Genomic DNA, 56457 nt, shown 5'->3' with positions numbered 1-56457 from the left:
CTCAAGCACCGTCGGCTGGGGTTGAAGCAACTCGGTGAGGGAACGAGCGGGCCAACCCCCACCGGGGAGTTCCCCGTCCAGGGTGGGATAGCCGGTGGCCACCACCCGGGTGACAGGCGACCCCAACTGATCGCCGCGCCAGATAGCGGACTCGACAGACGCAGGAAGCTCGCCTTGTCGTAGGGCGGGCTTTGAGGGACGGGGCGGCGGGGCCGGCGCATCGTCATCGTCGGCCCAGTCCAGTAGGGCGGCCATGGCGGGCTCCAATGCTGTATGGATATACAGTATGCGTCAAAACAGCCGGGAACTGGCTTGGCCCTTAATCGGAGTCGGGCTTACGGCTGGCGTGACGCTATTGGAGCGGATGCCCGCGCCTGCTCACCGAGCGACCCGCCTGCCTCGCAGCGGTACCAGCCGGCATCGGTACAAGTCGCTTGCGAACCGTGGTTGTCGCAGATGGGCCCACAAGAGCCATCTGCAAAGCGCATTGACGCGACACAAAGCCGACGTTCAGGCATCGGGTCGTTCCGCGCCGACGTTCATGCGGCGTCGCAGTCCAGCAACTTCGCCGAACTGCTGCTTGTACCACCGCGAAAAAGCGCTTGGCGCAGAGAACCCGAGCAATTCGGCAATCTGCGACAGCGGCCGCGTGCCGTCGTCGATGTAGTGCGCGGCCATTTCGCGACGGATGGTATTCACAACCTCCCGGAACGCCGTGCCCTCGCGCACGAGTCGCCGATGCACGGTCTGCCGGTCCACACCCAACTGTTGTGCCACCTGCTCAATCGAGCATTGGCCCGACGGCAGCAGCACGAGCAGGATGTTGCGCACGCTGTCGGCCGCGCTCATGCGCGCCGACGCGGCGGAAGCCTCGAGAACCTGGCGTGCGTAGCGCGCCATGACAGGGTCGGCCATCGGGTTCGGCGCATCCAGGTCGCTCGTCGTGCAGACGATCCCGTTGAAATCCTGTCCGAAGTAGACGCCGTACCCAAAGAGTTGAAAGTGCAGGCCCGGATCGCGCGGCGGCGAGTGCGAAAAGCAGACCTGCAACGGGTTCCACGCCGGGCCGAGGAAGAACTTCAGATTCCGGAACATCACCCCGACAAGCAACTCCGTTGCCTGTCGCGATGAGCCGCCTTGGCCGACGAGAAATTCCTCCCGCATCACGGCGATGCCATTGGCCTCTTCCAGCTCCACGAACAACGATTCGTTGAGCACGTGGCTGTAGCGCATCATCGCCCGCACGACGCGCCGCACCGTCGGCTCCTCGCGCGCCACCAGCGCCACCGCGCCGAGGTTCGAGAGTTGCCGCGTCTCGGCCATGCGCAGGCCGAAGTTGTCCACGCCACTGGCGCTCGCCGATGCCTCCAGGACGTCTCGCACCGCGTGGCTCGGTATGCGCATGTCGGGGTCGTGCAGGCACGCCGGACTCAACCCTGCCGCGGCCAGCTGGGCCAAAGGATCGAGCCCGACCGCACGCGCCACTTCGGGGTAGTTGGTCAGGCTGGCACTGCGAACGAGCTTGGACATGGGGTTAACACGACGTGTCACGTCAGGTTAAGCAGCTGTCACAGCGAGTCAATCGGCATATCCCCTTGCCCGAAACAATTCAGTCTTCCGAATCAGCTGCACACGTGAAGACCACGGGCAGCGACAACCTCAGGAGACACGACCCGATGGACCACGACAACGCACCCACCTCCACGCCGGTTTGCGACCGCCTGCGCAGCAGCGGCAACTGGAACCCCAACTGGGAGCCCTTTGCCGAACTCGACCCCGCCTGGACCGAGAGGTTCATGGCGATGGGCATCACGCCCATGGTCTCGGGCGTGCTCGACGCAAAGACCATTGAGTTCATCTCCATCGCCGTCGACGCCTCGTGCACCCACATGTACGCACCGGGTGTACGCCGCCACATCCGCAAGGCGCTGGAAGTCGGCGCCACGAAGGAAGAAATCACCGCCGTGCTGCAGTGCGTGAGCGTGTTGGGTATCCACACCATGAGCCTCGCCACGCCCATCCTGTTGGACGAACTGGCGTCCGCATCGACACGCTGACCGGCACCTTCAGCGCTCCATTTTTCTAAACCACCAAAGGACAAACACCATGCAATTCCTCGACGACTCCCTCCTCCCCGAAAACCAGCAACCCCTGGTCATCCAGGTCGCGCCCTACGGCCCCCAGTGGGACGCCAGCGACTCCGACGACATCGCAGTGTCGATGGGCGCCCAGGTTCAGAAAGCCGTCGATTGCTGGAACGCCGGCGCCACCGTACTGCACGTGCACGTGCGTGAAGAAGACGGCAAGGGCAGCAAGCGTCTGTCCAAGTTCAACGAAATGCTGGCGCGGCTGCGCGAAGCCGTGCCCAAGATGATCCTGCAGGTGGGCGGCTCGATCTCCTTCGCCCCCGAGGACGACGGCCAAGCAGCCAAGTGGATGAACGACGACACGCGCCACATGCTCACCGAGCTGAACCCGCGCCCCGACCAAGTCACCGTCGCCATCAACACTTCGCAGATGAATATCATGGAGTTGATGACGGAGGCCGACGTGGCGGGCACGTCGCTCGCCAATCCGGCCATGCAGGCCGCGTACCGCGACATGATCGTGCCCTCCAACCCCTCCTGGCACGAGGAGCACATCCGCCGCCTGGTAGCCAATGGCATCCAGCCGCACTTCATGCTCGCCCATCTGAGCCAGCTCGAGACGGTGGAGCGGTTCATTCGGCGCGGCGTGTACATGGGCCCGCTGATCCTGAACTACGTGGCGATCGGCGGCGGTGCGGCCGGCGTCAATCCGGCTGACATGATGGAGTTCGTGCGCCGCACGCCCGACGGCGCGACGCTGACGATCGAGACCCTCAACCGCAACGTCGTCCCGCTCAACACGATGGCCATCGCGATGGGCATGCATGTGCGCGTGGGCATCGAGGACACGCTGTTCGGACCGACCGGCGAGCGCATGACCTCGGTGCAACAGATCGAGGCCATGGTGGCCATCGCGCGGGTTCTCAACCGTGACATCGCCAGCGGCGACGAGGCGCGCAGCATCTACCGCATCGGCGAGACCTACCGCAGCACCGAGGAGACGCTGGCGCGGATCGGATTCGCGCCAAGCCGCGCGCAGGGCCAGCGCGGCGTGCCAATGCGCGTCGCCGCCTGAGAACGATGTCTCCGCGGCGCCGATTCACGAGGACAACAGCATGTCGATCTCCCACGACCCGACTTCCGCGGCACCCCGGTGGACCGATCTGCTTGGAGTGCACGAGCTGAGCGAGCGCGGACGCGGTTTTGCCCGCCGTAACGGGCACGAGATTGCGCTGTTTCTCGTCGAGGACACGGTGCATGCGATCGCGGACAGTTGCCCGCACGCCGGCGCGTCGCTTGCCAGAGGTGCTCTCGCAGGCACCACGATCCAATGCCCCGCACACGGCCTGCGCTTCGACCTTGCAAGCGGCTGTATCCACGGCGCATGCGGCGGGCTTGCGTTGCGCACCTACCCCGTTCGCGTGCATGCCGGCCGCATTGAGGTCGACCTCCGCAACGCAACCAACTGACCCCGCGCTCGGCCCGAGCACACACACACACACACCAATTTCCGGAGACACAGATGCAACAACTCACGAAACCCCTGCGCCGCGCGATGCTCGGCGCCCTTGCGGCCGCGTCCCTGCTGGCCATGGCGCCCACCGCGTTGGCCCAGGGCTGGCCCAGCAAGCCGCTCCGCCTGATCGTCGGCGCGCCCCCGGGGGGCACCTCCGACATCGTCGCGCGCACCTTGGCCGAAGGCCTCGTGCCGCTCCTCGGACAGCCGGTAATCGTCGACAACAAGGCCGGCGCCATGGGCGCCATCGGCCTCCAGGACTTGCTGCAATCGCCGCACGACGGCTATACCTTCATGGTCGGCGTCAATGGCCTGGTCACCGAGATCCCGCATGTCGTCAAGACCCGCCTCGACATGTTCAAGGACGTCAAGCCTTTGGCCCAGCTCACCCAAACCGGCCTGCTGCTCGTCGGCACGCCGTCGTTGCCGGCATCGAACCTGAAGGAAGTCATCGCCTATGTGAAGGCCCACCCCGGCAATGTGAGCTACGCCTCGTACAGCAGCGGCACGATGTCGCACACCATGGGGCAAGAATTAAACAAGCTGGCCGGCCTGGACATGACGCATGTTGGCTACAAGGGCTCGCCACCGGCGCTCCAGGACGTGATGGGTGGCCATGTGGCGCTGATGTTCGACGGCCCGGCGACTTCCGTTCCTCTGATCAAAGCCGGCAAGCTGAAGGCCTTCGCCGTCGGCACACCAAAGCGGCTGGCTGCACTGCCCGACGTGCCGACCTTCGCGGAACTCGGCTATCCGAAGATCGGCGACATCGCATGGATGGGCCTGTGGACCACGCCCGACGTGCCGGCCGATGTGCAAGCAAAGGTCCGCGAGGCCACGCTGAAGGTGCTCCAACAGCCGAAGGTTATCGAGCGCTTCAGGGAACAGGGTCAGGACATCGGCCAGCCGCTTACGCCCGACGAGCTGTCGAAGTCGCTGCGCGCGGCGTCCGACAGGCACGCCGCCAACCTGAAGGCCATCGGCTTCCAGCCTGAATGACTACGAATCAAGGAGCACCCATCATGAACGGACAGATGATGCAGCAACCGCTGCTGATCTCCACCCTGTTAACGCACGCTGAACGCCACCACGGCGAACAGGAAATCGTGTCCCGTCGCGTCGAGGGCGATATTCATCGCACCACTTACCGCGCACTGGCCTCCCGCGCGCGCCGCGTGGCCAACGCACTGGCACAGCGCGGCATCAAGTTCGGAGACCGCGTCGCCACGTTGGCGTGGAACGGGTACCGCCACATGGAGCTGTACTACGGTGTCTCCGGCTCGGGCGCAGTGCTGCACACGCTCAATCCCCGCCTGCACCCCGACCAGGTGGTGTGGATCGCCGATCATGCCGAAGACCAGGTGCTGTTCTTCGACCTGACCTTCCTGCCGATCGTCGAATCGATCGCTTCGCGTGTGACGACGATCAAGGCCTTCGTCGCGATGACCGACCGCGCCCGCATGCCCGCCTCGACAAAGATACCCGGCCTCCTGTGCTACGAGGAACTGCTGGCCGATGCGAGCGATCGTTTCGAGTGGCCGAACTTCGACGAGAACAGCGCCAGTTCGCTGTGTTACACCTCGGGCACCACCGGCAACCCGAAGGGCGTGCTGTACAGCCATCGCTCGACTTTGCTACACACCTACGCCGCCGCGCTGCCCGATGCGCTGAACTGCTCGGCGCGCGACTCCATCTTGCCCGTCGTGCCGATGTTCCACGTCAACGCCTGGGGCCTGCCTTATGTCGGTTGCGCGGTCGGCGCCAAGCTCGTCTACCCGGGCCCGTACCTGGACGGTAGGAGCCTGTACGAACTGTTCGAGACCGAGGGCGTCACGATGTCGGCCGGCGTTCCCACCGTCTGGCAGGGCCTGCTGGCGCACGTCGAGTCCCACGACCTGGCGTTCAGCACCATGCGCCGCACCGTGATCGGCGGCTCGGCTTGTCCGCCGGCCATGATGCGCGCCTTCCAGGAACGTCATGATGTGCAGGTGCTGCACGCCTGGGGCATGACCGAGGTGAGCCCGCTGGGCACCGTCTGCACGCTCAAACCGGCGCACCTGGCGCTGGGCAGTGAAGAACGGCTCGCCGTCCAGTCCAAGCAAGGTCGCGCCGTGTTTGGCGTGGACCTCAAAATCGTCGATGCCGACGGCGACGAGCTGCCCTGGGACGGCAAGACCTCGGGCGAGCTGCTGGTGCGCGGCCCCTGGATCGTCGCGAGCTACTTCAAGGGTGCCGGCGGCAACCCGCTGGTGGACGGCTGGTTCCCGACCGGTGACGTCGCCGTCATCGACGCCTATGGCTTCATGCAGATCACCGACCGCGCCAAGGACGTCATCAAGTCCGGCGGCGAGTGGATCGGCTCGATCGACCTGGAGAACATCGCGATGGCACACCCTGCAGTGGGCATGGCCGCCTGCATTTCCGCGTTCCATCCCAAGTGGGACGAGCGCCCGCTGCTGGTGGTGGTGAAGAAGCCGGGTGTCGAGGTGACGCGCGAGGAACTGCTGGCCTTCTACGACGGCAAGATCGCGAAGTGGTGGACGCCCGACGACGTGGTCTTCAGTGAGACGATCCCGCTCGGCGCGACCGGCAAGATGCTCAAGCACCGCCTGCGCGAGCAGTTCAAGGACCACAAGCTGCCGACGGCCTGATGCCATGACCACCGCACTCACGATCGGCGCGGTTCCAGGGCACGTGCGCTTGCTGTTTCCCGGCGTGCTGGCCTGTGGCGTCGTCGCTGCGGCCTCCACCTTCCTGTCGCAGCACTACGGCGCGCCCGTGATGCTGTTCGCGCTGCTGCTGGGCATTGCGATGAATTTCCTCTCCAGCGAGGGCGCCTGCAGGCCGGGCATCGAGTTCGCCGGTCGGACGCTGCTGCGCATTGGCGTCGCGCTGCTCGGGTTGCGCATCACCGTCGGCCAAGTCGCCGAACTCGGCTGGCAACCGGTGGCGCTCGTCGTTGCGTCCGTGGTGCTGACGATCGTGGTGTCGATGCTGGCGGCGCGGCTCCTGGGATTCCAGACCCTGTTTGGCCTTCTCAGCGGCGGAGCGACCGCGATCTGCGGCGCTTCCGCAGCGATGGCGCTGGCCGCTGCGTTGCCGAACCATCCGCTGAAAGAGCGCGCGACGCTGTTCACTGTCGTCGGCGTGTCGGCGATGTCGACGCTGGCGATGATCGTCTACCCGATGATCGCGCAGGCCATGGAGCTGGACCCGCGTGCCGCCGGGGTGTTCCTCGGCGCGACGATCCACGACGTCGCCCAGGTGGTCGGCGCCGGCTACAGCATGTCGCAACAGACGGGCGACGTGGCCACCCTGGTCAAGTTGCTGCGCGTGGCCATGCTGTTGCCGGTGATCGTCTTTGCGGTCGTGCTGTCGCGCCGCCAGGCCGGTGGAACGGATGGCCCGCGCCCGCCACTGCTTCCGGGCTTCGTCATCGGCTTCGCGCTCCTGGTGGCTGTCAACAGCACGGGCTGGCTGCCAGCAGTCGTCGCCAGGGGCGGCAGCGATTTCTCGCGCTGGTGCCTGTTGGCGGCCATTGCGGGCATCGGCATGAAGACGCAGTTGAAGGACCTGGTCACCGTCGGGCTCAAGCCGGTGATGCTAATGGTTGGCGAGACTGTCTTCCTGGTCGTGCTGGCGCTGGCATTGATGCATTGGCTGGCCTGAGTCCGACACACTCAAGCTCGAGGAATTGAACATGAAGCTGAAAAGCAAGGTTGCACTGATCACGGGCGGCGCCCAGGGCTTGGGCAAGGCCATTGCGCTTGCCATGGCCAGGGAAGGCGCTGACATCGTCATTGCTGACATCAACGCCAACACGCTGCCTGGCGCCCAAGCCGAGATCCAGGCGACGGGCGCTCGCCTCCTGGGCGTGCAGTGCGATGTCTCGTCGGTCGGAAGCGTCGCCAGTCTCTTCAAAGAGATCGTATCGACCTTCGGCACACTCGACATCCTCGTGAACAACGCCGCACTGGTCCAGTCAGGCGAGCGCAACGAGCGGATGCGCTCGAAGTTTTACCGGATGATGACGACGCCCGTGGCCAAGGAATCGCTGGGCGTGACCAAGGATTTCACCGACGAGGAGTGGCACAGGTATTGGGGCGTCAACGTGCATGGCGTCTTCTATTGCACCCGCGAGGCGTTGCGCATCATGGAGCCGAAGAGGTCCGGCAAGATCATCAACGTCGCCTCGATTGCCGGCACCGGCGGATTCAGCGCCTTCCACCCGGCCTACTGCGCGACCAAGGGCGCGGTGCTTGCGTTCACGCGATCCGTCGCGATCGAAGTCGCCGGGGCCAACATCTTCGTCAATGCCATCGCTGCCGGCGGCGTCCTGACCCCGCCGATGGAGCATTTCCTGGCGACCTTATCCGAGGAAGCCCGGGCTGGCGTGCATCAACTGATCCCGCTCGGGCGCCTTGGCAGGCCGGAGGAGTATGCATCGCTGGCCGTCTATCTCGCGTCCGACGAGCACTATCTGGTCGGGCAGACGATCAGCCCGAACGGCGGAATGATCGTTTGACGGAATGCAGTAGCGAAGTGGGCCGATTCAGAAATTTCTTCGCAGTCACCCGCTGCCTTGGGGTCGGCGGAAAGTAGCGCGCCCGAAAGCCGACCCTTTCGTACTTCGGCTTGTGGCCGGACGCAGCTGTTGGGGCCCGAGCTTCATGCCGGCTCCGACATCATGGCAAGTTCTTCCCAGAACGGTCTGCGCTTGGCATGCGGCAATCAAACTAGGAAACCCCAGCTTCGACGGCGCGCTGTCTAAGCATGCCGATCTGGGCAGAGATGGTGTGCCACTGTGTCGCGTGGCCTTGCGGGCACACACAAAGAACCTGCAGCCGCGGTGGCCTCGCTGGCAGAACGGCCTCGAGAATTCAGAGCCATGTGGGCCGCACCCCGCCTGGAGGCTGCGGCCCCTCCAGAGCAACAGACCGGCGCGCCAAGTCCCCCTAAGGGTTTCGCGTGAGGAACGCGCACTTTCGCCGCGGAGTTGCCCACGGCCTTCACGGCTGCCCTTAACTGAGGCTCGGAGCAACCAAGGCTTTGCGACCGACTTCGCACCTCGTGGCGCTTGTCCAACCAGACGAGTTTGCAGTGGCGGACGTCTTGTGTGCGAGAACGTACGGGAGTCAAATCCGTTCAATGAGACCTCAGTTCGAAATGCCCGGAGACCTGCTGCGGCTTCTAAACGACGGCGCCGCGTCGTTGATCAAAGAAGTGGTTCGCAGGAGATTGTGGATGCGCCGCACGATCGAGGTGTGCACAGCGGGCTTCCTAATTTCGCTCGGTGTTTCACAAGTCCAAGCGCAGACCGCACAGCAGGTGGTCGACATTCCAACGCGGCCCGGGGTGACACAGCGGATGCTCGTTCTGTCGCCACCGACGGCGAAGGCGGCCGCGATCCTGTTTGCGGGCGGGCATGGGGGGCTGCAGATATTCCCCAACGGTTCGCTCAAGTGGGGAGCGGGAAACTTCCTTGTCCGCACGCGGCAGTTGTTTGCAGACCAAGGGCTCATGGTCGTCATCGTGGATGCGCCGTCCGACCGCCAGAATCCGCCCTTCCTCGCCGGTTTTCGTCAGAAGCCCGAACATGCAGCGGACATCAAGGCGGTCGTCGCCTGGGTGCGCGAGCACTCCAGGGCGCCGGTCTGGCTTGTGGGCACCAGCCGCGGTACGCAGTCCGCCGCATATGTCGCGACCGAACTTTCCGGCCCCGACGGGCCGGACGGCATTGTCCTGACCTCGACTATCCTCACAGACGACAACGGCAGGCCTGTTCCGGCCATGCCGCTGGAGAAAATCCGCATCCCTGTTCTCGTCGTTCATCACGAGCTGGATGGCTGCGCGTACTGCGCCTTTGCCAACGTGCCTGCACTTATGGCGAAGCTCGCAAACTCGCCACGCAAAGAGTTGCTGGCGTTCAGGGGTGGGGAGAGCAAGGGCGACCCATGCGAGGCCATGGCATATCACGGCTTCAACGGGGTCGATCGCGACGTGGTGCAGCAGGTCTCCGGCTGGATTCTTGGCAAATAGTCCCACACTTCCCGTTCAATGCCTGCGGCGCGCTCTCGGCAGCACGAAAGTCCCCCATGCCGGCCCATCGAGCGCGGCATCGGCTCAAAAGCGCATCTCCTCCATCATCGACTCCGGCAAAGGAAACGGCGTCTTGGACGCCGGGTTGTAACCCGACTCTACTGGGCCACGCAAGCTCGCAACCCGCTGTCCGATGCGAACTGGAAGGTCGTGGCGATCTTCCGCTGTTGGCCGAACTGAGTCTTTGGTCGCCGTCGGGCAAAACGTGGCTTCTGCTGCGTAGCTGCCTCGCGACGGGGACTGGTGGAAGGTCGGGTAGGGCATACCGGTAGGGTCACCTCTGATTCCGGATGTCGTCGCTTAAAAGCCCCGTCTGAATCTCATATTGCGGCTCGCCGCCGCAGGATCGCTGTCGCATCTTTTGCCGCGAACTTTGATCATGGCCAGTCGGCAGAGCAAGCCCGCCCACAGGTCGGATTCCAGCAAAATGCGCGGATGTGCAGCCACTACCAAGCCGAGAAACGCCGCAAGCAGATCGAGAAGCACTTCGGCATCCAACTGCCGCCGAGTTGGGAGCCGCCACCAGGCGGCCTGCATATCTACCCGACGCAGATGGCGCCCTTCATCCGGCGGCCGCCCGAGCGCGAATCGGGTGACGAGGCGGTACCTGATTTCGAGGTGGTCGAGGGGCACTTCGGGTTGTTGCCCGGTTTCGCCAAGGATGCCAAGTTCGGCCTGAAGACGTACAACGCGCGAAGCGAGACGGTCCGCGAGTTGGCGAGCTTCAAGAATGCCTGGGCCAAACCGAGGCACTGCATCGTCCCTTGCGAGGCGATCTATGAGCCGGACTGGCGTACGGGCAAGTTCATCCCGACACGATTCACCGCGGCCAACGATGAGACGCTGGGGGTGGCCGGGCTGTGGTCACCCTGGAAGAACCCGGAAACCGCCGAGTGGAAGCTGAGCTTCACCATGCTCACGATCAACGCCGAGGCGCACCCGCTGTTCAAGCTGATGCACAGGCCTGACCTGAAGCGCCCGCCGGAAAAGCAGGACAAGCGCATGGTCGCGATCCTGCCGGAAGCGTGGTACGGCGAGTGGCTCGATGCGCCCCCGGAGCGCTCGATGGATTTCCTGATGCAGTTCCCTGCCGAGCGACTTGCGATGGTGGCCGAGGCGCCGCCGCCGCAGGAGCCCAAAGCGCCCAAGGTGAAGACGACGCCCAGTGAGTCGGGGCCGCTCGAGCCACCGCTTTTCTGAGCAGGCCCCATGTTCATCATCAGCCTGACCTACATCCGTCCCCTGGAGGAGATTGATGCGCTGATGGCGAAGCACGTCGTCTGGTTGAAGAAGCACTACAAGAGCGGACTCTTCATCGCGTCGGGGCGCCAAGTGCCGCGCAGGGGCGGCGTGATCCTCGCCCGGTCTGGCGACCGCAGCGCGCTCGAAGCCATCTTGGTGCAGGATCCGTTCATCAAGAGCGGCTGCGCCCGCGCCGAGGTCGTCGAGTTCTCGCCCAGCATGACTGCGCCAGGTGCGGAGGTGTTGAAGGAGCTTTAGGCCGGACCGGGATGGGGTGCCACTACTTAGCCGGCACGAATCCGATCATCTTCATCGCAGCAGCCAGCGGCTGGCGAGCCGTCCAGTAGTCGGCCCATGGGTCCGTCGTCTGAAACGACAGGTGCTCGCGCGCCGTCGCGACGGTCCACTGCGCACCGCTCTTCAGCTTGGGCAGGTCGTCCCAGGCCACCGGCATCGACACGCCGAGCCCCGGGCGTGCCCGGGCGGAAAAGGCCACCGCGGTGGTGGCGCCGTGCCCGTTGCGCAGAAAGTCGACAAACAGCTTGCCCACCCGATTCGAGGGTCCGCTCTTCGCCACAAAGCGCGCCGGGATGGTACGCGCGAGATGCTGGACCACCGCCTGGTGACCGCCTCATAACCGAAGCGCGGCGCAATCGGCACCACGACGTGCAGGCCCTTGCCGCCACTGGTCTTCAGCCAGGCCTGCAGCCCCAACTCCGACAGCAGCGAGCGCACCAGGATCGCTGCCTCCTGGACGTGCTGCCAGGACGTGCCTTCGCCGGGGTCGAGGTCGAAGATCATCCGATCCGGCTTGTCGATGTTCTTCGCCGTGGAGTTCCAGGTGTGGAATTCGATGACGTTCATCTGTGCCGCCGATGCAAGGGCGTGCGCGGTTCCGACCTCGAGCAGCGCGCCATGACCCGGCCACAGTCCGGGGTCCAGTTCCTTGATGCCGGGGATGCTGATCTTCTCGTCGTGCTTCTGGAAGAAGAGCTCGCCCGTCACGCCGGTCGGACCGCGTACCAGCGAGCACGGCCGGTTCTTGAGGTGGGGCAGGATCCAGTCGGCCACCGACTCGTAGTAGCGCACCAGGTCGAGCTTGGTGAGGCCCGAGGCGGGGTCGATCAGGCGCTCGGCGTTGCTCACCTTGATGCCCCCGGGGGCCGTCTTGCCTGCCGTCTTCACGGGGCCGGCATCCGCGAGCGTCCTGGCCATCTCGCGCACGATCGCGCTGGCCGGCTTGTCGGTGCGCAGCGCAACATAGGATGCATGCCGGATCTGCCCGTCCGGCGTCCATTCGGCGAAGGCCACCTCGGCGACCATGCGCGGCGCGACCCAGCGCTCGCTGCCTGGGCTGCGCTTGGACCACCGGCCGGGCTTGCCTGCGCCGGCAGGGAAGGGCGGCGTGGCGACCTCGATCTTGGCGAGCTTGCGCTTCAGCGCCGCGGCCTCGTCCGAGTCCCACCCGGTACCGACGCTCCCCACCGACACCAGCGCGCCATCCGGCGCATGCACGCCGAGCAGCAGGCTGCCGATCTGGGGCGAACCGTCGGACCGATCGGTGTAGCCGGCGACCACGAACTCCTGTCGCTGCTGGCACTTCAGCTTGAGCCAGGTTTCCGTGCGGCGCGAGGCGTAGGGCGCATCGGCGCGCTTGGCGATCACGCCTTCGAGGTTCATGCGGCAGGCCGAACTCAACACCGACGCCGCATCGGCTTCGAAGGCGGCGCTGAAGCGGACATGGTCGGTCGCCTTCTCGTCGAGCAGCGCCTTGAGCAATTGCCGGCGCGACACCAGCGGGGCTTCACGCAGGTCGTGGCCTTCGAAATAGGGCACATCGAACACGAAGTAGACGATCTGGGCATTGCCCGCGCCGCGGTCGAAGGCTTTCTGCAATGCGTTGAAGCTGGGAAGGCCCTTCTCGTCGAGCACCACGATCTCGCCGTCCAGCCAGCTCGACTTGAGCCCGAGGCTTTCCAGTTCGCGCACCAGGCCGGGCATCTTGGCCGACCAGTCGTGGCCGCCGCGCGTCACGAGCGTCGCCTCGCCGTTGTCGATGCGGGTCATGATCCGGTAGCCGTCGAACTTGATCTCGTAGAGCCACTGGCCGGCCGCCGGCACGCCGGTCGCCAGGGTCGCAAGCTGCGGGCTGATCTTGGCGGGGAGGGGGGCCTTCACTGCGCCTGGCACGCTGTCGTCGGCGGGGCGGGCTCGCTTGGCGCCGCGCGCCACCGCGACCTTAAGCTGCACCGGCGCCGCGCGCAGCGGCTTGGCGATCACGCTGTCGGGAAGGGCCGAGACGACGTCGAAGTCGGCCTTCGGCCGCGCGAAGGCGTCGCGCTTCTTGAACAGGATCCAGGGCTCCTGCTTTTCGCCGCCCTTGGCGATCTTGACGAGCTCCCACAGGCCGGCCAGCTTCTGGCCGTGGAGATTGAAGAGGAGCTTTCCCTTCAGAAGGCCTTCCCGCGGATCGCCCATGGGCTCCCAGGTGCCGTTGTCCCAGACAATAACCGTGCCGGCGCCGTACTGTTTGGGCGGAATGGTGCCCTCAAACGACCCATAGGACAGCGGGTGATCCTCGACATGGATCGCCATGCGCTTGTCGGCCGGGTCGAAGCTGGGGCCCTTCGGCACGGCCCAGGACAGCAGGACCCCGTCCAGCTCCAGGCGGAAGTCGTAGTGCAGCCGGCTCGCCGCGTGCTTTTGGATGACGAAGGAAAGCGCCTTGCCCTTGCGCGGCGCGTGTTCGCCTCGGGGTTCGGAGGTGATGGCAAAGTCGCGCTTCGACCAGTATTTTTCGAGCGGATCCAAACGGGTTTCACGGGCCATGTCGAAATCTACGAGGCACGCCTGGACATGTCGATCTGCTTTTTTGCAGGCTGCTCTCGTTTTGCCGGCTTACGAGGCCCGAAGGGGGAGAGCAGCGGCACCGGTCCCGGTCCCGGTCCTGCAGGTTGCTCGGTGATGGTTGCCATCGGTTCGGAGAGAGCCAAGCACGCGCGCTCAAATTCTGCGACCGCATCGAGGTATTCGCGCCGGGCGGCCTTTGAGCTCACGGGCCCGACCCTCTGGTGCGGCAGTAGGCGAATAGCCGGCGCCATCCGTTGAAAAGCGCCACGACAATCACGATGACCTCTTCGCCCGCACTGGCGTTTTCTTCGCCGCGATCTTGGCGGCTGGCTTCCCTTTGGCGGTCACTTTCGCGCGCGAGGCAGATCCGTCCGCTGCAGTTCCACCGGCCGGCTTGGCGGCTGGTTTCAAGGATGCGATCAGTCGCGCCTTGTCGTCCTCGAATGCCTGTGGGAGGCGGGGCATCGCGGCCTCCGGCGCTACTTGTTCTTGAGGTGCTCGCGTACCGCCTCGGCACTGTTGCCAACGGCACGCACAGCTTCCTCGAGCTCCTCAGCGGTGCAACCCAGCGATCGGGTCCAGCTTTGGATCTCCTGCGGCTCGGACAAGGAAATCAACTTGCGGTCGAGGCCTGTTTTCTTGGGATCGTCTGCCATCTTGAAGTCCTGTCGGGTCTGAATGCCATGTCGGTCGGGGCATCAAGTGTTCTTCCGCTCCCGAGAAACATACGTCAGAAACTGCCGCAAAGCGGTGCCCGCTAACTTCCGTTGCGCCCACCTGGGGGGGGCGCATGGCCGTGATACCCAGCCCTTGGTAGCAGCCGGCGCCGGTCGTTCAATGAGCACACCGTTCTGGTGCTCGCTCGCTGCCGCAGGCAACTCCCGCGGCATTGAGTTGCAGATGCAGGGTTTTCGCGTCATGTTGCGGCGCCGCCGGAGCGACTCTCGCCATCACCCGCCGCACCTGGTGGCAGGAGCATTCGCAAGGAACGCGTTGCGCGTCTGCGATTTGCAGCCGTTGCTAGCGGGACTTCAAGTTGTGGCTCCCGCTGCCGATATCTAGGAGTTCCGCCCATCTGCTCGAAATGCTAAAGCTTAGCTCCCAACTGCCGTATCTCGCTCGCTTCGATCGCGCAACGGTCCTCGCGACTGCCTTGTTTTTCATCAAGCGGAAAGCCAAGACGGCCGACGGCTTGTCGGAGACCTCTACGCCGCTCAGTGCGGCGTTCAAGTACGAGAAGCTAGGGCGGACAGTGCGTTACCACGGTCCAGTCCAGCTGGGGGTCAATGATCTGCGGTCGTTACAGGGGCTGCTGGCCATCGCGACCGCAGCAGCCGTCGGTCGCCAAGGAACTGGTGGTGCGATTGTGAATACCGTCGAAGGCGCCTGGGAGGAGCTGGTACGCGCGTGCGGCGTTCAGTCGAAGACGGCGACGGACATCGCGACTCGCAAAAAAGCTACTGGCGGAAAAAGAACCAAGCTCCTTCAGCTGTCAGTGCAACGGTTGTGCAGTGTCCGCGTGCAATCTAGTGACCGGCCCGGCGAAGAGAGCCTGGTTTCCTTTTCGAAGGACTACGATGTCAAGGATGGCTTCAAGGTGAGTTTTTGTTCCGAATTGCTCAATGCCCTTGGTGCTGGGGCGAGGGGGACGCACTACCTCAAGATCGACATGGAGGAGGCGCGGCAACTGAAAAGCGAAGCGGCCCGCCTATTGCACTTTCGCCTGGCAAACGTGAACGAAGGCTCATACCGTGAGTTCACTTCCGTCGAACTCGAATCCATGATTTGGGGGGCGGAGCCTCCGCGTACGGAGGCGATCCGTAAGCATAGGCGGCGCCTTTTCAACCAGGCCATCAAGGAGATCAGAACCCTTCCTGGGTGGAGCTTTGACTCCGTGCCGACCTATCGGGGATCGTGGGAGTGGAGGGTGAAGCGCCGCAAGTCTCGGTTCGAGGGAGCGGTTGGGAAGGTGTGAGATCGAGTCTTGGAGTGTCTCAGGAGATGACCACCAGGACGCGAGCTGGGCTCGCGCGGGGCGCTCAAGTCGGGCGGCGGTTCCTCGCACGGGCGGCGGGAAGAACCGCGTCGCAGGACGCTCTTCCATAGAGGGGAAAGTTCGATGGTTTCTAGTAATTAGCGCGGGCCGGCTTGGGCAAATGCCGCACAGAAAAGAGGGAGATTTCTATCTTGATGGAGCGTGAAAGTGCTCAATCAGATTGAGATAGTCCTCATAGTGAACGTGAAAGTGATTGCATGAGTTCGTGAAAGTGCTTACGCTACTATTCAAGCTCAACTGCCGACGGTGACGAAGAACGTGTGGCCTCATCGTTAACGGTTGACTAATGGTTTCAATTGGAATAGAATAGTTTCGTTACACAGGCCTCCTGCCTGTTTCTCTAAGGCTGCAAAATTCGTGGCCGCCAAGTACTGAGAAATTTCCGGTACTGGTCAAGGAGCATCACTGATCCCGGCGCAACGCTGGATTGATCCTGCGCGTGCATCTGCACGCCGGTGATGCTCTTTAAAAATAAAAATCTAAACTGAAAGTCTCTCGCGCCATAGGCCCGATGAGACCTGCTTGCGTCATGCGGAACTGCGCGCTTTCGCCGACAGGCACCCGCAGTACACAACACGACCACTCACCGAATTCAATCGAAAGCCGGATGACCTTGCCAATCGGAGCGATGCGGCTTCTAGCGGCACGCTAGCCGATGTCACTTCCGCGTCGCGAATCGCTACTTCCAATGATCTTCACGGCTGCACCAAAGCTGCAATTTGCTTGGCCCAGTCACAACAATCCACCATAGGAATCAAAATGAGTAATGAAATAAGACTGCCGATCGAAGGCTTCTCAAAAACAAAATGCCAAGCGCTTTTCGCTGGCATAAATGAAGGAGCTTATGTGCAAAATATTCTGCACCAACTTCTCCCTGGGACTGAGACATCAGTAGAAAAAGCCTTAAATAGTATCTGCGAGTATGTGCATCCCGGAACAAGCGAGAGCAGTGCCTTAATTGGTGGTTTGATAAATGCGCTCGGCAAAATTGGCCTCCGCGTCGCGCGCGCAGTGCCAGGATTTATTCTGGGGCAGGACGAGGCTCGCCTTTATGTGCAACCACGTTTGCTAATAGCCGCGTACCCCGAATTGAAAGAGCACTCACCGAGACCCTACGCGTACACTGTAACGCTTTCGGGTGACGAATTGTGCGCGCTCGATGGTCTCGCCTCCGGTTTTGGTTTTAAAGAGGATTGGCCTGAAAATAATGAGTACGAAGTGGAAGAGGTAGAAGAATCCAAAGAGGAAGAAGTTATCGAAAGATTTAAGCGAGTTTTAATGGAACTGATGCTTCCTGATTCTCAAATAACCGTCGCACAGGCTGTTGAAGAGCTCTGCGCCGCGCTCATCCGAACGGATGAAAGTTCTCTCGAGCGCTGCGACGCTTTGCATATGGAGCTGGAACGGATGGGTGTTCGATTCCATAAATATTCTGACCGCTTCGACCATCGATTTCTTTCCGGGAAGGGCTTCTTGAGGCTGGAAAACAGTCGACAGTTTGTGCGGCTTAACCCTGAACTGGATTCGATAATTCCACCTGTTCATCTTAGCTGGATAGCTATGCTCCCTAAGAGAGAGCATCCGTGGACGCAAGGGCAGTCTTCTAAATAATTCAATGGGCTGACTATCATGTTGCAAAAATCGATAACTGGTGAATTTAACGAACTCCACAACCACGGCATGTTTGCTGCCAGCATGCAATATTGGAATGCGCGAGAGGTATTGTCTCAAATGCTTCCGGGTCGAAATATTTCAGTGGAAATCGCGCTGCGCGCCATCTGCTTGAGTCGGCCTGTCGACGACTTCAATCAACATGGCAAAGAGGTGGCAGACTTGGTTGGTGCGCTCTCTAACGTAGGGCTTAACTTCGTCCGCAAGGTACCCGGCTTGATTATGGGCCAGCGGGAAGCTCGTTTATATGTGCAACCCCGACTATTGCTACGCGCTTATCCGCATTTGGCCCCGTCGATTCCGCATCCATTCAAGTATTCTTTGGTGCTCGACTCTGAGGAGCTTCAGGAACTTGAATGTTTTCATGAAGGCCAGAGCTTGGTTGAAGATTGGCCGGAGAACAATGAGTTCATCTCCCATGGATGGAAAGGGCAAGCCGCAGCGCAAATTTTTGAGGCCGCACTATTTGCCAAGTTGCTTCCCCGTGCTGGCATCTCTGTTGAGTCAGGGATAGATAAGTTATGCGCCGGCCTGTCTCAAGAGAGCGAGATGGCGCTGAAGCAATGCGATTCGATTCACTTGGAGTTTGAGGCGATTGGGGCGCGCTTTCATCGCATTGCACCGATGGGCGCGCCAACGCAGTGGCGCAGAGGCCCGCGCAAAGGCTTTCTATTCGTCACCAATTCCGACCAACTCGTTCGGGCCTATCCAGACCTAGCAGAACTGCTGCCGTACCTCCACACTATGTGGCCCTATGGTCACATCGCCGACTGCCCTGCGGCTTGAGGCTGCCGCCGCACTGGTCGTCCTTTTCACTGTCTCATTCCGGAGGCGGGGGCGACTCGTGCGGCAACTGCCTCGGGCGCAGAGGGCGGATTCAACCTGATAACTGCTGTTATCAGGTTGAAATTTATGGCCAAAATCCGGGGTTTTCGGTTCAGAGGCGCTTTTTGGCTGCCTCGATAGTGTGCAGTCTGTACATGGACGAAACATTGCGAGGCTAGTCGACGCTCTGAGATGTGCGAACGTGCCCCGATGGTGCAACGTGCCGCTAGCCGCTGGCGTGGCAGTCGGTCCGGTGCCGGGAAGCAGACTTCCCGTTCAGACTGGTTGCAGCCAGTCGATTTCCACCGGCGAGCGTCGGAGGCCGTGGATACCTGACGTTCGCGCTTTTGTACGCGACCGGCCGGTCTACTTGGACCCTTGACCTTCGCTGTCCACTGCTGCCAACGACCAGGGCAACGACCCCTTTGAATGGCTGCTTCCAAACGTCGCGAAATGGCGTTCAGAGCCCAACCCCGTCATACAGCAAGCGGCATCAGGTGTCGAGTGTGCTGACTAGAGCAGTCGTTCGATCCCGATTTTCGAGCAGCACATTTGACGCGCATCTCCTTCGTGACTGCCTTTGAGGCGGCAAGACAGAATCAAAAGGCACTTCAACCAAGCACCACAATCTGCGCGATGATCACGTTCGCTGGATCGGTGTGTTTGTCCTTGCCCCCGGATACTCAACACGCTCCCTACGCACTTAACCGTCAAACCTGGGCAGTGGAAAGCTCGTTCGCGTATGAGACACGCCGTTGCCGCGCCTTTGATCATCGTCGCCATCCAGACGTCAACCCTGATCGCGCTGTGGATTCGCGGGAAGCGACGTGCAAGCGCGGAGCAAGCTCACCGCGAGGCCCACGAGCGCTTTCGCCGCATGATCGATCGTGCGCCTGTCATGCTCTGGACGGCACGTGCGGACACGACGCTTGACTACCTCAACTACAACTGCGTCGAATTCACTGGGCTGCCGATCGAAAAGTTGCTGGGCGAGGGGTGGTTGGACGCAGTCCATCCGGAAGACCGGGACCACTGTCTCGGCATCTACGTCCCGGCGATCGAGGCGCGCACGCCATTCCTCTTTGAATATCGAGTGCGCCGGGCTGATGGCGCCTATCGATGGCTGCTCGCCACAGGCGTTCCGAAATATGGAGCCGACGGCAGTTTCACGGGCTTCGTCGGCTGCGATGTCGACATCACCGAACGCAGGCTTGCCGAAGACCAGACCCGGGAGAGCCGGACTGCGGTCGAGGCGAGTCATCGAGAAATCCAGCAACTCGCGGGCCGACTGCTCACCGCGCACGAAGACGAGCGCCGGCGCCTCGCGCGCGAACTGCACGACGACCTCACGCAGCGCCTCGCGCGGCTCGCGATTGATGCCGGTCGCATGGAAAGTGCTGCCGACGCACCCGAAGGCTTGCGCGCGCTGCGCGAGGACCTGGTGCGCCTTAGCGAGGACGTGCACGCGCTGTCATACCGCCTGCACCCCTCCGTGCTCGATGACCTGGGGTTGGTGGAAGCGCTGAAGGCGGAGTGCGACCGAGTTGCCCACAGTGGCGAACTGCGTGTGGATGTAGAAGCGGGCGTCGTGCCGGCGGCACTGGCCGCTGAAGCCTCGCTGTGCCTGTATCGCGTGGTGCAGGAGGCGTTGAACAACGCGGCGCGCCACGGACAAGCGAGCGCCGTGTCTGTGCTGCTCTCGCCGCGCGACGAGGGATTGCAGGTCGAGGTGACCGACAACGGCCGCGGATTCGACCCTGGACGCTCGCGCGACCATGCGAGCCTGGGCCTTGCCAGCATGCGCGAGCGCGTTCGCCTCCTGCAGGGAAAGTTCGACATCCAGAGCACGCCCGGACGAGGCACCACCGTGGTGGCGTGGGTGCCGGCATGAGGATTGTTCGATGACCAAGCCCCGCGTACTTCTGGCCGATGACCATCGCATGGTCGCCGAGGGGCTGAAAAGCCTGTTGGCCGAAGAATTCGAACTTGCGGGCATCGTCGAGGACGGTCGCGCGTTGGTCACCGCTGCGCGCGACTTGAACCCAGATGTCATCGTGGCCGACATCTCGATGCCGCATCTCAACGGCATCGACGCCCTGGTACAACTCAAGCAAGACAACCCACAGGTCCGGGTCGTGTTCCTGACAATGCACCGAAACCCCGCCTATGCTCGCCGAGCACTGCAAGCCGGCGCGTTGGGTTTCGTGCTCAAGCACTCGGCACCGGCGGAGCTGGTGCTCGCGGTGCGTGCCGCACTGCAGGGCCGCACCTTCATCGCCCCGGATCTGGCCGCCGAGGTCTTCCGTTCGGCAGGAAAAAAGGAAGCCGATCCGGCCGCGGCGCTCACGCTGCGGCAGCGCGAGATCCTGCAGTTGCTCGCGCAGGGGCATTCAGCCAAGCACATCGCCGCTGCGCTGAGCCTCTCCGCGCGCACCGTCGAAGATCACAAATACCGCTTGATGGAGACGCTGGGGCTTGAAAACAGCGCCGAGCTGATCCTCTTCGCCATGAAGCTCGGCTTGATCCCGTAGTTTCCGGTCGCAGAACCCGTAATTTTTCGGGGTGCGCTTCGCCGTGCTTCAACCTATCTTGGTGGCATCCAGGACAGGTAGAGACTCACGACGACCGGAGAAGCGCGATGAACAGCACTGCAAGGGTGGCCACCCAGGCCGTCCAACGGCCATGAACCGCCAGCACAGTTGTGTACTGCTGGCGGACCGGCACCACGGTCTGCGTGACAGCGTGCGCGGACTCTTGGAAACGCAGTTCGACTCGGTGTTCATGGTCGCCAACGAAGCAGCGCTGCTAGAAGGCGCCGAACGCCTGGGCCCAGCGGTTGTGCTGGTAGACATGTCGCTGTCTGGCGGCGACCTGAGCGGCCTGCTCAAGCGAATCGGCTCGCTCGCCCCCGACGCGAAGTTGTTGCTGCTCTCGGTACACGACGAGCGCACGGTTGCAGAAGCTGCGCTGGTTGCGGGGGCAGACGCGGTTGTCCTCAAACGTTGCCTGGCGACCGACTTGATGCCGGCGGTCGATGCTGTGCTTGCTGGTCAGATTTACCTCTCGTCGGGCTTCATGCAATGAACAGAAAGCGTCTTCGCGCATGTCGAGAACTGCAAAGGAATACGCCATGAAATGCAACCCTAAGCTTCGGTCCCCGGCCACACACAGCACTGCCGCGGCCGTGCTGGTGCTCAGCGTCACAATGATGACGGGTTGCGCGCAGACCGCGCAAGTGCAGCCGCAGACGGCAGACACCCGCATCGGCAAGCTGAGCTTCGAGAACGGATTTCCAACCGAGGAAACAGCGCGCAAGCTGTTCGACGAGATGGACTACCAGCGCGCTGTGCAAGCCTACTTGTGGGGCTACCCGGCGGTTTCGTTCGAGTCGATTCGCGTTGGCACCCTGCGCGACCTCGGCGCTGATCTCACCGACATGGTCATCGCCGACAACTACGCCGATCCCAAAGGCCGCTGGCTCACCGCAAACGACACCACCATCTACGGCTATACCAACGTCGACCTTGGCAAGTCGGGACCGATCGTCGTCGAGCTTCCAGCCGGCGCTCTCGTCGGAATCATCGACGACTTCTGGCAGCGATCCATCTCCGACGTTGGCCTGCCTGGGCCCGACGGCGGGAAGGGCGGCAAGTACCTGCTCCTTCCACCCGGCTACAAGGGCAACGTTCCGAAGACGGGTTTCTACGTCCTCCAGGGAACCATGAACAACTACAACGTCATGATCCGCGGCATCGTCCAAGAGGGCGACAGGAACGGCGCGGTGCAGACCGTCAAGCGGGTCAAGGTCTATCCGCTGAGCGAACGCCGCGATCCCAAGCCGAACAAATTCACATCCATGTCGGGGAAGGTCATGGATACGACCCCGCCGACGGGGATGGCGTACTGGGAGCGTCTGTCGGCGTTCATCAACAACAACCCCGTCCAGGCGCGTGACCTTTTCTACATGGCCATGGTCAAGCCACTGGGCATCGAGAAGGGCAAGGAGTTCAAGCCAAATGCCCGTCAGCGCGCGATCCTCGAAGAGGCTGCGCGGATGGGCGATGCCATGGGCCGTGTGATGCTGTTCGACGGCCCCGACCGATTCCGGCAGGTCGGGGAAGGTCTGGGAATCGATCCGTTTCCCGGCACGAACTGGCACTGGGTGTTCCAGGTTAATCCTGTCCAGCAAACCGACTCGTATGGCCAGATCGATGAACGGCTGCACTACACCTACGGCGCGATCTACACGACCCCCGCGCTGGGCATCATGAAGGCGGGTCCTGGGGGGAACTACGCCCAGGCGTTCAAGGACAAGAACGGCGACCGCCTCGTCGGCGGGAAGTCATATCGCTTGCGCGTGCCTGCGAACGCACCGGCGGAGCAGTTCTGGTCACTGACGCTCTATGACACCGCGACCCGCTCGATGATCCAGAACCCGTCCAACGACTCTGCGCGCTCGTCGCTCGACAAGCTCAAGACCAACGCGGACGGTTCGATCGACCTGTACTTCGGGCCCGTGGCAAGCGCCCCCGCAGGCATGGAAGCCAACTGGATCGAGACCCTGCCCGGCAAAGGCTTCTACCCAATGATGCGTTTCTACACGCCCAAGGCGGGCCTGTTCGACGGGACATGGAAGTTGCCCGACATCGAGCCCATGAAATGAACGAGCCCGACACAACCATACAGAGGAGCCTCGCATGAAAACCAGACAACTCATCAGCGCTGCATTCGCGCTGTCGCTCAGCGGCGCCACTGCGATCTCTACCGCGCAAACGATTCCGCCCGCCATCACGACGCCGGACAAGGTCGAGACCAGCATTGGAACGCTGGAGTTCAGGGACGGCGCGCCCAGCGCGGCGACGGCTCAGAAGGTGCGCGACAGCCTGGACTACATCCGCGGCGTGGATGCCTTCATGAACAGCATCTCGGGCGTGTCGGCGTACGCGATGCGCAAGGGCTTCCAGAGCATCGGGGCCGAAGACAACACGGTCGTCATGTTTTCCGAGTTGATGGACTCGAACTCGCTCTTTCTCACCCCCAACGCAGACACCATCTATTCGCTGGCGGCCCTCGATCTGTCCAAGGGTCCGTTGGTAGTTGAGGTGCCGCCGGCGCAGCTCGGCACGATCAACGACCTGTGGTTCGGCTGGGTCATCGACATCGGTTTTCCAGGCCCTGACCGGGGCGAAGGAGGAAAGTACCTCATCGTGCCCCCGGGTTATGACGGCCCGCTTCCCGACAGCGGCTTCCACGTGGGCCACTCGAAGACCTTGCATGTCCTGTACGCCGTTCGCTCCTTCATGCAGAACAGTGATCCCAAGCCCACCGTGGCCTCGATCAAGCAGTCGCTGAAGTTCTATCCGTACCGACCGGGAGGCTATGGCACCGGCTTGTCCACTATCCTTGAAGGCAAGGTCAGGCCGGGGCCTGCCGCAGCCATCCCGCCGACCAAGTTCATCGAGGCGAGCGGCAAGGCTTTCAACACCATCCCGCCGAACGACTTCTCGTACTTCGAGATGCTCAACGAGCTGGTGCAACTGGAGCCCGCGACCTCTTTCAATGTCGAGCTCTCGGGCCAACTGGCGGCCATTGGCATCGTGAAGGGCAAGCCCTTCAATCCGGACGCCCGGATGAAGAAGATCCTGACGGACGCAGCCGCCGTGGGCAACGCGGCCGGCCGCGTGCTGAATTGGGGGGCCGCCGATTACCCCGGTTGGGCTTATTACCCAAAATCCACGTGGGCCAGCATGCTGTGGCAGGGCGGCTATGACTTTCAGACGCCCCCACCGATGGTCACCAAGGAAGGCATCAAGCCCTTCCCGCCAACCGGCGCGCGGACCCTCGATTCGCGCGCGGCCTTCTACTACGGGTACACGATGGACTCGCCCGGGATGATTATGCGGTTGACCAACGTCGGCTCGCAGTATCTGATGGCCTTCACGGATCCGGACAAGACCCCTTTCGACGGTGCCAAGACCTACAAGGTGACGCTGCCGAAGGACATCCCCGCAGCCAGGTTCTGGTCGCTGACGCTGTACGACAACCAGACCCGCTCGATGCTGCAAACGCCGCAGCGCTCCCCACGCGCGGGCAGCCAGACTTTTCCCTCACCGGCTGCCGTCGCGAACGCAGACGGCACCACCACGGTCTATTTCGCCCCGACCAAGCCAGCCGCTGCCAAGGAGGGCACCTGGATCCAGACGGCGCCTGGCAAGGGTTACTTCGTGATCCTGCGCCTGTACAGCCCGCTCGAATCGTTTTTCGACAAAACCTGGAGACCGAGCGAGATCGAGTTGGTGAAGTAGGCAAAGGTTCGGCCGTACAACATTTCGAGGAACCCCTCATGAAAACCAGACAGCCCAGCAACCTCAATGCCACCATCGCCGCGCTGACACTCGTCGTCACCGCCATGTCTGCCAACGCACAAGGAGACATGCCCCAAGTCATCAAGACGCCGGATCGGGTGGAATCGAGCCGGCTTGGCACCCTCAACTTCAAGGACGGCTTCCCCGACAACGCCACCGCGCAGAAGCTTTTCGACGAGGTGGACTACGTCCATGCGGTCGAGGCTGTCATCGGCGGCTATGCAGCCGTGAACCAACTGGCGCTGCTCAAGGGGTTCAGGGCGGCCGGGGTCAACGATAACGAGGTGCTGGTGACGCCCGGCCTCATGGATTCCAAATCCCTTTTTCTCACGGCCAACGCCGACACCTACTATTTCTGGGCCTATCTGGACCTGACCAAGGGGCCACTGGTGGTCGAGACTCCGCCGGACAGTCTGGGCATCTTCGACGACATGTTCTGGAACTGGATCGGTGATTTCGGATTCCCCGGACCCGACCGCGGACAGGGCGGACGTTACGTGCTGCTGCCCCCCGGCTACACAGGCGAAGTGCCCGAAGGCGGCTACTACGTGCGCAAGTCCAACACGACCCATGTCGCGTTGGTGGGTCGGGCATTCCTGCAGAACAACGATCCCAAGCCAGTCGATGCGATCGTCAAGAAAACGCTCAAGGTCTATCCCTATGTGCCCGGCGGCGAGGGGACGAGCATCGCCAGCTATCTGGCCGGGAAGGCAACCATCGGGAACTTGAGCAAGCCGGCCAGCCCCCGATTTGTGGAAGGCACCGGGAAGGTGATGAACACCATCCCGCCCACGGATTTCAGCTTCTTCGAGATGCTGAACGAGGCCGTGCAGATGCAGCCCGCCGGCGTGATGGACCCCGAGATCGCGGGCCATCTGGCAGCGATCGGCATCGTGAAAGGCAAACCCTTCAATCCCGATGCCCGCATGAAACGAATCCTCACCGAGGGACTTGCCGTGGCGAATGCCGCAAGTCGGGTGATGTCGATCGGTGGGCGTCCATCGGAGGGCTTTGGCTACTACGGCTCCGACTCCCAGTGGATCAATGGACTATGGGTCGGCGGCCATGAGTTCATGACCCCGCCAGCGGAAATTACGAAGGATGGGCTGAAACCGTATCCCAACGATGGCGCGCGCAAGCTGAATGCGCGGACCTGGTTCTTCTACTCGGTTACGGGCATCACGCCGGCTATGGCCATGCGCCTGCCCAACGTCGGCTCGCAGTATCTTGAGAACTTCCGGGACACCCAGGGCAACCCGTTCGATGGCAACAAGACCTACAAAGTCACCCTCCCGCCGAATATTCCGGCCGCCCGGTTCTGGTCGTTCACCGTTTACGACAACCAGTCACGCTCGATGCTCGACACCCCGCAACGCTATCCACGCGCGGGCAGCCAGACCTATCCGTCACCTGCTGCCAAGGCGAACGCCGATGGATCGACGACGGTTTTCTTTGCGCCGGTTCAGCCTGCCGGCGTCGAGCGGGGAAACTGGATTCAGACCGATCCGAAGAAGGGCTGGTGGACCATCCTGCGCCTGTACAGCCCGCTTCCCCCGTTCTTTGACAAGAGCTGGAGACCGGGTGAGATCGAGTTGGTGAAGTGAGCCGACGCCGACCACGATGGCCGCTGCCGCAGGCGGCCAACCCAACACATCGGAAGGAGTCAATCATGAGCAACGCAACGATAACCATGCGCGGCAACGAAGGGACCGTCACTGTCGCAGACCTCGGCTGGAAATTCATTCGCTGGGGTCTCAGCCTCTTCATTCTCGGGTTCCTGATCGGCTTCGTCCCGATCCTGCATTACATCGTCGGCGGGCAGGCCGGCAACGTGGAACCCCTCTTTTTGAAGAACATGACATTGTGGTGGGGCTGCCCGGCCGTTCTTGCTGAGTTGACGGTCAAAGCAGGGAGCCTCGGCATGATTGCAGTCGGCTTGTGCTATGTGGCCGCAGGCAGGGAAGGCGCTTCGCCGACTATTTCCGCCCACGAGCGCATGGCGCCCGCGCTCTGCGCGTTCGGTCTCATTGCCCACTTCGTGTACGCCGCGGTGGGCTATGCGGCCGGTGTCGCAATCTTTGGAAATTTCTACTTCGGCGCTACTGAACCTGGAAAGAGTCTGTGGATCGGCGGGCAGGGGGTGTGCGTCGCCGTCTATGTGTTCGGCCTCTTCTATGCAGTCGCCGGCGTCCGCAGGGCCGCTGCTCAACGGCGATGAGAGACTCTCTTGTGAGGTGGTTCCGGCAGGGAGGCTGGCGCCCGATTGCCTGGTTCTGTGGCATCGCAGCCGGCGCGTTCTGGGTCTATTCAGGCGCGCCGATGATTTGCCATTGAACAAGTTCGGGAGGATGTGCAGGCCCAGCGAGATTGAAGTGGTGAAGTACGGCGTGGTTCGCCGCCCATGCGGGAAAACGAAAAAGCGAGCATCGAGAATGAACGTAGCCAGTCTCAAGAAATCCGTGTGCGCTGCAGTATTGTTAGCCGCGCTATCGCCAATTTGCGCAGCCGACGAAGGCGGCATGAGCTTCTGGCTGCCCGGCCAATTCGGCAGCTTCACCGCGGTCCCCGGCGATCCCGGCTGGTCGCTGCCGCTCATCTATTACCACACGAGCGCTGATGCGAGTCCCGACAGGGTGTTCGCGCGCGGGGGGCGGCTGCGGGCTGGACTGGACGTGTCGGCGGACCTCTTGTTCGCCGTCCCCACCTACGTTTTCACCGAGCCCGTGCTGGGCGGACAGGCGAGCGTCAGCGTGGCGGGGGTGTTCGGGCACACGAAAGTCGGCGCGGAAGCGACCCTGACGGGGCCGCTCGGTCGCACACTGACAGGAAGTCAAAGCGACTCTTTAACTGCGGGCGGCGACCTGTACCCGGCCGCCTACCTGAAATGGAATCGCGGCGTCCACAACTTCATGGTTTACACGATGGCCGGCGTGCCGGTTGGCGCATATCAAGCGGAGCGCCTGGCCAACCTGGGCACCAACCACTGGGCGCTCGATGCAGGCGGCGGCTACACCTACCTCGATCCCAAGGCCGGCCATGAGTTTTCTGCAACGCTCGGCTTCACCTACAACTTCGAAAACCCTGACACGAACTACAGGAACGGCGTCGACGCGCACCTGGATTGGGCCGCCTCGCAGTTTCTTTCCGAGCAACTGCACGTCGGGCTGGTCGGCTATTTCTATCAGCAGTTGACGGGCGACAGCGGCGCAGGGGCGGTTCTCGGCGACTTCAAGTCACGGGTCTACGCCGTAGGCCCTCAGATCGGCTACTTCTTCCCGGTCGGCGGGGAGAAGTGGTACGTCAACCTCAAGGGCTACTACGAGTTCGAAGCCAGGAACCGGCCCAAGGGTTGGAACACATGGATCACACTGGCCATCCCTTTCGGAGGGCAGAAAAAGTAGCCCGCCAGGTTCGCGCAGCGTTCGGGCGGACAGCTACTTTGCTCGCCCGCTCTCGCGCAGTGCTGATGGAGGCACACCAAACCAGCGGCGGCAGGAACGACTCATCGCAGAGTGCTCGGAAAATCCGAGGAGGTCGGCGAGCTGGCCGAGGGGCAGCTTCGTTTCGCGAAGATAGTGCAACGCGGCCTCCTTGCGTGCGTCTTCGCGAATCGTCTCGAAGGTCGTGCATTCAATCGCCAGGTGGCGCTGCAAGGTGCGTGGATGTAGGCCCAGAAGTAGCGCGACCTCGGTCTTGCTGCCCTGCGAGGTCCCCAAGGTCCGGCGCAGCGCGAGTCGAACACGCGCCGATACGCTTTCCCCGGGGTCCCTGAAGTTCATCTCGAGATAGTTCTCGGTGATCTGTCGCAGGATGGGGTTCGCGCCGCGCAGGTCTGTATGCAGCGTTTCACGGCTGATGTACAGCGCTGCCCGCGGTTGCTCCGTGAACACCGGCGCATTGAAAAAGCGCTTGTATGTCGCGATGGGCGCCAACGGTGCGTGCGGGATTGCGACGCCGAGCAGCCGGTAGCGTTCTCCCGCAAGCAACCGCGTGATGTGATGCATGTCGCCCAGGCACAGGTCGATGGTCTGACGCTGCGCAGGAAGCCTGGCAAGGCGGATCTCCGCAGTCATCTCCGCAGCGCCCTTGATCGTCGGGCTTTCTTCGTGAATCTCCATCACCAGCCCCGGGCTGTGCACGAACAGGTGGCGGGCAACGAAGTCCCAAGCCTCCCTGACCGAAGGCGCGTTCTGAAGAATGATCCCCAATGGGCCCAGCACGTTGATGTCCTGAGCCAGCGCCAGACGCAAACCGAAATCAGGGCAACCCGTCGCGACGGCGCTGGCCTCCAGCAATTGGACGCACGCACGCAGCGATAGAAGTGCTTCCTCGTCGGCCAGCGAGCTTGCCGCGATGTGGTGGCGCCGCAGCAGGGGTCCGGGGTCTGTACCCAAGCGACGCATGAGCCCCGCATATCCCTGCAGGCCGCTCGATCGAACAAATGCAGTCATGTCTCAAAATGTCAAGCAATCGTCTCACCATGTCAAGAAGAGAAGAGGGCCAGCCTGAATACTCCTGCCATCCGACAACCCATCCAGACACATGCGAAAGAAAGACATGGAGACAAACCACTACGACGTCCTGATCATCGGTGCCGGCCTGTCCGGCATCGGCATGGCCTGCCATCTGCAGAAGGAATGCCCCGGCAAGCGCGTCGGCATTCTGGAGCGGCGCAAGGCGATCGGCGGCACCTGGGACCTGTTTCGCTACCCGGGCATCCGCTCGGACTCGGACATGTTCACCTTCGGCTACAAGCTGCGCCCGTGGCATGAACTCAAGGTGCTGGCCGATGGTCCGTCGATCCGCCAGTACGTGACCGATACGGCGCGCGAATTCGGCGTCGACAGGAAGATCCGCTTCGGCATCAAGACGACGCAGGCCTCGTGGTCCAGCGAGCAGAAGCGCTGGACGCTGAGCTGCATCGACGAGGAAAGCGGCGAAGACGCCACCTTCACCTGCAGCTACCTGGTGAGCTGCACCGGCTACTACAACCACGACGCCGGCTACCAGCCGAGCTTCCCCGGCATCGAGCGCTTCAAGGGCCAGACCATCCATCCGCAGTTCTGGCCGGAGCAACTCGACTACCGCGGCAAACGCGTGGTGGTGATCGGCAGCGGCGCGACCGCGGTGACGCTGGTGCCCAGCATGGCCGACAAGACGGCCCACATCACGATGCTGCAGCGCTCGCCCAGCTACGTGTTCTCGCTGCCCTCGTACGACAAGATCTCCGAGGTGCTGCAGCGCGTGCTGCCGGACCGCTGGGTCTTCGGCATGGCGCGCAAGCGCAACCTGCTGCTGGCACGCGTGATCTACAAGGCCTCCAAGCGCTGGCCCGAGCAGGTGCGCAGGCTGCTGCTGGCCGGCGTGCGCAAGCAGGTGGGCGAGAACTTCGACATGACGCACTTCTCGCCCCAGTACAAGCCCTGGGACCAGCGCCTGTGCGCGGTGCCCGATGCCGACCTGTTCAAGGCGATCCGCGCCGGCAAGGCCTCGGTCGTCACCGACCATATCGACACCTTCACCGAGAACGGCATCCGCCTGAAGTCCGGCAAGGAACTGCAGGCGGACATCATCGTGACGGCGACCGGCCTGCAGATCCAGTCCTTCGGCGGCATGGAACTGCGGGTGGACGGAAAGACCGTCCCGGTGAACGAACGGATGACCTACAAGGGCACGCTGCTGCAGGACGTGCCGAACATGGGCTGGATCTTCGGCTACATCAATGCCTCCTGGACGCTCAAGGTCGACATGGCTGCGGCCTACATCTGCCGCCTGCTCAATCACATGGATGCCAAGGGCATCGACGTCGTGACCGCGCGCGCGCCGCAGGGGCAGGTGCAGGACGAATCGATCGTCGCGGCGCTGCAGTCGGGCTATGCGCAACGCGGCTCGGCGGCGTTGCCGCGCCAGGGCAAGGGGCTGCCGTGGCGCATCCTGCACAGCCCGGAGAAGGACCATGTGATGCTGCTGAAGGACCCGGTGGAGGATGCGGCGCTGGAGTTCGTTAGCGCGCATGCCAGCCGCGGCACTGCGCCGCGGAGTGCCCCGCTCTCCGCGGCTGCCTGAGCGCGGGCGCTTCGATCATGAAGAGCATCGAATCCTCCTTCAAGAGCGTGGGCCTGCGCTGCGCCGGCACGCTGCTGCTGCCCAGCCGGGGCGAGCGCCCGCCGGTCATCGTCATGGCGCACGGCTTTGCCGGCGTGCGCGCCATGCTGATGCCGCATGCACAGCGCTTCGTCGAGGCCGGCTACGCCGTCTACCTGTTCGACTACCGCAACTTCGGCGACAGCGAAGGCCTGCCGCGCCACTGGGTCGATCCGTTCCGCCACCTGAAGGATTGGGACGCGGCGATCCGGCACGCGAAGACCCTGCAGCAGGTGGACGGCGAGCGCATGGTGCTGTGGGGCACCTCGCTGTCTGGCGGGCATGTGGTGTGCATGGCGGCGCGCGGGCACCGCATCGCGGCGGTGATCGCCGGGCATCCGCTGATGAGCGGGCTGGGCGCCGTCGCGCACATGCCTTTCATGAAAGTCCTCAAGCTCACCTTGGCAGGGCTGCGCGACCTGGCCGGCAGCCTCATCGGCAAGCCGCACTACCTGCCCGTGGTCGGCCGCCCTGGCGACTTTGCCGTGCTGACCGGTCCCGAGGCCTGGGGCGGCATGCAGGAACTCCAGGCCATCCTCGACGTGCCGTGGGAGAACAAGGTGCTGGCACGCGTGGCGCTGAAGATCCCGCGCTACAACCCGATTCGCAAGGCACGCCGGGTGCGGGTGCCGACGCTGGTGATCGCGGGCTCCAACGACAGCATCGTCTCGGCCGAGGTCGCGCAGAAGGCTGCGGGCCGCATGCACGACGCGCGCTTCACGCTGCATGCGTCGGACCACTTCCAGCCCTACTACGGGGACTACCTGGACGAGAACGTGCGCACGCAGTTGGCGTTCCTGCACAGGCACGTGGCGGTCTGAGCACTTGCGTCAGCGCGCCTTGCGCCAGGCGCTGGGCGTGGTGCCGTACCAGCGCTTGAACGCATGCGAGAACGAACTCTGCTCGACATAGCCCAGCAGTGCGGCCACTTGCGACATGCGCAGCACCCGGTCACCGAGGTACAGCGCAGCATGCTCGCGGCGCACGTCGTCGACCAGCTTCTCGAACACCAGCCCCTTTTCTTCCAGGCGGCGCTGCAAGGTGCGCACGCTGACGCAGTGTTCCTGCGCGATGGCTTCGAGCTGGCAGCGGCCCTGCGGCAACAGCTTGCGGATCCATGCGTCCATCTGCTCCTCGAAGGCAAGCTGTGAAGGCTCGGCGATCTTGCCGATGTAGTCGGCCGCGATCGCCTTCATCTCGGTGTTGTGTTCGCGGGTCGCCCGCGCCATGTCGCCGGCGAAGTAGTCGACGCCGAAGGAGCCCTGGGAAAAGCGCACCGGGCAGCCGAACACCCGCGCATAGAAGTCGGCCGCCAGCAGCGGTGCGTGCGAGAAGTAGACGCCGCGAAAACGCACGTTGTTGCCCACCAGGTGGCGGATCACCTGCAGGTTGATGGCCAGGCACCATTCCTCGAACTGGCGCGCCATGCCCGGACGCGGCACCTGGGTCAGGTAGGCCAGGCGCGGCCCGTTGGACGTGCGCTGAAGCTCCAGCGCCAGTGCGGGATTCAGCATGTTTATGTAGGGCACGGCAGCTTCGATGGCCTCACCAAGGGTGCCGGCCTGGATGCCGGCGGCGATCGGGCCGATCGGGTCGCGGCCCTGCGCCAGGCCCAGCCGGATGCCGAAGTCCGCGCAGTCCAGGTCCTCGGCGCAGGCCTCCAGCAGCCGGATCAGCGGCGCGGCGGGAATATTCAGCTCGCCCACGTCGGCGCGATGCAGCGGCAGCTTGAAGCGCACCTCGTAGAGATGCGCATCGCCGCCCAGTTTGTTGATCAGATCCGCAATGCCTCGCAGCACCCATCCGCGCAGGTACGCCGTCATGTGATTTCTGCCTGGAGTGCGTGGCATTCAATCACAAATCTCTGTCGCCAAGCAACAAATTCGGAAGAGGCCTTGCCTTCGAGAATTCATCTCCATCGGCAGGCGTGCGAACAGCGCCGAGGCCGACGAAATGCACACCAAGAACTGGAGACAAGACACATGGCCACTTATGCCGAATCAGCCCTGAGGCGCTAGCGCGCGCAAGCCTCTTCGCATGCGAAGACAACGCCGCCCACAAGGCTGCGCGTCACTGCGAAGCACACATCACAGCACAGAGAAACGAGCGGCACGGGGTGCCGCCGGGGCATGCCTGCGCCCGGCGCCACCGCACCGCGACTGCATCACTCAACTCCAGGAGACAGACATGGGATTCTTTACCGGCAAGGTTGCCGTCATCACGGGTGCCGCTTCCGGCATCGGCCGCGCGCTCGCGCTCGAACTGTCCAGGCGCGGCGCGCGCCTGGCGCTGTCGGACATCGACATGGACGGGCTCGCGCAGACCCGCTCGATGTGCGGCCCGGCCGAGGTCCGGGTGTACCGCCTCGACGCCTCGAGCCGGGAAAGCTTCGACGCGCATGCCAGGGACGTGACGCGCGACTTCGGCGCGGCGCACCTGGTGTTCAACAACGCCGGCGCCACCGTCATCGGCACCATCGAGCACCTGACCATCGAAGAGATCGAGTGGCAGCTGGGCATCAACCTGTGGGGCGTGATCTACGGCACCAAGGCCTTCCTGCCCGCCATGCTGGCGCAGAAGCAGGGCTGGATCGTCAACATCTCCAGCGTCTTCGGCTTCGTGAGCTATCCGTCGCAAGGCGCCTACAACATCTCGAAGTTCGGCGTGCGCGGCCTTACGGAGTGCCTGTGGCAGGAACTGGAAGGCAGTGGCGTGCGCGCAGTCTGCGTGCACCCGGGCGGCATCCGGACCAGCATCGAGAAAACCGGACGCCGCTCGGTCAACGCCGGCGAGGCGGAAGTCGGCTTCACCGCGATCGCGAAGAAGCTGATGGTCACGCCGCCGGAAAAGGTGGCCGCGGACGTGCTCAACGGCATCGAGCGCGGCAAACGCCGCATCCTCACTGGCAAGTTTTCCTCGACCCTGCACTGGCTGTCGCGCCTGCTGCCCAACCACTACCCGAGCCTCGTGCGACTGATGGGCTGACAGATGAGACAGGCCATGAACACCATACCCTGCAAGCACTTCGCCGCCACGGCACTCGCCGCCGCGCTGGCCATCGCCAGCCCGCTCACCTTCGCCGACGCGCCGCCCACGCCGGGCTTCAACACCCCGATCCCCGCCAAGATCATGACGCCCGACATGGTGCAAACGCGCCTGGGGACGCTCAAGTTCGTCGACGGCGTGCCCACCGCCGAGACCGCCGAGAAGGCCTACGGCAACCTGGACTTCCTGCGCGGCGTGGAGGTGTTCCTCAACTTCATCCCGGCGGCGTCGATGGACGCGATCCGCGAAGGCCAGGCCAGCCTGGGCGCCGTCAAGAGCCACCAGGCCGTCATCTTCGACCAGCTGCTCGACTCCAATCCGCTGCTGCTCACCGGCAACACCGACACCGTCTATTGCCTGGCCATGCTGGACCTGCAGGCCGACGGCCCGACCGTGGTCGAGGTGCCGCCCGGCAGCGGACCCGGTACGGTGAACGACGCGCTGTTCCGCTTCGTCGTCGACATGGGCGCCCCGGGCCCGGACCGGGGGCAGGGCGGCAAGTACCTGATCGTGCCGACGGACTACAAGGGCCCGCTGCCCAAGTCCAAGGAGGAGGGTGGCGAGTACTTCATCGCGCGCTCGCCTTCGTACGTGAACCTGCTGGTGCTGCGCGGCTTCCTGAAGGACGGCAAGCCCGACGCCGCGTCCAGGCAGTTCCGGGAGGGCGTCAAGGTCTATGCGCTGGACAAGGCGGCCAACCCGCCCTCGATGCAGTTCATCAACGCCTCGAAGGTTCCCTACAACACGGTGCACGCGAACGACGTCGACTTTTACCGCGAGGTGGACAACATGGTCCAGAAGGAGCCGCTGGACCTGCTGGACCCGGAGGCGCGGGGACTGGCGGCGTCCATCGGCATCCGCAAGGGCAAGCCCTTTGCGCCCGACGAGCGCATGAAGAAGATCCTCGCCGAGTCGGCTGCCGTCGGCAATGCCACCGCGCGCTCGATCTTCTTTCGCAACCGCGACGCGCGCGCCGCCAAGTTCCAGGGCAGCCACTGGACGGACGGCTTCGTCGGCAGCGACTACCGCTGGCTCGACGTGGATGGCGTATCCGGCCGCAACCTGGATGCCCGCACCAACTTCTTCTACATCGCCGTCGTCAACACGCCGGCCATGAGCGCCAAGCTGGTGGGCCGTGGCTCGCAATACGCGATGAATGCGATGGACAGCACCGGCAAGCCCTTCGACGGCGCCAGGAGCTACCGCCTGCACGTCCCCGCCAACGTCCCGGCCAAGGACTTCTGGTCGGTGGTGGTCTACGACACGCAGACGCGCTCGGAACTTCAGACGAAGCAGCCCTTCCCCAGCAAGAACAACAAGCGCGACCAGTTGCTGGTCAATGCCGACGGCTCGGTGGACCTGTATTGCGGCCCGAAGGCGCCGGCCGGCAAGGAAGCGAACTGGACGCAGACCGTGCCGGGCAAGGGCTGGTTCGCCGTGCTGCGCCTCTACGGCCCGCTGGAGCCCTGGTTCGACAAGGCCTGGCGTCCGGGCGAGTTCGAGGAGCTGAAGTGACGGCCACCAGCGCAATCGCCGCGATGAGCCTGCGCAGCCGGTCTTCGGTCCTCTCGACCGTCGACCTGGGCTGGAAATTCGTGAATTGGGGCCTCGGCTTGTTCATCACCTGCTTCGTGACCGGCTTCGTGCCCATTCTCCAATACATGACCTAGGCATGATCGGCATCGGCCTGGCCTACCTGGCGGCGGCGCGGCACGACACCACGCACTTCGTGGGCCCGCGCGAGCGCGGTGCGCTCGCAGATGCGCGATGGCGGCAAGAGTTGAGGAGTGATTCATTCGCGAACTCCAACCGATGAGAAAATCAGCACGTTGGGCGCGCCCTTGAAGTAACCATCGTCGGGGCTCATTCGGGCTCGATAACCACGTCCACCCGCCCTGACTGCACCGCCTTTTCAAGATCTCGTGGTCGCGCTCGCTCTGGGGCGACGTCAGCTTGTGGATGTACAGCAGTCCTTCCTCTTGCAAGTATGAACGGCGGGTCATGGCCGAGTCTGCCTGCTCGCCAAACCCGCCGATAGCGGTCGTCCGCACCGGGCGATCGCGCCGAAGGTCGGCTTTCCAGGAGGGGCCAGGAGGTGGTGCTCGCGGCACTCACCGGTACCACGTGTCCACCATCCGAAAATTGATCTCGTCGGGCGCTTCGTAGTCATTGTCGGCAAGGTGCGTGCTTGGATTTTGACTGACCATCACAGCGCACCACCTATGAGGCTGACGAAGAGCCAATGGTGCGAACGATTGCGAAGATCATTGTGCCGTCGATTTCGGCAGCGATGCGCTACATCCCTGCAGCCCGGGCGTATGCCGTTAGCTCCGCGAATTCAGACGGTGAAGCGCCTGCTGTTTCGACGATGCTTACGACATCTCGAAGGATTGCCGCCCTGACTTCTCGATCATGCACTTCATCAATCAGCGCGTCGACCAATGCAATGTGCTCGTCGGCGCCTAAGTCCCCGATGTTCTTAGCTAGCTTGGTCACGACGACGCTACTCCTGCCAGCATCAAAATACCATGCCCGGTTGCCCTGCGCTCCGGATCCTGGTGTCGATTTCCAACGAGGGCCTCCGATGCTCTCGACGAACATGATTCGCGCGAGCTTTGTCAGCCGTTCCGGAAGTGCCAGCGATTCCAGAAGTGGGGTAGGGGTCAGGGCAGGCGCATAGAAGAGGCTGGACAAGCTGTGCGTGGAGATGCTTTGGATCATCTGCCGACGATACACGGCGCATAGGATAGAACCTGCGTTCTGCCAACCTTGACAGCACCTGTTTCCCCGATGGCGCGGCGCCATGAATCGTTCGCGGATTTTTCGCACCACTCGTATCTGTGCCGCGATGATGACCGGTTGCTATGAGAAGCAGTGCGAGAGCGTCGCCGAGGGCGGAGCCAGACTTGACGAGGGCGCGTCTGTGCATCTGTCGACCGATCAGGCTTCGGCAGATGCCGAATGAAGCACCTCCCGGCAGATCGTCTGGATCGCCGTCGCAGCCGCGTGATCTGCTCTTGCGTCCGTCGGAGACAGATGGAATCGTTCATCGGGAGCGGCTTTTCCATCACATCGTTGAACGGATTTCGTTCGGCTTCGCGCCTGATGCTTTCTGACAGCCTTGGCATGCTCGGCGAAGGCGATCAACCAGAGAGTAGGGCGTTGTCCACAGCAGGCGCGGTGGGCAGAAGGCCGACGGTGCAGGTGCAGACTCCGGAACGCCTCCTTCCGTCGACTCCTCGATGAATGGACGCGGATGCCCCATGCGCCCCGCTGGTTCACCGCGCGGGTGGGGTGTGAGAGGCGTCTTATTTCGAGGATCCGCCTTACGCCCAGACCGGACCGAAGGCCCGGCAAAGGGCCGAGACGGGGATAGCCTCTCCGCGCGCTCCGACTTTAGGCAGTTTCGAAATGCCGTGTCGGACAGCAAGGTGGGGCTGCATGACTCTCTCTAACGTCAGACAGGTCGGGTACCCTACGCCTGTCCGCTCCAAAAACTCCATCCAATGTGAGTAGCCTGCTGGACCAGCGGAGCGCTCGCGTGTTTCGTGATCCCCGTACTTTCACCGCGATGTTCATCTCCTCCGCGCAGCGCCTTGCCGTGATCAGTGGTCGCCCCCTGAGTCTTGCCGACGCACCTTAGCCGCCTGGCCATTGCGTGCTCGTCCTGAGTTCTGCCGGTGCGCTTGTTCTTCTGGAATCAAGCACCGGCAGGCATCCCGTGCGGTGCAGGAATCGTTCGGATTGACCTTGAGGGAGCCTCTTGCCTCGCTGTAACCCGCTTACTAGCGCTCCGAAATGGCGCGTCGGAGGCTTCGACTGACAAGAAGCACAGCGCATCTTGCCTCGCAGCAACTTCGCGTTGCACGCGCTCCGATGTCGGGGTGCCGAGGTTCGGATCGACTTGCGGAGGGCACATCTTGCCTCGCGGCGATCGGGGCTGCCAACTCTACGATTTGGCGCTTCGAGGGCTCCGATTGACGAGAAGTAAAGGCCGTATTACCTCGCAGCGTCTTCGCGTTGCCTACGCTCCGGTGTCGAGGCATCGAGGTTCGGATCAACCTTTTGAGGGGCACATCTTGCCTTGCGGCAATCCGTCGCGGAGGCCTGCGGGCTGGTCAACTTGAAGCCGTGTCCCATCATGGGAGTGGGAGTGCCTTGCGGGCTGATTTTGGGGTGTTCGGAGAGGCCCGTTTGGCGTCGTGACCATCGTAGACACGGGTGCCGTGCGGGCCGAAGCGACGCGGGTGGTCGGCTCGGATTGGAGCGGTCTCCAACTTGGACACGGGTGGCCTGTGGGGCAAGACGAGGCGGTCAAACACGCTCGGTCCTGAGCCGTCAGGGTGTGGTCCGGTGCTGCCCGGCCTTGCTATTCATGCTTCGATGGAGCGGTGGAAATTCTGTCGTGACGTGCATCGACAGTCGAGGGTTTGTGATGCCAGGGCGAGTTCGGAGGACGGTCCTCCGTCGCAAGGCTGGCCCTCGTCGACACCCCTTGTGCCCCTGGAAACTTGTGCAGCCCAGCTGCCTTGCGCTTCGAGGTGCGGTGCTTAGATTGCGCCGACGAGGCGAGGATTGAGCCATGTGGTGTGGTGTCCCGCCTCGTCGCCTGGTCGAGCGAACCTGGCCTTGAAGTCGATCAATTACACCTTGGCGGATCGAACCGAATGCGAGCTATGGCTGCTTCATCAGCTTGCCGAGCGGGTTGGTTCAGTGCACCACTACACGTTGTATCAACCACATGAAATGGTCATAATTCTGATCATTCTCCGAGGCCGTTAGGCAAAAATTTGAGCAGTTGAGCACTTCAGAAATCAACCTTGCTCTGGAACGTCAGCTCCTGTTGCAGTTGGGCGACCGCCTTCAGCGCCTCAGAAAGGCGAAGGGGCTCAGTGCCCTAGAAATGGCGGCGCGTTCCAGCATTGCTCGCAACACCTTGCGCGCAGTGGAGGCGGGCGATCCCGGTCCGTCGTTGGGTACCTATCTGCGCGTTATGTCCGTCTTAGGCATCAGCGGCGAGTTGGCGCTACTGGCCGGCGACTCGCTCGAACCTGCGCCTCGAGACTCTGCCGCGGCGCGATCCAGGCGGGCGGCACCGGCCGTGCAGGTGCGCGTTGCGATAGACGAGGCGAAACACCGGCTTCAGGACCTGCAAAGTTTGGCTCTTCACGAGGAGGCCGTCCGACTAGCGAAGGCCGATCCCGCCTTGGTCGCGCGGGCGCAAGACACCGTGCAGCGCTGGCTGTTAGCAGGTGACCCTCGCTCTGCTAGCCTGTGGCGCGAATGGTCGGAAATCTTAGATGCGGGCTCTTGGCGCAAGGTTCTGGGGCGTACCAGCCATGCTCAGCAACTGCGGCAGGCGTCGCCTCTTGTCACGATCCTTCGAGGAGAGGCGCGGCAGCGAATCCTTCGACAGGTGAGTGAGCTCAAGAATGGAATCGAAATGAGTGGCCCGCTCGAGATGCCGACTGCTCGCTCGCGAGCCGGGTAGAGGCGAGGCGCGCACCGGGTCGGGGATGTCGCGGCTACTATCTGCGGCATGACCCACCTCCGCCACATCAGCGTCTTCGTCGACGAGCCCGATCCGGGGCATTTCCACTGGGTCCTGCATGAGTCGACCGAGGACGCGACGGTCTGGACGGAGGTCGAGGCGAGCGAGGAGTCGTTCGCCTCGTGGACCGACGCCTTCGAGGCCGGAACGGTCGCGCTCTACCAACTGGTCGATGACGAGCGAATCGGCCCCCGCGCGCCGGGCGAGGACGAGGACGAGGACGCGGCCCCGGTGGGCTGATTGCGATGCGCGCAAACAGATCGATGAATCACCTGATCTGCGGCGCGTTGCTTGCACCGTTCGGGGTCGTGTCCTGTCTTGTATCCGCCCAGCCCTTCTATGCAAGCGCGGGCATCATTCCGTCGGACGAGGCCGTGCAGTGCGGCACCTGGGTCGAGGCGCGTCGATCACCGGGGTCGGGGATGGACACCGTGCCGCGCGTGTACATCTGGGGACTGTTAAGCGGCATCACCGTCGCCAGTCCGACGCTGCACACGCTGACCCCGCCGGCCGGCACGGCGATACCTGCATGGCTCGATTCCTATTGCGCCCGCACGCCCATGGGGCGTATCGATCAGGGCGCGTTAGTCCTTGTGAGTGAACTGGCTGACGCTCAGGGGATCAGGTGGCCGGCTCGACCCGGCAATCGCCCATAGCCTGCTGCGCCTGACGCACGCCCTGCTGACGGCGCCGGTGCCGCACGCTATTCGCCACCGTAGCCCTGGCCGACCTGACAGAACCACACCTGCGCGCACCACTGCTCGCCGTCCTTTTCCAGGCCCGCGAAACTGATCGTGTCGTTGTAGAAGGTCTTCAGCGTGGGCCGGTGCAGGATGCCGAACGGCGGCGGCAGGTGCCCGGGCGTCGACTGGCACAGGAACAGGCGCTCGGGTTGCGGCTGCAGCGTGAGCATGCCGGCGACCCAGGGCTGCGCGTGAAAGTCGCTGTCCGCGCTTCACGCCGTACCGAAATCGCCGTTTCATCCTGACCCGCATGCCTAGATGGTACTGGTTGGATATACAGTGCCACATAATATCGAAATCAAAACGAGGAGGAGCGTGACATGCAGCCAGGTGAGCGGTACGAACGTCTGAAGGCGTTGGTCAAGGAAATGCCCGCATTTGCAGGACCCGCGACGCCTGACGACCGTGCATGGCTGGGGCGGGCTGTCGCGCTCGTTGACGCGGGGATCAATCGCACGGCGGTCAGCACGATCACGGTCGCGTCGCATCATCTTTACGGGCCGCTCCACGACATGAACGTGCAGCAGATCGCGGCGGTGGTCTACGCTGAACTCGCAGCGGCCGAACTGCAGGCACCGCAAGGCGCGCAGGGGGCCTTCATCGGCACCCAGACGACGTTCGATGTCGTGGCCGCGATGTCGGCGATTCTTCGCGACGCGAGGGGCGACGTGCTGATTGTTGATCCCTACGTGGATGCCATAACGCTGACCGACTTTGTAAGCCTCGCCCCGGAAGGCGTGAGGGTGCGCCTGCTAGCCGATGAACAGGACCTGCAGCCCAATCTCGCGCCTGCAGCGACGCGGTGGCTTTCAGATCATCCGACCCGTCCCATCGAGGTTCGGGTCGCTGCTGCCCGAAGCCTGCATGACCGACTGGTGATCGTCGACGCGGTGACCGTCTGGAATCTGACGCAGTCCTTGAAGGATTTCGCCCGGCGGTCGCCCGGCGCCATCGAGCGCAGCAACCCCGATATCGCGCAGCGGAAAATCGCCGCGTACTCCGATACGTGGGACAAGGCGAAGGTGCTTGCCGTCTAAGACCCAACGATGAACCATCTACGCCACCTATCCGTCTGGATCGACGAACCCGACCCCGTGCACTTTGTCGCGCTGCTGCGGTTGGTCCACGACAAACGCATCGGCCCGCGCGGGCCCGGCGAGGACGCGGCGCCGGTAGGGCCGCTCGGCCCGACGGCGCAAGGCTGAGCTGATGTTCGGCGCGATCAAGCACCTGTTCCAGCCCAAGCGTCCGGCCGCAGCCACAGCCGCAGCGGCTGCCCCGGCTCCGGCCCCGGCCCCGGCCCCGGCGGCGCCCGCTGTTGAATCCCTTCATTGGCCCGGCACCGGCATGTTCGCCGTCGCAGCCGTCGATGAGTCGTACTACCGCGAGGGCATCGCGCGCATGGCGCGCAACGAGCCCGGCAAGGCCGCGATGATGTTCTGCACTGCGCGATTGGTGCCGGAGGCGCTGAACCCGCATGACGCGAACGCGGCCGCGGTCTACGTCGGCGAGGCCAAGGTCGGGCATCTTGCGAGGGACCTTGCCGTGCTATTCCGCGCGTCGCTCGCCCGGCTCGGTCATCAGGACGCGCCGGAGACCACCTGCGACGCGGTCATCCTTAACGGCTTGGTGGCCGACGGCGAGGCATACGAATACTCCGTTGAACTCGACCTGCCGCTTGACGGCGACGCCCCGACGCTCGCTGTCCCGAAGTTCCACGAGGCTGTGCGGCAAGACCCCGACCCGCCGCTGCGACCGCGCGCCGCCGGGCTGTACGAGGTCACCGTCTGGATGCCGCACGATGCTCTAGATAGCATGGACAAGAAGCAGCGCGTCGAGTCGTGGACCACCGACCATTGGGATTCGATCAACTACTATCTGCGAAATCGTCAGGGCATCGGGCTCGGCTTCAAGGTGCTGGACGTGCCGAAGGCCTTGCATGCGGACCTGTTCGGCGATCACGAGCCAGCCGTGAACGTCATGGCGATCGATGGCCGCGCTGTGACGTTGCTGTTCAAGCGCAGAAGCGGGATCGCCGGATGAACAGGGGTGGATTCACGTCGCCCTACTACCGCGCCGGGTGCCTTTCCGTCGCCTACCGCGCGCCCGTCGCGCGCGTCCCTCAGCCGCCGCCCCCTGCCGCGCCGCCGCCCCGGCCTGACCTGCCGACGGAGGTCCACGCGCTGCTGTGCGCGACGGCGGGCGTGGTGACTGAGAAATGGGACACGTACGCCGCCTGGATCATCGCGGCGTTCGCCGCTGTCGCTGGCCTCGCAGTGTCGAACTACGACAGGGCGGTGGAGCTGACCAACCGTTCGACCGTCATCGCCGTCCTGACGCTGTTCATCATCTCGGTCCTGCTGAACGCATGGCAGAAGTGGAAGACGATCCGGGCGCAGGCCATGATCGCGGCGGGCAAAGCCGCGCAGGACCCGAAGCTGCAACTGACCGTCGAGGAAAAGAAGCAGTTCGTCGCGGCGATGTCAGCGGCCTATCCGGCGATCGTCGCGCGGTGGTTGGCGCCCGGCCTGGAGCGCGCGCGGACCGAGGGCGTCGCGTATGCGAGCAAGAAAATGATGAGCCTGTCCGTGGGCGCGACGACCCTCGGCTTCGTGCAGCTCGGGCTCGGCGTCATCGCTGCCGCGTGGATCGTCATCGCCCTCATGCTGACCTCCAGCACGCCGCCCTCGATCGCGATGACGACGGAGGCCGTAAAGCTGCCGCCGTCATCGCCGGCAGCAACGGCAACGGCACCACCGATCGCGGCAGCGCCAGCCCCGCTGAACCCCAAGCCGCAGGAGGGACCGGGCAAATGACGACCGCCGCGACGCCGCAGATGCCCCCGGCGCTGCAGGCCGAGTACGACCTGCTGGACGGCGAGGTCGCGGCCCTCGGCTACTACCTCAGCGAATACCAGACGCTGTTCGGGACGACGCGCGAACGCATCGACTTCCTGAATCAGATCGCTCCGGTATTTTTCAAGATGATCTTCGACACGCTGTGGTCGGAGATCCTGTTGCACATGACCCGCATCGCCGGTCCGGCGGTCACCCGAATCAACGGCAGCGAATTTCACAACCTGACGATTCAGCGCCTGCCGGCCCTGGTCGACGCCGCCGCCCGGCCGGGGATAGAGGCGCTGGTCAAGACCGCCGTGGCCGCGTGCAGGTTCGCGCAGCCCGCCCGCAACAAGGTCCTCGAGCACCGCGATCTGCTGGTCGCGCTGAGCCCGGATTCGCTGGGCGTGACGATGGGCAGCCACAATCAAATCACAGAGGCCCTCGGCGCGATCGAGGCGGTCCTGGATGCTGTCAGCAGACACTACCTCGGGAGGCGCATGCCCTTCGTGCACAACATCGGCTGGGGCATCGCTGACGACCTGATCGAGACGCTGGAGATGGGCTACAAGGCACAGCAGGCGGCGATCGCGGCCCGGTCATGCGGGACCTAGGCCGCTCGCTCCTTCGGCTTCTTGGCCGCCTTCGCCGGCCGCGCAGGCGCCGCCCGCTTGGCAGGCTTCCGGGGCAGGCCCCGCATCGATTCGAGCAGGCGCGCAGTGTCGGCGTCGTCCTTGGCGTTGCGGAAGTCGGACATGGTCACTTTCTCCTGTAGAGGTAGGCGCGCACGTCCTCGGCCCTTTCCCCGGCGTCGCGAACAGCAAGCCGCAACTCTGCCTCGCTGCATCCGAGGCTGAACATCCACGAGCGAACGTCATACATGTCATCGAGGTCGATCCGCCTGTCGTCGGGCGGGATGTCTCTTGTTTCGTCGTTGGTCATGTCAGTGCCTCCTAGAAATAGGAACTTCGACGGTGCCTCGGGACGGCCTGACCGATCAGTCAGTGGTTACTGAAGGCGCGGACGGCGGGCGCCTACGTCCCCCGCGCGCGACCTGATCCGGCTGGCCCGCGCCCTGCTGACGGCGGCGGTCCTGGGGCGGGCTGATGGGGCCTGAGCGCCGGCCCTGCGTGCCTGCCTGCGCATAGCGTCGAAATCTGTCACACGCAGCGAGTCATGGCGGGCGTTTAATGGGACGGGGAGCCACTGTTAGACGATCGCCGTCCACGCCCCCCCCGAAGGAAATCCCGCCATGACGAACCGCATCCTGTCCCTGGCCGCTGCCGGCTGTCTCCTCGCGCTGGGCGCCACCAGTGCATCCGCTGTCGAGTGCGTTGAAGGCCGCCATCGTGCCGGCTGTGTCGGTCCTCACGGGGCGGCTGTGACGCATCCCGCTGAGACTGCGGTGGTGCGTCCGCCCGTCGCGGGCGCTGCCGTCGTGCACCCGGCCGGTCATGTCAGGTGCGCCGACGGCGTCTACCGGGCCGTCTGCGAGGGACCTGCAGGCAGGACGGCTGTCATCCGGCGGTAAGTTCACCCCCGCCGGGTCCGCACGCGCGCTGGGTGCCGTGCACGGCCGTCGACACGCACGGCCCGACCCATCGCGTGCGCTGCTGACGGCGGCGGCGCGGGGCGGCGGTGCTGTCCGTGATCGACCTGTTTGACGTACTACGGGAATCACCGCGCCCGCCCGGCTACGATCGGGCGCATGACCGACGCGACCGACCCGCCGAAGAAGAACCTATCCCTCGCCGACCTGTTCGATCAGGCCGACCGAGCGGCTCCGGACCGGCCCGCGACAACCATCGCCGACGCCGCGCGCGGGGCTGACCAGAAAATCGACTGGCAGGAAAAAATCCGCGCGGCGAAGCGCACCATTGAAGACCCGCCGACGGTGATCGCGCCGACCGACTCGATGCATCATCTGGTCGAGGAAATGCGCGCGGCCCGGCGGCGCATCAGGGCGACCGAGGACGCCGAGCAGCGGACCGTCGCCGCGCTGGAGGCGCTCCGCAAGGAGGCGCAGGCGGGCAGGACAGGCAATAGGTGGATGCTGTTCCTGGCGGCCGTGGCCGCCCTGACGGGGATCATCAGCGCCTGGGGGGTGATCTTCCCGCCGTCGCCGTCGCCGTCGCCGTCACCGTCGATCGCCGCCGCGCCCCCGGTCGCGCCGCCGCTGATTCAGCAGCAGCCGACCGCGCAGGCCGCGCCGGTCAGCGCGCCGTCGTCGCGCCCATGACGCGCCCACCGGACTGATCCGACCATGCCCCACGTCCGCGACATGATCCGTTGACGCCCGGCCGCAGGCGCTGTTCGATCTCGTCAACGCCCCGGACAAGGAGGTCCGCCGCCGTTGCGACGACATGGTCGTGACCTACAGCGATGTCAACGGCTTCATCGTCCTGGGCTGGTGTAAGCAGCTTGTGTCCTACGAATGCCGTACCCACGTGGTCGACCACAAGCCGGATGACTTCCGTTTCACCTCCAAGGACCTAGCGCTGATCGCGGCACTGCGCGACGGCGAGGTGCAGGCGAAGGACGGGAAGAAGTTCGCAGGCAAGCTCGCCGCGATGTTCGACAAGCGCACCAAGCTGCAAGCCTGCATGCTGACCGCTCCCGACCTGCCGACATGGCATCTGCTGTATTTCACGCAGCGCGATCAGGCCGAGGCGGGCAACCATTGGGTCGAGGGTCAGCACGTCCATTACAGGCGGGGGCAGCGCGACGGGCGCCTGACCGCCGACATGGTCTGGGATCGCGTCCGCGCGACGCCGCCGAACCCCTCGACCGGCGAACACATCCGCTGTATCGACCCGACCGCGCCCGCGCCCTGAACGGCGACGATGCGGAGGAGGGCTGACGGCCCAGGCGGCAGGACGACGATCAGCCGGCCGGTCCTCCGTCAGGGCTGCCGTTTTTGATCCGGTACGGCCCGGATCAGTAAGCTGTAGTCACCAGCAGACAAATGTGGACACGGCCGAAGGTGGACACAAAGGTGGACACGGGCTGGAATGAAAAAGGGTCCTGCTACCGATTAGTAGCAGAACCCTTGAACCCTTTGTGCCTATGCTTCTTGTAGTGGCTCCTCTACCTGGGCTCGAACCAGGGACCTACGGATTAGCAGTCCGGGGTTTTGGACATAGTGCCGGAGGGCTCTTCCGTCGAGCCGTGTCCATGGTCCCGATTGATCTGGCGAATTGCGTTCCTTGTGTGGTCGGAATGCGCCGGGCGTGTGCTCCGTTGGGGCGCGCGCTATTTCGATTCCCTCAGCGCTTGGCCCCTTGTCCGAGCTTTTGCTCGAGCACTTTCAACACCTCGGCGAGACCAGAGTCCGTGTCGGGGTATGGGTAGTCGAAATGCTCAGCGCGCACCCATCGCTCCTGTTGGCCAGGATGGACGTACGCCTCAAAGTCGTCGACTAGGAGCGTCTCGTCCACCTCGGCTCCTTGGATGAAGGCGAGGTCCTTGGTACGCCCGGCCCAAGAGACATACTCCAATTCGGCAAACCATGCGGGCGCTTGCCCCTCCTCGACCAGCAACCTGGCGACTTCTCGGAAGCGGTGCTCTGAAACGGTGGTGAAAATGACTACGCGCGGAAAGAGCTCGCGACACCGCGTAAGAAATCCATTGAGACCAGGACGGCTGATCTGGGAGACCGCATTTGAAATCAGCGTACCTTCCAAATCCAACGCCAAGACGGTGTATGCGTGCATGGGGAGAGCGATTGTGATGGGGCGGTCCAATCATAGAAGGTTAGGCCTTCTGGAGGCGCCGCTTGCAGGTCTATTATCCGTCGGTAGACTTTCTGGTGCTTGCCCTAAACATCTTGGCTGTTGCCAAATAGGGTCAGTATGGGTAATGACCCCGTCGGAGTGCGGCAATCGTTTGATGGTGTACGCCAAATTGAAGACTTAGCTCTTTCGTGCTTTTCCGGGAATTTTCGATTTCTTTAATATCTGATATCGACAATTTAAATCGCCTATCGCCACGGTGCAGCCGAGCGTCGCGGTCGTTCTGTTCTTTATCTCCCAAATAGAGGTGATAGGGATTGATGCACGAAGCATTTCCGCATCTATGCAAGACAAATGAAGCATCAACGCCTAGCCTCGGCCGAATTTTCCCCACAAGCAGTCTGTAAATTAGTCGATGCCCTCCGCAATTGATGTTCTGTGTTGAGGGGTCGGTAAGCTGGGTGTGTCCGCTCTTGCTCGTCGAAAGCCAAGTCGGGCAATAACACCGAGATTTTGAAAATCCCGAGAATTTTGCGGGCGATGATGAGGGTGCGTGACTCATTTGACGCACTTTCGGCTTTACGACTAGCTCGTTCATTTTTGATCGCCTTTCAAGAAAATGGAGCATTTATTTTTGCTCGGAAGGCGGTGCGACGCAACCGAGTAGTTGAGTAAAATGCTGTGTATTACAGTTAATTTGCGATATGCCAAGTACGTTCGCTCGTTACCTTTCTCTGCCACTTTATAGACCTCGTTGTCCGTGAAGCATGCGTATAAGTGAAATTGAGTCGATGGAGGCTCCAAGACCCCTGCCAAATTCATTAAGTATTGAGATGGCTCAGGTAAACCCTGAACGGGGTGCTCTTCTATGGCCGCGAACGAAACCGTGCGTATCGGGGGTTAGGCGGGCCGACGCTGCTGTCGCTGGAGCAGGGCGGCGCTACATTCGGCGGATGTCATTGGAAGAACCACAGACGCCACGTCGCGTCCACCGCCCAAGCTTGGCCAGCGTGCTGAGCATCTTGACGGCACTCGTTGCCGTGGGCACCGTCACTCTGCACGTCGTAGGCAATGCCTCGCATCGGGCTTATCTTCAGTACTGGGGCATCGATGCGGGCGTCTTCCCCAAATCGACCGACCTGGTGCTGATCAACGGCTACTACGGGTTGGTGAATCAGTCGGCTCTAGCCTTTCTTGGGATCTTGGCCAATTTGGGGTGGTGGGCTGTCGGGGCAGTAGGCGTCGCGCTTTACCTCTTCGTTCTACTGTCGCCCACGGAGGCGGGTTCCGGGACTGTGTCGAAGTGGGTTGCCAAGCGTCCTGCCTGGGCGCAGCGTCTTGCGCGCTACCTCGCGGGCACCTTTTTAGTCGCCGCAGTCATCCCGTTCCTGCTCATCGCATGGACGGCAGTCATGGTCATGCCTGATGCTGTTGGCGGAGCCAATGGCAAGGCGCATGCCGAACGGGAAGCTCTCGAATTCCAGAAGGGGTGCGACAAGTCCAAGCATCCATGCGTCGAGCTGAAGAAGGGCGGCGAGTCACTTGGCTTAGGGTTTGTGCTCGACGGCTCCTCATCGCACATCGCTATCTTCGACGCGAAGCTGAAGCGTGCGCGGGTCATTCCGCGGGATGCTGTCGAGTTGATATCAGCCCGGTCGCCCGCGCTCCCAGGGTCGATTGATCCATAGTTTCTGTCGTCCTCCTTCACGATTCGCCCATGCCACAAGCCACAGCCCGAGCAACGTTCGACAGTTCGATCGTGGATGCCATCGAACTCCTCGGCCACTTCAATGCCATCAACACGAAGCCACCGCCGCCCAACGCCGAAGTGCTCAAGCGCGCCGGCCTGATCATGGCTTGCACGGCGTGGGAGACCTACGTTGAGGACCGGGTTCAGGAGGCGGTACATCTGCGGCTGGGGATTGCCCACGACAGGTTCGAGAGTCAGTTCTTGCTGAAGCAGCTAAAGCTCACCTTGAAGCAGTTCAACAACCCCAACTCCGAGAAAACGCGCAAGCTGTTCTTGGACTACCTGGACGTCGACGTTTTCGTGGGCTGGAAGTGGAACAACTATGACTCCGACCGTGTCCGGACTGACCTCGATGCCTTGATCAAGAAGCGCGGTGACGCTGTACATCGATCGAAGGCGTTGGTCATCGGAGACCCGCCGCCACATCTGATTAAGAAGGAGGAGCTAGAGAAGGCGATCAAGTTCCTAAAGTGCCTGGTCGACGCTACCGATATCGCGACTGCCATGCCATCGAAGGCGGCGCAGGCAGCCTAGCATCCATCCGAAATCCATGGATCAGCTTGGGTGTGTCGTCCCGCCTCGCCTGGCTGGGCAGAACACGGATGCAAGGCATTTGTGCCGTACCATTCCCGAGATGCGAGGAACTGCCATGTCTCAATCCACTATTTCTGCTAAAGGCCGGACGACCGTTCCCGCAGACGTTCGCGCACGGATGGGCGCGAAGCCAGGAACCCGGCTCTCATGGAGTGTCTTGTCGGACGGGACCGTCGTTGTCCGGGCGAAGACTAGGTCAATCCTGAGCTTGGCTGGAATGCTCAAGGCACCGGACGGCACGCACCTTAGCATTGACGAATTGAGCCGCTAGACCGCGAAGATTTGACTGATCGGGCGTGGCGAGAGTTCCGTTCCGAAATTGGCTGGCGCAACGCCTCGTCGCTTGGTCTGACCCTGCAGGATCATCCGAATCCTGCGCTTGTCTCCTTATGCGTCAATGCGACTTACCATCGGGTATTGAAATCCGAGACATCCCATCCGTACGAGTTGAGCCGGAGTTGCTCGAGGAAGTCGAGAAGCTGCTCAGCGAAGGCGAATCGGTGTCAGAATTCGTGGAGGCGGCAGTGAGAAGCGCCGTTCGTCAACGACGAAATCAAGCCGAATTCGTTGCCCGCGGCCTGCAATCTCTTGCGCGCTCCAAGCAGACTGGCCGCTTCGTCGAATCGGACGAAGTGCTACGAAAGCTCGATGACAAGCTCAGCGCCGCGAACATACGCAAAGCGGCCGCGCGGTCGTGACCTTCATCGCGGCCAGTTCGCGACTTCTGAACGTGCGCCCCTGAGGGCATCGCAGTTTCGCTCGGGTGGCAGGCCTTCCAACTTCCAGCGAGCGGTACAACCACACGGGACTTACCCCGGGGTAAGGAATCACGTGTGCCGGCAGGTCGGGCCGTGGACAACGCTTCGCGTTGACGACCGCCTGACATCGTGCAGTTGCTCATGCAGCGCAATAACTGCAGCGCGAACCCCTGACTGTTCGGCAACACTGCGCGCCGTGAGGAAACATGAGGGCCAGTTCCTGATGTCGCTTGACGAGCCTCGCACCGCGGCAGTTACCCCGGGTAGTTGGTCTATGACGCGCGATCGAAAGCCGCCGGCTTGCACGCGCCAACAGAGCGGCGCGATGAGCCGCGTACCGCGGCATTTACCTTTGGGGTAGTTGGCCAGTGCCCGACAGCTAGAAACTGCTGGTTCGCACACGCCAGGAACCGGAGCAGTGGTCGACGGCTGCCCGACTGTAGGCGTCAATCGGTCAGCGTCAGTTGTCTGGGGCAGACCGTCAGGAGCTTCCCAGCCCAGGCGGTGCGTCTTTGTACAGACGCAAGAACTTGAACATCTTTGGCCATTCGCCGCGGGGACGGAAGACTATGGCGACTTCGCGGTTGTCCAATGCTGATTCAGTGAGGACTACGTGGTCAGGCACCTGCTTTGCGTTCTCAAACTCCTTGGCGTTCGCTTTACAGACAGCTTTGAAGAATGGCCCGGCGAGCCAGGTCCGGGTGTCGGGGTCATCCTGAAATCTCAGATACCCCGCAAGCGACGCGTGCGCAACCGCGACCATGGCAAAGCCCAGAGGAATATCGTCGCGAACAAGGATGTACATTTTCATGGGTGTCGGGAAGTGCTTGTGAATGTATGGTTGTGGCGGGCTTCACGACGCTCGAAGCGGCCGGCTGATGTCAACTATGCCTCGAAAAGTCGCGAAGCTCATCTCGTCGACGGTGAGGTCGCCCGTCGTTGCGACGTGTTCTGAGACGGCGGGAATGTATCGCTCCCAATGCTCGGATTGCTCTTCAAACGATAGCTCGCGGAGCGTCCACCAGCGGTCGAACACTTGAACCGAAATGGCGTGGAGAACCCGTTGGGCCTCGGCGGATGACGAGAGGAACTCGTACTCGCGGGCCCGAGGCAGGTATGTGAGGCGACACGACAAGCTGACCCCCGTATTGACTCGTCCGAACTGCGACCGGCTGAGCTGAGGGACCAGTTCCGATGTCGTTTGACAGCGCGCGCAGTGTTGCTCTCCTCGAGCGCGCAGCGCCGAGCGAGACCGTGCACCCGCTCAGCGTTTTGGCCGACCGGCAGTCCTGTCGCCGGGCACGGCGAAGGAGTTGCACCGGCAGTTCCGATTTTCCGCCTGAGTGCCGATCGGTCCACCCCTGAATCGCGAGGCCATCATGTTGGCCCAGTGACTCCGTCGAGCGGTGTCGTAGGTTCGGATTAACCTTGTGAAGGGCGCTTCCTGTCTAGTCGCGATGCGCATGGCGGGCGCTACCGTTTGGTGCGCGTGGCGGCTCGGTTGAACCGGTTCAGGAGGGCTAACACCGCGCCGGCCTGACTCCTTGGGCGTGTAGCAAAAGCCAGAGGGCGGTCTTGAGGCTGGGTGCCTGGCGGCCGGCGCGTGTAGCAAAAGCCAGAAGCCGCGTAGCAAAAGCCAGAGGGCGTGTAGCGTAAGCCAGAAAGCGCGTAGCAAAAGCCAGAGCCTTCAGGTATTTCAGGCTTCTTCAGGAAGCCTAGAAAACCTCCAGCAAAGAGCCCCACTTTGCCGGCTCGACGTCAGCAGGGCGCGCACCTGGCCTTCGTGTTCGCCCGCCTCGATATGAGTGGGATAGGGGTGGTGCACTTCAATCGAGGTGGGGGCCCGAGTAGGCGACCCGCGCTTCGCGACAACCGCCGCGTGGCGGCGGATGGGGTGGTGCCCTGAGAGATGCGACCCCGAAGGGGGCTTTACTTCCTGCGGAGCGACATCACACCAGGCGTCCTGGGGACGCTGGTAAAGCCGACGTGATTCTCCAGCCTGGTGGTGCTCCGTGCCGGATGCGACACAAAGGTGACTCCCGTGCGTGGCGGCTTCTGGAGGGGAGGTGTGATCCCCCGATGGCAGGAAGCCGCAGCTGCTCGCCGCGGCAGCGGCCCTGGCATGCGGCAGGCAAGCCGAACCGACAGCGTGGGATGGGGGAGCGAGCCGTCCCGTGAATGTAGGTGCCTCGGAGGGGTGAATGCGCCTTCAGGCGAAAGCATTTCCATAGCGGACTCGGGGAGAGTGGAAGAGGGAAGGGCAGCGATCGTGCGAACGGCCTGAAGGCATCGCGGTGCCATTGCCACTCCGTTGACAAGCGCGAGCCCGTGCGGTTGCCATGCCATGGGGTCGATGGACACCTATAGTCGACTAAATTCGCAATTCCAGAGAAAGAGTCCCGGCGAGTCGCGGTGTCGGCGTTTGTGCAGTCGCGCTACCGCGTCCTCAGCCGCGTCCTGAAGCGAACCGTAGTTACTTCCAGGGCGGCTGGCTGATTTGGGTTGGGGAGGCGACTTGGCCGCGGAGGTGTTGCTTGCGGGAACTGGCGCCCCTAAGCCGTGTTCAGCGCCCCGGCGAGACCTAGTGAGTCGGCGGCCAGGGTCCGACGGAAATAGGGCTGGCTGTTCGATTCCATGAGCGTCAGTTGGAGCGCGAAGAACGGGCTGTTGGGGGCGGCGAGTGCCCGCAGTGACTTACCCCGGGGTAAGAAGTCCCAAGGCACGTTCAGAACTTCCATTTGGCGCGCGCCAACTGGCTGTACATCGACGCGCGCCGCAGTCAGTCGCTACCAGTCCAGCTGCGGCTCACTCGAAGGAGGCTACGGCTGGGCTCTGCAGGCGTTCTGCATCGGCCCTGGACTGCAAAAAGTTGCCCGGTCGCTTGAGGCTGCCTCGTCAAACTCACCATCTGAACAGGCACCATGAAGTCCTGAGCCTGCTGAAAGGTCTTGATCGTCATATCGTAGACCGGCATGAGCAGGGGTTCCGCGTCACGTCGAGCTCGCTCCGGTCCTTCAGGGTCTCCATCAGGCGGTTCACGGGCTTGGTGAAGCCTTGCTCGCTCTGCCTCACAGCGCGGCATTCGTCTGCGAGGGGCAGTGGAGAGGGTGAGCGCGACCGATGAACTGTCACGGGCAACGACTAGGCTTAGGTAGCGACCCCGGGGTAAGAGATCGCGGCGTCCGGCTGACCGGCGCGAAGTGCCGCTTAGCCTCGGCCCCGAACCATCTCGCTGTCCGGCCTAAAAGTCGAATCGACCTTGCCGCCCGCGGCGAGCATGCTGCTCTATTCATCAGCGGTCAGGCATAGAAGGCGCTGGTCAACAGCGCCGGAAAATGTGGTCGTAAAGACCCATGACCTCTTGCCAACATAATCAGGCGCATTGAAAGGAAGGTAGGGGCGCAGCAACTTCGAGGTCGGAGTGTTCGAAAGCGCCTCGCGGCCCACTGAAAATGCTCAACAAAGACATCAACTCCCGATTCGAGGATTGGCTTCTGAATCCTCATGAGACATTGGATTTCGAAGTCAAGCGCTGGCTGGATCTGACCGACCCCGAAGCACAGGGGCTGGTGGCAAAGGCGTTGATTGCGCTAGAAAACCATGGCGGCGGTTTCCTGCTTTTCGGGTACTTGGAGGACGCGGACAAGCGCCTCGTTCCGGATCCCGCTCGTCCCTTGAGTCTCGAGTCCTATCTGACGGATGCGATCAACGCCATCGTGAAAAAGAGGGCTGAGCCGAGCTTCCACGTTGAAACCACGCTGCAGGCACACCCCGAGACAGGGGAACACTATCCGCTCGTTCGGGTTTCCGGTAGGTCCCGTGTGCCAGTGCGAGCGGATAGCTCTACTCCGAATGGCACCCTGAAGCAGCATGTTTACTACGTACGAGCTCCTGGTCCGGAGAGCCGAGCACCAGTGACCGCTGCCGAGTGGGACTTCCTAATTCGGCGAGCTGTGATGAACCAGCGTGAGGAAATCGTCGCGGTTTTGCGTGCCTTTGTGCCGCAACCCGGCGAACTGGCCTACGCGGTGACGCCTGAGGACAAGAAGCTGGCTGACTTCATTCTGGCTAGTCGGCAGGAATGGGAGCGTCTCAACGCAAGTTTGCCAGCAGACCACGCCGCGCGAATCGAACATGGGAACTTTGAGTTCGCGTCGCGTCTCATCGGAGGACCCAAGGAAGTCGAATTCAAGACGGTTCTGACTTCGATTGAAGGGGCGAGGCGATACACCGGCTGGCCGATGTTCGTCGCATTGCATCAAGAGGCAACTCGACCTCAAGTCATCAACGACGGCCTGCAAGCATGGCTCGCCGAAGCTACGTATCCAGACGTCGGGCACGCGGATTTTTGGCGAATCGATCGGGATGGCAACTTCTTCGTCCTTCGCGGCCTGCAGGAAGATAGTGTTGACACGCACAAAGGGATGGGAAACCCAGGCAAATTGTTCGAGGCGACCTTGCCGATCTGGCGACTGGGCGAGTACTTGCTTCGTGTAGTCGAGTTGGGAGAAAAAGTGATCGAGGGCGGCGAGTTCGACGTCTTGGTGCGTTGCCGGTGGACTGGACTAAAAGGGCGGGCGTTGTTCGTGCACAACAACCGACGCTACATTCCAGCGTACAAGTCGGCAGATGACACTGTTGAGACCACTGGTCAGTTTCCCAAGCAGGTAATTCGCGACCGTTTCGCTGACGTGATTAAGGCCCTGACTGCGCCGCTCTACGAACGCTTCGAGCTTTTCCAGCCCCCAGATGAGATGTACTCGGAAGAGCTTGGACAGATGACAAAGGGTAATTTCTAGTCTGTCCGCGCGCGCGGCTCGGCGCGGTGTCCGCGGCATTTGTGGTGCTCTCCTTGCCGGGCGGATCCAAGGGCCCACTATGGAACGTCTTCGGCCAAGGCCTCGGCTCCGGCGGCAGCGTGGTACTCCTTCCTTGGGCTACGCCTTCAGCACCTGACCGACGTCGGCCGGCGGCCCGTACAGACAAACGGCGCCTTGGGCGCCGCTTGTTGCCTGTAGTCGATGACATGGTGGTGATGCTTCTCGCCTGGTCCTTGGCACGCCCGAAGGCGGTGTAAACGCCCGGTGGAGCCGAGCGCGCAAGGCCATCATCAAACCGGGAAGACGCCAGGCTTAGGCGGGCGCCTTGCAGGCGTTCGGGTCCGGCTTGCGCGTTACATAGATGACGGCCCAAAGCTGAAAGTTGCGGCCGTCCTTCCGAATAACATTCCCGTAGAGGTTGCCAGGCGTATCCCTGTCGATGTGGGTTTCCCACTCGAAGTGCAGCGGCTCCATGTAGTTGATGAACTGCATCCAGATGGTTTGGCGTGCAGTCTTCACCTTGGGCTCGAACGGGATGTTCAACTCCGGATTTCCGTTGACTCCGTACATGCCAATGCCTACGGGCATCCAGCCTGGAACTGCCACGGCGGTGTCGGGTTTCAGGTGACCCTCACGCTCCCAGAAGAACACCTGGTTGTCACAATGCTTGATGAGGATGCGGATCACCGCGTCGTGTTCGGCTTCCACAAAGCGCTCGACGATTTCCATGTTTCCAGCCTGGGGCACCGGCGGCACGGTTGGTGGCACCCAATCGTCCCACTTTGCGACGGGTTGCGGGTTTGGGGGGTCTTCAAGCTGCATCGCAATCTCCTCCAGGTGGTTGTGAACCCTTCACGGAAGGGCGGCCGACCCAAGCACGCCGACCTAGGCAGCAGCATTTTTCCTGCACAGGCCCGGACTGAACGTCAGGGTCAACCCGCCCAGCGGTGCTCGATTAGGCGACGGCATTACCCCGGGGTAACTGGTATCGACCGGACGACCAGACGCCTGAGAATTTCCGGGCGTGTACCAGCTTGCTGATGCTGGGCGGACCCCGTCCCTGCACGGCAGCGGCCGAATTTGGGAGGAGTCAGGACCGGCAACGCATGAGCGTCATCGGTTGCGTCGGCGGCCAGCAGGCGGCGAAGTCCGGACCAGCAACTCGAAAGCGGCTCGCTCGCCTGCCATCAAGAGCTTCTGCTGCCTCCACGAACGCGGTGAACATTCTGCTTCAGTGAAGTTCCCTCGACACGGTCGCCAGCCTGGCAGGCAAGCATCGGCGTCAGGTCCTCGAGGCGCTCCGCGACGAGGCTGCGCAGTTCCCCCTACAGGCCCGCGAGCAACGCGAGCGCGATGGCGAGCGGCCATCGCCGAGCCGGAATCACGACGTCCAGCCCCAGCCGCCCGCAGGCATTCGAGGGGCATGCTGGAAAGCCCGAGCGCCTTGAGTGCCTTTGGCGCACCGAGGGGCAATCTGCGCTCGTGAAATCGGGGGAACGCCGGGGGAAGTGATCGGAACGGCCTGCTCAGTCGCCCGAGACCTGAGCGGTCCGGGCCGGCGGTTCGATAGCGGCTCGCACGGCGTCAGTTGGCTCGCGCCAAGAATGTCGCGACGGCCGACGTTCCGCTCGCCTTTACCCCGGCCCAACTGGTTGTTGTGCACGCCCGAGCGCTTCATGCTTGGTCACGCCAATTTGTTTTCCTAGGGCGCCCAGGGGCGCATCGAGAACCGCGCTGGGCAGCGATCGCCGAAGTCAGGGCCGGCGTTCAACA

56 protein-coding genes and 1 pseudogene (1 of these 57 running past the window's edge) are annotated in these 56457 nt (G+C 63.0%); 42 read left to right on the top strand and 15 right to left on the bottom strand.

From position 1 onward, the window contains the following. Both imuA and QTI68_RS17800 read right to left on the bottom strand, forming a co-directional pair. Positions 1 to 255, bottom strand: partial view of a translesion DNA synthesis-associated protein ImuA gene (imuA, locus tag QTI68_RS17805; RefSeq protein WP_286523159.1) — the 5' end (the start) only. The gene continues 588 nt to the left of window position 1, outside the view; only the first 255 of its 843 coding nucleotides appear in the window; the start codon lies at positions 253 to 255; the stop codon falls past the left edge of the window. 255 nt (positions 256 to 510) lie between these two features. Beyond that, on the bottom strand, positions 511 to 1530 hold the full coding sequence (locus QTI68_RS17800) for an AraC family transcriptional regulator (RefSeq protein ID WP_286523157.1): 1020 nt from the start codon (positions 1528 to 1530) through the stop codon (positions 511 to 513). A gap of 146 nt (positions 1531 to 1676) precedes the next feature. Between QTI68_RS17800 and QTI68_RS17795 the strand changes: the two genes are divergently transcribed. From QTI68_RS17795 to QTI68_RS17765, 7 genes are read left to right on the top strand one after another with little or no spacing between them, the layout of a single operon-like run. Further along, on the top strand, positions 1677 to 2057 hold the full coding sequence (locus QTI68_RS17795) for a carboxymuconolactone decarboxylase family protein (protein ID WP_286523156.1): 381 nt from the start codon (positions 1677 to 1679) through the stop codon (positions 2055 to 2057). Between the two features lie 49 nt (positions 2058 to 2106). Further along, positions 2107 to 3162, top strand: a complete 1056-nt coding sequence (locus tag QTI68_RS17790; protein ID WP_286523154.1) for a beta-keto acid cleavage family enzyme — start codon at positions 2107 to 2109, stop codon at positions 3160 to 3162. A 40-nt stretch (positions 3163 to 3202) separates the two neighbouring features. After that, complete coding sequence (locus QTI68_RS17785; RefSeq protein ID WP_286523152.1) at positions 3203 to 3556, top strand: Rieske (2Fe-2S) protein; 354 nt, start codon at positions 3203 to 3205, stop codon at positions 3554 to 3556. A 53-nt stretch (positions 3557 to 3609) separates the two neighbouring features. After that, positions 3610 to 4602: a Bug family tripartite tricarboxylate transporter substrate binding protein gene (locus tag QTI68_RS17780; RefSeq protein WP_286523150.1), complete on the top strand. Its 993-nt coding sequence runs from the start codon at positions 3610 to 3612 to the stop codon at positions 4600 to 4602. A 23-nt stretch (positions 4603 to 4625) separates the two neighbouring features. Next, the gene (locus tag QTI68_RS17775) at positions 4626 to 6254 is read left to right on the top strand and encodes a 3-(methylthio)propionyl-CoA ligase (protein ID WP_286523149.1); all 1629 of its coding nucleotides are present in this window, start codon (positions 4626 to 4628) and stop codon (positions 6252 to 6254) included. Positions 6255 to 6258: 4 nt separating this feature from the next. Beyond that, a complete protein-coding gene (locus tag QTI68_RS17770; protein ID WP_286523147.1) occupies positions 6259 to 7272 on the top strand; it encodes a YeiH family protein in 1014 nt (337 codons plus the stop codon). Positions 7273 to 7303: 31 nt separating this feature from the next. Further along, on the top strand, positions 7304 to 8128 hold the full coding sequence (locus tag QTI68_RS17765) for an SDR family NAD(P)-dependent oxidoreductase (RefSeq protein WP_286523145.1): 825 nt from the start codon (positions 7304 to 7306) through the stop codon (positions 8126 to 8128). A 242-nt stretch (positions 8129 to 8370) separates the two neighbouring features. Here the strand turns inward: QTI68_RS17765 and QTI68_RS17760 are convergent, their stop codons facing one another. Then, positions 8371 to 8688 carry a DUF3606 domain-containing protein gene (locus QTI68_RS17760; protein WP_353506430.1) on the bottom strand — a complete coding sequence of 106 codons (318 nt, stop codon included), beginning with the start codon at positions 8686 to 8688 and terminating at the stop codon, positions 8371 to 8373. A gap of 159 nt (positions 8689 to 8847) precedes the next feature. Here QTI68_RS17760 and QTI68_RS17755 point away from each other — a divergent pair, with 159 nt between their 5' ends. Then, the gene (locus QTI68_RS17755; protein ID WP_286523142.1) at positions 8848 to 9642 is read left to right on the top strand and encodes an alpha/beta hydrolase; all 795 of its coding nucleotides are present in this window, start codon (positions 8848 to 8850) and stop codon (positions 9640 to 9642) included. Positions 9643 to 10002: 360 nt separating this feature from the next. On the opposite strand, the gene QTI68_RS17750 is transcribed toward QTI68_RS17755, so the two are convergent. Further along, a complete protein-coding gene (locus QTI68_RS17750) occupies positions 10003 to 10188 on the bottom strand; it encodes a hypothetical protein (protein WP_286523210.1) in 186 nt (61 codons plus the stop codon). Here QTI68_RS17750 and QTI68_RS17745 point away from each other — a divergent pair. Then, entirely contained in the window at positions 10138 to 10902 is a 765-nt protein-coding gene (locus tag QTI68_RS17745) for an SOS response-associated peptidase (RefSeq protein ID WP_286523207.1), read from the top strand. The genes QTI68_RS17750 and QTI68_RS17745 overlap by 51 nt on opposite strands. A gap of 9 nt (positions 10903 to 10911) precedes the next feature. Then, positions 10912 to 11202, top strand: coding sequence for a YciI family protein (locus QTI68_RS17740; RefSeq protein WP_286523140.1), 291 nt, complete (start codon positions 10912 to 10914; stop codon positions 11200 to 11202). A 22-nt stretch (positions 11203 to 11224) separates the two neighbouring features. On the opposite strand, the pseudogene ligD reads toward QTI68_RS17740, so the two are convergent. Beyond that, positions 11225 to 13773 (bottom strand): annotated as a pseudogene (gene ligD / locus QTI68_RS17735) (DNA ligase D). A gap of 500 nt (positions 13774 to 14273) precedes the next feature. After that, complete coding sequence (locus tag QTI68_RS17730) at positions 14274 to 14450, bottom strand: DUF3606 domain-containing protein (protein ID WP_286523138.1); 177 nt, start codon at positions 14448 to 14450, stop codon at positions 14274 to 14276. Positions 14451 to 14878: 428 nt separating this feature from the next. Between QTI68_RS17730 and repC the strand changes: the two genes are divergently transcribed. From repC to QTI68_RS17675, 11 genes are all read left to right on the top strand, one after another. Then, a complete protein-coding gene (gene repC, locus QTI68_RS17725; protein WP_286523205.1) occupies positions 14879 to 15769 on the top strand; it encodes a replication protein C, IncQ-type in 891 nt (296 codons plus the stop codon). A 603-nt stretch (positions 15770 to 16372) separates the two neighbouring features. Beyond that, positions 16373 to 17461: a hypothetical protein gene (locus tag QTI68_RS17720; protein ID WP_286523136.1), complete on the top strand. Its 1089-nt coding sequence runs from the start codon at positions 16373 to 16375 to the stop codon at positions 17459 to 17461. Positions 17462 to 17479: 18 nt separating this feature from the next. Next, on the top strand, positions 17480 to 18307 hold the full coding sequence (locus QTI68_RS17715; protein ID WP_286523133.1) for a hypothetical protein: 828 nt from the start codon (positions 17480 to 17482) through the stop codon (positions 18305 to 18307). A gap of 781 nt (positions 18308 to 19088) precedes the next feature. Beyond that, entirely contained in the window at positions 19089 to 20237 is a 1149-nt protein-coding gene (locus QTI68_RS17710) for a PAS domain-containing sensor histidine kinase (RefSeq protein ID WP_286523132.1), read from the top strand. Positions 20238 to 20247: 10 nt separating this feature from the next. Then, positions 20248 to 20877 (top strand): response regulator, encoded by a 630-nt coding sequence (locus tag QTI68_RS17705; protein WP_286523131.1) that lies wholly within the window; start codon positions 20248 to 20250, stop codon positions 20875 to 20877. Between the two features lie 151 nt (positions 20878 to 21028). Next, positions 21029 to 21430: a response regulator gene (locus tag QTI68_RS17700; RefSeq protein WP_286523129.1), complete on the top strand. Its 402-nt coding sequence runs from the start codon at positions 21029 to 21031 to the stop codon at positions 21428 to 21430. A 46-nt stretch (positions 21431 to 21476) separates the two neighbouring features. Then, positions 21477 to 23009, top strand: a complete 1533-nt coding sequence (locus QTI68_RS17695) for a DUF1254 domain-containing protein (RefSeq protein WP_286523127.1) — start codon at positions 21477 to 21479, stop codon at positions 23007 to 23009. 34 nt (positions 23010 to 23043) lie between these two features. Continuing rightward, positions 23044 to 24651, top strand: coding sequence for a DUF1254 domain-containing protein (locus tag QTI68_RS17690; protein ID WP_286523124.1), 1608 nt, complete (start codon positions 23044 to 23046; stop codon positions 24649 to 24651). A 38-nt stretch (positions 24652 to 24689) separates the two neighbouring features. Continuing rightward, positions 24690 to 26315 carry a DUF1254 domain-containing protein gene (locus tag QTI68_RS17685; protein ID WP_286523123.1) on the top strand — a complete coding sequence of 542 codons (1626 nt, stop codon included), beginning with the start codon at positions 24690 to 24692 and terminating at the stop codon, positions 26313 to 26315. 65 nt (positions 26316 to 26380) lie between these two features. Beyond that, entirely contained in the window at positions 26381 to 26929 is a 549-nt protein-coding gene (locus tag QTI68_RS17680; protein WP_286523121.1) for a hypothetical protein, read from the top strand. Between the two features lie 301 nt (positions 26930 to 27230). Continuing rightward, positions 27231 to 28112 carry a SphA family protein gene (locus tag QTI68_RS17675; RefSeq protein ID WP_286523119.1) on the top strand — a complete coding sequence of 294 codons (882 nt, stop codon included), beginning with the start codon at positions 27231 to 27233 and terminating at the stop codon, positions 28110 to 28112. Between the two features lie 33 nt (positions 28113 to 28145). Here the strand turns inward: QTI68_RS17675 and QTI68_RS17670 are convergent, their stop codons facing one another. Then, positions 28146 to 29162, bottom strand: coding sequence for an AraC family transcriptional regulator (locus tag QTI68_RS17670; RefSeq protein ID WP_286523118.1), 1017 nt, complete (start codon positions 29160 to 29162; stop codon positions 28146 to 28148). 106 nt (positions 29163 to 29268) lie between these two features. On the opposite strand from QTI68_RS17670, the gene QTI68_RS17665 reads away from it, so the two are divergent. Both QTI68_RS17665 and QTI68_RS17660 read left to right on the top strand, forming a co-directional pair. Then, on the top strand, positions 29269 to 30777 hold the full coding sequence (locus QTI68_RS17665; protein WP_286523117.1) for a flavin-containing monooxygenase: 1509 nt from the start codon (positions 29269 to 29271) through the stop codon (positions 30775 to 30777). Positions 30778 to 30794: 17 nt separating this feature from the next. Continuing rightward, a complete protein-coding gene (locus QTI68_RS17660; RefSeq protein ID WP_286523116.1) occupies positions 30795 to 31676 on the top strand; it encodes an alpha/beta hydrolase in 882 nt (293 codons plus the stop codon). A 9-nt stretch (positions 31677 to 31685) separates the two neighbouring features. Here the strand turns inward: QTI68_RS17660 and QTI68_RS17655 are convergent, their stop codons facing one another. Further along, entirely contained in the window at positions 31686 to 32678 is a 993-nt protein-coding gene (locus QTI68_RS17655; RefSeq protein ID WP_286523115.1) for an AraC family transcriptional regulator, read from the bottom strand. Between the two features lie 364 nt (positions 32679 to 33042). Here QTI68_RS17655 and QTI68_RS17650 point away from each other — a divergent pair, with 364 nt between their 5' ends. From QTI68_RS17650 to QTI68_RS17635, 4 genes are read left to right on the top strand one after another with little or no spacing between them, the layout of a single operon-like run. Continuing rightward, entirely contained in the window at positions 33043 to 33840 is a 798-nt protein-coding gene (locus QTI68_RS17650; protein ID WP_286523114.1) for an SDR family NAD(P)-dependent oxidoreductase, read from the top strand. 15 nt (positions 33841 to 33855) lie between these two features. Continuing rightward, entirely contained in the window at positions 33856 to 35415 is a 1560-nt protein-coding gene (locus QTI68_RS17645) for a DUF1254 domain-containing protein (RefSeq protein WP_286523113.1), read from the top strand. Further along, entirely contained in the window at positions 35412 to 35570 is a 159-nt protein-coding gene (locus QTI68_RS17640) for a hypothetical protein (RefSeq protein ID WP_286523111.1), read from the top strand. The genes QTI68_RS17645 and QTI68_RS17640 overlap by 4 nt, the downstream gene beginning before the upstream one ends. 2 nt (positions 35571 to 35572) lie before the next feature. Beyond that, a complete protein-coding gene (locus tag QTI68_RS17635) occupies positions 35573 to 35716 on the top strand; it encodes a hypothetical protein (RefSeq protein ID WP_286523110.1) in 144 nt (47 codons plus the stop codon). A 479-nt stretch (positions 35717 to 36195) separates the two neighbouring features. On the opposite strand, the gene QTI68_RS17630 is transcribed toward QTI68_RS17635, so the two are convergent. Then, entirely contained in the window at positions 36196 to 36621 is a 426-nt protein-coding gene (locus tag QTI68_RS17630) for a hypothetical protein (protein WP_286523109.1), read from the bottom strand. A 2077-nt stretch (positions 36622 to 38698) separates the two neighbouring features. Between QTI68_RS17630 and QTI68_RS17625 the strand changes: the two genes are divergently transcribed. From QTI68_RS17625 to QTI68_RS17615, 3 genes are read left to right on the top strand one after another with little or no spacing between them, the layout of a single operon-like run. Continuing rightward, complete coding sequence (locus QTI68_RS17625) at positions 38699 to 39391, top strand: helix-turn-helix domain-containing protein (protein ID WP_286523108.1); 693 nt, start codon at positions 38699 to 38701, stop codon at positions 39389 to 39391. A 48-nt stretch (positions 39392 to 39439) separates the two neighbouring features. After that, positions 39440 to 39691: a hypothetical protein gene (locus tag QTI68_RS17620; protein WP_286523107.1), complete on the top strand. Its 252-nt coding sequence runs from the start codon at positions 39440 to 39442 to the stop codon at positions 39689 to 39691. 23 nt (positions 39692 to 39714) lie between these two features. After that, a complete protein-coding gene (locus QTI68_RS17615) occupies positions 39715 to 40107 on the top strand; it encodes a hypothetical protein (protein WP_286523106.1) in 393 nt (130 codons plus the stop codon). 47 nt (positions 40108 to 40154) lie between these two features. Here the strand turns inward: QTI68_RS17615 and QTI68_RS17610 are convergent, their stop codons facing one another. Further along, the gene (locus QTI68_RS17610; RefSeq protein ID WP_286523105.1) at positions 40155 to 40364 is read right to left on the bottom strand and encodes a hypothetical protein; all 210 of its coding nucleotides are present in this window, start codon (positions 40362 to 40364) and stop codon (positions 40155 to 40157) included. 150 nt (positions 40365 to 40514) lie between these two features. On the opposite strand from QTI68_RS17610, the gene QTI68_RS17605 reads away from it, so the two are divergent. Genes QTI68_RS17605 through QTI68_RS17585 form a run of 5 tightly spaced genes read left to right on the top strand, consistent with a single transcriptional unit; the run spans position 40515 to position 43645 of the window. After that, on the top strand, positions 40515 to 41231 hold the full coding sequence (locus QTI68_RS17605) for a phospholipase D-like domain-containing protein (RefSeq protein ID WP_286523103.1): 717 nt from the start codon (positions 40515 to 40517) through the stop codon (positions 41229 to 41231). Positions 41232 to 41240: 9 nt separating this feature from the next. Continuing rightward, positions 41241 to 41399: a hypothetical protein gene (locus tag QTI68_RS17600; RefSeq protein ID WP_286523102.1), complete on the top strand. Its 159-nt coding sequence runs from the start codon at positions 41241 to 41243 to the stop codon at positions 41397 to 41399. Between the two features lie 4 nt (positions 41400 to 41403). Further along, positions 41404 to 42237, top strand: coding sequence for a hypothetical protein (locus QTI68_RS17595; protein ID WP_286523100.1), 834 nt, complete (start codon positions 41404 to 41406; stop codon positions 42235 to 42237). Next, a complete protein-coding gene (locus QTI68_RS17590) occupies positions 42234 to 43010 on the top strand; it encodes a hypothetical protein (RefSeq protein WP_286523099.1) in 777 nt (258 codons plus the stop codon). Before QTI68_RS17595 ends, QTI68_RS17590 begins: the two co-directional genes overlap by 4 nt. Further along, positions 43007 to 43645 (top strand): AbiU2 domain-containing protein, encoded by a 639-nt coding sequence (locus tag QTI68_RS17585; protein WP_286523098.1) that lies wholly within the window; start codon positions 43007 to 43009, stop codon positions 43643 to 43645. Before QTI68_RS17590 ends, QTI68_RS17585 begins: the two co-directional genes overlap by 4 nt. On the opposite strand, the gene QTI68_RS17580 is transcribed toward QTI68_RS17585, so the two are convergent. Together QTI68_RS17580 and QTI68_RS17575 are read right to left on the bottom strand one after the other, a co-directional pair. Beyond that, entirely contained in the window at positions 43642 to 43788 is a 147-nt protein-coding gene (locus QTI68_RS17580; RefSeq protein WP_286523096.1) for a hypothetical protein, read from the bottom strand. The two genes, QTI68_RS17585 and QTI68_RS17580, sit on opposite strands and share 4 nt — an antisense overlap. Before the next feature lie 2 nt (positions 43789 to 43790). After that, the gene (locus tag QTI68_RS17575) at positions 43791 to 43973 is read right to left on the bottom strand and encodes a DUF3606 domain-containing protein (RefSeq protein ID WP_286523094.1); all 183 of its coding nucleotides are present in this window, start codon (positions 43971 to 43973) and stop codon (positions 43791 to 43793) included. A 766-nt stretch (positions 43974 to 44739) separates the two neighbouring features. Between QTI68_RS17575 and QTI68_RS17570 the strand changes: the two genes are divergently transcribed. After that, positions 44740 to 45270 carry a hypothetical protein gene (locus tag QTI68_RS17570; protein ID WP_286523091.1) on the top strand — a complete coding sequence of 177 codons (531 nt, stop codon included), beginning with the start codon at positions 44740 to 44742 and terminating at the stop codon, positions 45268 to 45270. A 130-nt stretch (positions 45271 to 45400) separates the two neighbouring features. Next, positions 45401 to 45865, top strand: a complete 465-nt coding sequence (locus tag QTI68_RS17565; RefSeq protein WP_286523089.1) for a hypothetical protein — start codon at positions 45401 to 45403, stop codon at positions 45863 to 45865. Between the two features lie 432 nt (positions 45866 to 46297). Here the strand turns inward: QTI68_RS17565 and QTI68_RS17560 are convergent, their stop codons facing one another. Then, positions 46298 to 46744, bottom strand: a complete 447-nt coding sequence (locus QTI68_RS17560; protein ID WP_286523088.1) for an NIF family HAD-type phosphatase — start codon at positions 46742 to 46744, stop codon at positions 46298 to 46300. Between the two features lie 1040 nt (positions 46745 to 47784). Between QTI68_RS17560 and QTI68_RS17555 the strand changes: the two genes are divergently transcribed. The 4 genes from QTI68_RS17555 (at position 47785) to QTI68_RS17540 (ending at position 49804) form a co-directional block, all read left to right on the top strand. Then, a complete protein-coding gene (locus tag QTI68_RS17555) occupies positions 47785 to 48450 on the top strand; it encodes a hypothetical protein (protein ID WP_286523087.1) in 666 nt (221 codons plus the stop codon). Positions 48451 to 48479: 29 nt separating this feature from the next. Continuing rightward, positions 48480 to 49046 (top strand): HEPN domain-containing protein, encoded by a 567-nt coding sequence (locus tag QTI68_RS17550; protein ID WP_286523086.1) that lies wholly within the window; start codon positions 48480 to 48482, stop codon positions 49044 to 49046. A gap of 16 nt (positions 49047 to 49062) precedes the next feature. Beyond that, positions 49063 to 49377: an AbrB/MazE/SpoVT family DNA-binding domain-containing protein gene (locus QTI68_RS17545; RefSeq protein ID WP_353506429.1), complete on the top strand. Its 315-nt coding sequence runs from the start codon at positions 49063 to 49065 to the stop codon at positions 49375 to 49377. Between the two features lie 118 nt (positions 49378 to 49495). Next, positions 49496 to 49804 (top strand): YlcI/YnfO family protein, encoded by a 309-nt coding sequence (locus tag QTI68_RS17540; RefSeq protein WP_286523083.1) that lies wholly within the window; start codon positions 49496 to 49498, stop codon positions 49802 to 49804. A 541-nt stretch (positions 49805 to 50345) separates the two neighbouring features. Here QTI68_RS17540 and QTI68_RS17535 read toward each other — a convergent pair. Beyond that, entirely contained in the window at positions 50346 to 50675 is a 330-nt protein-coding gene (locus QTI68_RS17535) for an aminoacyl-tRNA hydrolase (protein ID WP_286523082.1), read from the bottom strand. 2641 nt (positions 50676 to 53316) lie between these two features. On the opposite strand from QTI68_RS17535, the gene QTI68_RS17530 reads away from it, so the two are divergent. After that, on the top strand, positions 53317 to 54663 hold the full coding sequence (locus QTI68_RS17530) for an AlbA family DNA-binding domain-containing protein (RefSeq protein ID WP_286523081.1): 1347 nt from the start codon (positions 53317 to 53319) through the stop codon (positions 54661 to 54663). Positions 54664 to 54996: 333 nt separating this feature from the next. Here the strand turns inward: QTI68_RS17530 and QTI68_RS17525 are convergent, their stop codons facing one another. Then, a complete protein-coding gene (locus tag QTI68_RS17525; protein ID WP_286523080.1) occupies positions 54997 to 55506 on the bottom strand; it encodes a hypothetical protein in 510 nt (169 codons plus the stop codon). Positions 55507 to 56457: the final 951 nt, after the last annotated feature.

The organism is Variovorax sp. J31P207, assembly GCF_030316965.1.
Classification (GTDB): domain Bacteria; phylum Pseudomonadota; class Gammaproteobacteria; order Burkholderiales; family Burkholderiaceae_C; genus Variovorax; species Variovorax ginsengisoli_B.
Note: the sequence above shows the minus strand (reverse complement) of the source record. Positions and strands in the feature narration are given on the sequence as shown.

Bases quoted from the DNA above. Each gene is read 5' to 3' on its own strand.
- QTI68_RS17675 (WP_286523119.1), top strand. From the start codon at position 27,231: ATGAGCTTCTGGCTGCCCGGCCAATTCGGCAGCTTCACCGCGGTCCCC.
- QTI68_RS17545 (WP_353506429.1), top strand. From the start codon at position 49,063: ATGGATCAGCTTGGGTGTGTCGTCCCGCCTCGCCTGGCTGGGCAGAAC.
- QTI68_RS17740 (WP_286523140.1), top strand. From the start codon at position 10,912: ATGTTCATCATCAGCCTGACCTACATCCGTCCCCTGGAGGAGATTGAT.
- QTI68_RS17610 (WP_286523105.1), bottom strand. From the start codon at position 40,364: ATGCTCACGCTGCAGCCGCAACCCGAGCGCCTGTTCCTGTGCCAGTCG.
- QTI68_RS17670 (WP_286523118.1), bottom strand. From the start codon at position 29,162: ATGACTGCATTTGTTCGATCGAGCGGCCTGCAGGGATATGCGGGGCTC.
- QTI68_RS17605 (WP_286523103.1), top strand. From the start codon at position 40,515: ATGCAGCCAGGTGAGCGGTACGAACGTCTGAAGGCGTTGGTCAAGGAA.
- QTI68_RS17575 (WP_286523094.1), bottom strand. From the start codon at position 43,973: ATGACCAACGACGAAACAAGAGACATCCCGCCCGACGACAGGCGGATC.
- QTI68_RS17580 (WP_286523096.1), bottom strand. From the start codon at position 43,788: ATGTCCGACTTCCGCAACGCCAAGGACGACGCCGACACTGCGCGCCTG.
- QTI68_RS17800 (WP_286523157.1), bottom strand. From the start codon at position 1,530: ATGTCCAAGCTCGTTCGCAGTGCCAGCCTGACCAACTACCCCGAAGTG.
- QTI68_RS17780 (WP_286523150.1), top strand. From the start codon at position 3,610: ATGCAACAACTCACGAAACCCCTGCGCCGCGCGATGCTCGGCGCCCTT.
- QTI68_RS17590 (WP_286523099.1), top strand. From the start codon at position 42,234: ATGAACAGGGGTGGATTCACGTCGCCCTACTACCGCGCCGGGTGCCTT.
- QTI68_RS17595 (WP_286523100.1), top strand. From the start codon at position 41,404: ATGTTCGGCGCGATCAAGCACCTGTTCCAGCCCAAGCGTCCGGCCGCA.
- QTI68_RS17530 (WP_286523081.1), top strand. From the start codon at position 53,317: ATGCTCAACAAAGACATCAACTCCCGATTCGAGGATTGGCTTCTGAAT.
- QTI68_RS17785 (WP_286523152.1), top strand. From the start codon at position 3,203: ATGTCGATCTCCCACGACCCGACTTCCGCGGCACCCCGGTGGACCGAT.
- QTI68_RS17685 (WP_286523123.1), top strand. From the start codon at position 24,690: ATGAAAACCAGACAGCCCAGCAACCTCAATGCCACCATCGCCGCGCTG.
- QTI68_RS17710 (WP_286523132.1), top strand. From the start codon at position 19,089: ATGAGACACGCCGTTGCCGCGCCTTTGATCATCGTCGCCATCCAGACG.
- QTI68_RS17525 (WP_286523080.1), bottom strand. From the start codon at position 55,506: ATGCAGCTTGAAGACCCCCCAAACCCGCAACCCGTCGCAAAGTGGGAC.
- QTI68_RS17585 (WP_286523098.1), top strand. From the start codon at position 43,007: ATGACGACCGCCGCGACGCCGCAGATGCCCCCGGCGCTGCAGGCCGAG.
- QTI68_RS17775 (WP_286523149.1), top strand. From the start codon at position 4,626: ATGAACGGACAGATGATGCAGCAACCGCTGCTGATCTCCACCCTGTTA.
- QTI68_RS17695 (WP_286523127.1), top strand. From the start codon at position 21,477: ATGAAATGCAACCCTAAGCTTCGGTCCCCGGCCACACACAGCACTGCC.
- QTI68_RS17560 (WP_286523088.1), bottom strand. From the start codon at position 46,744: ATGCACGCATACACCGTCTTGGCGTTGGATTTGGAAGGTACGCTGATT.
- QTI68_RS17600 (WP_286523102.1), top strand. From the start codon at position 41,241: ATGAACCATCTACGCCACCTATCCGTCTGGATCGACGAACCCGACCCC.
- QTI68_RS17655 (WP_286523115.1), bottom strand. From the start codon at position 32,678: ATGACGGCGTACCTGCGCGGATGGGTGCTGCGAGGCATTGCGGATCTG.
- QTI68_RS17690 (WP_286523124.1), top strand. From the start codon at position 23,044: ATGAAAACCAGACAACTCATCAGCGCTGCATTCGCGCTGTCGCTCAGC.
- QTI68_RS17550 (WP_286523086.1), top strand. From the start codon at position 48,480: ATGCCACAAGCCACAGCCCGAGCAACGTTCGACAGTTCGATCGTGGAT.
- QTI68_RS17680 (WP_286523121.1), top strand. From the start codon at position 26,381: ATGAGCAACGCAACGATAACCATGCGCGGCAACGAAGGGACCGTCACT.
- QTI68_RS17790 (WP_286523154.1), top strand. From the start codon at position 2,107: ATGCAATTCCTCGACGACTCCCTCCTCCCCGAAAACCAGCAACCCCTG.
- QTI68_RS17770 (WP_286523147.1), top strand. From the start codon at position 6,259: ATGACCACCGCACTCACGATCGGCGCGGTTCCAGGGCACGTGCGCTTG.
- QTI68_RS17615 (WP_286523106.1), top strand. From the start codon at position 39,715: ATGAATCACCTGATCTGCGGCGCGTTGCTTGCACCGTTCGGGGTCGTG.
- QTI68_RS17745 (WP_286523207.1), top strand. From the start codon at position 10,138: ATGTGCAGCCACTACCAAGCCGAGAAACGCCGCAAGCAGATCGAGAAG.
- QTI68_RS17730 (WP_286523138.1), bottom strand. From the start codon at position 14,450: ATGGCAGACGATCCCAAGAAAACAGGCCTCGACCGCAAGTTGATTTCC.
- QTI68_RS17620 (WP_286523107.1), top strand. From the start codon at position 39,440: ATGACCCACCTCCGCCACATCAGCGTCTTCGTCGACGAGCCCGATCCG.
- QTI68_RS17765 (WP_286523145.1), top strand. From the start codon at position 7,304: ATGAAGCTGAAAAGCAAGGTTGCACTGATCACGGGCGGCGCCCAGGGC.
- QTI68_RS17755 (WP_286523142.1), top strand. From the start codon at position 8,848: ATGCGCCGCACGATCGAGGTGTGCACAGCGGGCTTCCTAATTTCGCTC.
- QTI68_RS17570 (WP_286523091.1), top strand. From the start codon at position 44,740: ATGACCGACGCGACCGACCCGCCGAAGAAGAACCTATCCCTCGCCGAC.
- QTI68_RS17635 (WP_286523110.1), top strand. From the start codon at position 35,573: ATGATCGGCATCGGCCTGGCCTACCTGGCGGCGGCGCGGCACGACACC.
- QTI68_RS17650 (WP_286523114.1), top strand. From the start codon at position 33,043: ATGGGATTCTTTACCGGCAAGGTTGCCGTCATCACGGGTGCCGCTTCC.
- QTI68_RS17535 (WP_286523082.1), bottom strand. From the start codon at position 50,675: ATGAAAATGTACATCCTTGTTCGCGACGATATTCCTCTGGGCTTTGCC.
- QTI68_RS17630 (WP_286523109.1), bottom strand. From the start codon at position 36,621: ATGATCCAAAGCATCTCCACGCACAGCTTGTCCAGCCTCTTCTATGCG.
- QTI68_RS17540 (WP_286523083.1), top strand. From the start codon at position 49,496: ATGCGTCAATGCGACTTACCATCGGGTATTGAAATCCGAGACATCCCA.
- QTI68_RS17705 (WP_286523131.1), top strand. From the start codon at position 20,248: ATGACCAAGCCCCGCGTACTTCTGGCCGATGACCATCGCATGGTCGCC.
- QTI68_RS17645 (WP_286523113.1), top strand. From the start codon at position 33,856: ATGAACACCATACCCTGCAAGCACTTCGCCGCCACGGCACTCGCCGCC.
- QTI68_RS17795 (WP_286523156.1), top strand. From the start codon at position 1,677: ATGGACCACGACAACGCACCCACCTCCACGCCGGTTTGCGACCGCCTG.
- repC (WP_286523205.1), top strand. From the start codon at position 14,879: ATGCTAAAGCTTAGCTCCCAACTGCCGTATCTCGCTCGCTTCGATCGC.
- QTI68_RS17665 (WP_286523117.1), top strand. From the start codon at position 29,269: ATGGAGACAAACCACTACGACGTCCTGATCATCGGTGCCGGCCTGTCC.
- QTI68_RS17715 (WP_286523133.1), top strand. From the start codon at position 17,480: ATGTTGCAAAAATCGATAACTGGTGAATTTAACGAACTCCACAACCAC.
- QTI68_RS17660 (WP_286523116.1), top strand. From the start codon at position 30,795: ATGAAGAGCATCGAATCCTCCTTCAAGAGCGTGGGCCTGCGCTGCGCC.
- QTI68_RS17700 (WP_286523129.1), top strand. From the start codon at position 21,029: ATGAACCGCCAGCACAGTTGTGTACTGCTGGCGGACCGGCACCACGGT.